Origin of the sequence: Paenarthrobacter histidinolovorans (assembly GCF_014647595.1) — a bacterium.
In the GTDB taxonomy this organism is placed as follows: domain Bacteria; phylum Actinomycetota; class Actinomycetes; order Actinomycetales; family Micrococcaceae; genus Arthrobacter; species Arthrobacter histidinolovorans.
In genome coordinates, this window is sequence record NZ_BMPM01000012.1 from 57,672 (window position 1) to 115,342 (window position 57,671).

A 57,671-nucleotide genomic window follows, 5' to 3' on the forward strand; every position below is an offset into this window, starting at 1 on the left:
CGTGGGTGCGGAACTCGTGGACGCCGGCGGCCGTGATGGCTACGCGGAACTCGTTGTTCTTGATTTCTTTGGGGACACCGATGATCATGAGTTGGCTCCTTTGCTAACTGCCTTGCGGCATCTCATTTGTTGGACTCTTATGTCGTTTGCCAGATGGCATCAAGGTTTCGGGTGGGTCGGCAGTGCGGGTTGGCTCATGGTGGCCGCCCGCTGGGGACCATCACGGGGTTCTTGTGCAGCCTGGATAGCCCGTAGTTGATAAAGACTGGGTGCTGTTTCGCTTGGGGTTTCGGTGGCCGTCGGCGGCAGCCTGAATCCAGCCCTTCGTCATGCGAAGGGCTGGATTCAGAGGCGGCTGTCCGCTGGTTCTGGCTGGCGGGGGCGACTCTTTAGGCCAGGATGGTTTCCGTTGTCCCGGTGCGGCTACTGGCTAGCTCCTCAAACAGCTCGCGCAGTCTGATAAGTCCTTCTCGGAGGACCTCTGATGGCACGCAGAACGCTATGCGGATAAAGCCCTCGCCATCTGGACCGTACTCTGCGCCTGAGCGGACTGTTACTCCCTTGGAAGCTGCCAGTTCTACGAGCTCGGCAGAGGTGACACCCAAGTCCACCTTTACGAACGTATAGAAGGCCGCTTCCGGCAACTGCATGCTGACGCCGCGGAGGCCGGAGAGATGTTCCTGTACCAGGTCACGGTTGGCTTGATATCCCAAGCGCATTTCCTCAAGCACTTCAGCGGGGGTATCCAGAGCAGCCAAAGCCGCTCTCTGCACAGCAGTATTAACGGAACCAGCGAGTGTGCGGTGCACAGTGCGGCATGCCTTCATCATTTCAACGGGGCCCGCCATGTAGCCAATACGCCAGCCGGTCATGGCGTAGGACTTTCCGAACGTTTGCGTATAGATGAGCCGGTCACGGAGCTCGGGAATGGCCAGAGCGGATGTGTACTTGAAGCCATCGAAGACGTGATTGTGATAGACCTCGTCGGAAACCACCACAAGATCGTGCCGGTTGGCAATTTCAGCGAGCCCCGCGAGTTCCTCGCGGCTGTACACCACCCCTGTTGGATTCGACGGGTTGGTCAGAACCAGCATGGTGGCACCTTCTGCGGCGTTCTCAAGCTCGGCCAGGTCCAGGTGGAAGTCCTTGGCTAGCGTGCAAAAAACGGGTATCCCGCCAGCGGCGATTACTTGGTCGGCGTGCAGCGAGTACGTGGGATTCGGCAGAACGACCCGGTCTCCGGGGTTGACGAAGGCCATTATGGCCGCGTTGCACGCGGCTGCGGCGCCATGGGTGATGTAGATGCCGTTGGCGGTCCATGGTGTCCCCGCGATAGCGGCGACCCGGGTTGCCAGCGCTTCGCGTAGTTCACTGTCACCGGCGCCCGGTGGATAGTGTGTGTAACCATCCTGAAGAGCCTTTGTCATGGCTTCAATGATGTGCGGCGGGGTTGCGAAGTGGGGCTCTCCGCCTTCGAGGAGGATGAGGTCTCTTTCCGGCATGTGCAAAGGCCGTTGACTGTAGGCGGCAACACGCTGGAAGAGGTCAGAGTTTTTCATGGGGATCGCTTCTCTTAAATCTGCTGACTCGGAGGTCATATGATGGCCGCTGACGCAGCCAGTTCGGCTGCGGGCTTGGTCTGGCCAGCGAAGTGGCATCGTGAATACCAGCCCGTGTCCAGCTGAACGAGTGGTGGAGCGTCGGTAAGGCAGCGTTCCTGCGCGTTAGGACAGAAACTTGCGAACGGGCATGCTGGTGAGCCCTCAAGGATGCGTTCGTTGGTGGGAGTGTAGGTAGTTGTCTTGTCCGGCGCAATAACGGCCGACAGCAGGGCCCTGGTATACGGGTGGTCCGGTTCCGCATGGAGCTGGTCAACGTCGAGGATTTCGACAAGTTCGCCCTTGTACAGGACTGCCACTCGATCACAGAGGTAACCCACTGTCGCAAGGTCATGGGTGATATAGACGACCGTGAGATTGCTCTCGCGTCGAAGATCGGACAGGACGTTGAGTACCTGTGCGCGCGCAGAGACATCCAGCCCCGATACGGGTTCATCCAAGAGCAGGATTTCCGGGTCTGTGCTGATGCTGCGGCCGATTATGACGCGCTGGCGTTGGCCTCCACTCAACTGGTGAGGGAGCCGACCGGCGAGGTCGGGGGAAAGCCCGACCTTTGCCAAGAGTTCCACAGCTTTTGCCCGCCGCGCCCTCTTGGAGAACTTCGTGGTGACCTCAAGAGGTTCCGTGATGGAACGTTCGATGCTGAGGCGCGGGTTGAGCGACGCTGTCGGGTTCTGGAAAACAGCCTGGCATTTCCTTCGCCATTTCAGCTTGTCTGCTTTCGGCAGCGAATGAATGTCCTGGCCCTGGCTCAAATATTCACCACTGGTCTGCCGCTGGGTGCCGAGCAGGACACGGCCGAGAGTGGTTTTACCCGCACCGCTTTCACCAACGATTGCTACCGATTCGCCACGAGCAACCTGCATCGAGATGGACTTGAGAATTTCCTTGTCGCCGACGCGGAAGCTAATGTCACGAAGTTCGATCATTTTATCCTTGCTTTCTGGATTCAAAAGGCTAGGCATTTTCACTCGCATTCCAACACCAAACATCCCCAACACCGCTTCGGCTCGGGGCCGGGAACGACGTATCGCACCGGTCCTGACGCACTGGGCACCGGTTCCTGAAGGGGCATCCCTGGTCGCCGGGCCGGGACACCTCGAAGGTGCCAGGAATCGCCGTCGCCCGTTGGTGGCGATCTTCGTAGCGCGGCGTGGCTGCAAGGAGTGCCTGGGTGTAGGGATGTCTGGCCCCTGTCAGCAGAGCACTGGCCTGGCCGACTTCAACGAGTCTGCCTGCGTACATGACGGCCACCCGATCACACGCCTGCAGTGCCAAACCTATGTCGTGGGTAACCAATAAGACAGCGGCCCCATGCTCTGCGCTGACCTTCTGCAGTAACGCAACAACTGACGCCTGCGTACGGACATCCAATGCGCTCGTGGCTTCATCGGCAATGAGCAACCGAGGCTGCTTCAGCAATGCCATGGCGATTGCTACCCGCTGGTTCATTCCGCCACTGAGTTCATGCGGGAGGCGTCGGGACACAACAGCCTTGTCGAGGCCGACGTCTGCGAGTACTTTCGCGACGGCCTCGTCGCATAGTGATCCTTTTGCGATCCCGGCAGCACGCGCGGACTCGGCCAGTTGCGATCCGATGGTACGAACCGGGTTCAGTGAACCGACCGGGTCTTGGAGGATCGTCGCAAGTTCGAACCTGCGGAGGTTACGCAGTTGTTCCTTGTTCGCGTTGATAACTTCTGCCGGCCCCAACTTAATGGAGCCGTCAACTTCATTCGAGCCCAGGAGGCCGAGGATGGCATTGGTGAGGGTGGTTTTGCCACTGCCGGATTCACCGACGACGGCGACCATTTCTCCCTTGCCGATGCTGAGCGACAGGTCATTCACGGCGATAATGCCGCCGGTCTGACCTTCAAACTTGACGCGGAGCCCACGAACCGAGAGGGCTAGGTCAACTTTGGAGGAAGGGGCACTATTGTCAGGTTCGGTGAGACCCTCAACGGCGCGAGATTGTGCAAAACTCATTTCTTGATCTCCAGTCGTCTGCGGAAGCGATCCCCCAGGATGTTGATCGCCAGAGCCAGCAAGGCCAAGACGATAATTGGGGTGAGTGGCAGCCACGCGTCAGTCTGCAGCTGCAGTCTTGTCTGACCGATCATTGAGCCCAGCGACATCATGGGCGGCTGAACACCCAAGCCCAGGAAGCTCAGAGCAGACTCTTCCAGGACCGCGATGGCAATCGACTGGGTGCCGAGAACGACGACCGACGGAAGAACGTTGGGCAGGAGGTGGCGCAAGACAATTCGCGCGCTGCTGACCGAGGCTACCTTGGCGAGGAGCACAAACTCGCGGTTGCGTAGTACTAGGGCCTCTGCCCGGACAAGCCGGGCGAAAGGAACCCACCCGCTCAAGGCAATGGCGACGACAATGGTCGTCAGGGAGGGTCCCAATGCCACGGCCAGGACCATGGCCACGACCAGGAACGGGAGAGCCATTTGTGTCTCACTCAAACGGTTCACAATTGAGTCCATCCAGCCGCCGCGGTAGCCGCTGACCAGACCGAGCATGACGCCGATGGTGCCTGCCAGTAGGACCGATACCGTCGCCACGAGTGCTGAGATGCGGATGGCCAGCGACAATTGAAGGAGGACGTCACGGCCCAGCTGGTCCGTACCAAGAGGCGCATCCCATGATCCCCCCATCCAGATGGGCTTTCGGAGAGAGTTTGTCAGGTCGACAGTGCCGGGCGAGGCGTCAACGAAGACTGGAACGAAGATAGCTATTGCTGCTGCCAGAACAAGCACAATTGCGCTAGCCCAAACCAGCGGACCTTCCTGAATCTTGCGCAGTTTGGACATCCTTGACGGACGTGTTGGGACAAGTACTCTTTGGCTCATGATTCTGCGCCCCCTGAGAGTTTGATACGCGGGTCAAGAGCCGCGGCCACCAGGTCGGCGACGACATTGAGGAAAACGAACAGGAAAGCGGAAAACAGGACGATTCCAATCACAAGGTTCTGATCTCGGGTTTCGACAGATTGAACAGCCAGGGTGCCCAAACCGGGGATGCCAAAGACAGCTTCAGTTACAACAGCACCGGAGAACAAAGATCCTGCCAAGACAGCGAAATAGCTGATGACGGGAGGCAAACTCGGCCTGACGGTGTGGTTGAAGAATATTTGCGATGGGGTGAGGCCCTTCGTGCGGGCCAGGACAACGAATTCCATTCCCGCACGTTCCCTCATCGAGGAACGTGCGACTCGGGCGACGCCAGCATAAACTGCAAGGCTCAGGGTCAGCGCCGGCAGAATCATTTGATTTGCCTGTCCCCATCCTCCCGACGGGAGTATTCGCAGGTTCACCGCGAATATCACAATCAGAATGATGCCCACCGCAAACGGCGGAACTGCCAAGCCCAGGGTGGCGATAAACGTTACTATGGCTTCGCCTGCCCGGGAGCCGGTAAAACCAGCGATGAAGCCCGAGAGCAGAGCGAGAATCCCGCCGAAGGCCAATGCCAGTCCTGCAAGGGTCAGAGTTATCGGCAAACGTGAGCCAATTACAGCGGCCACAGGCTGGGAGAACGACGTTGAGTTGCCAAGATCGCCTCGCAGCAGCCGGCCAATAAAGGAGGCGAACTGCTCGTAGAGAGGCCGATCATAGCCCAATGCCGTGTTGAGAGTGTCGAAGTCCGCCTGCGTGTAGTTTGGAGGCAGCAGTTGCAGAACTGGGCTTCCAATCATGTGCGTGAGCACAAATATTACAAGGGTGACCAGCGCCATTGTCACGATTCCGCGCAAGACACGGATGCCAATGAATTTTAGCAAAATACGGTCCAATTCTTGAATGCTCGGGCGCCCGCTAACTTACGGGCTGAATTTGAGCAAAGGTGAAGTTTGTTGTCCCAGGAGTTGCCTGCCATTCAATGCCCTTCTTCATTGCGCAGATCTGGTCTGGGTCAACGAGGAAGATGGACGGAGGGTTCTCGTGCACGGCTTTGTTGAAATCCAGGAACCCGGAGACGCGCTCTGCGCCACCCTTAGTGGAAAGCCCTACGAGCTGTTCGTCCAATTTCGGGTCGCACCACATGGAATAGGGGCCGGAGCAGGTGAAGGCGTCGTTGATGGACTGGAAGGAGTCGTAGGTCGTGTTCCGGCTGCGGAACAAGGACAGGTCATCCAGAGACTTGCTCTGAAGCTTCTCCGACCAGGTGTTCGTGTCCATGGGGCGGAGATCGACTTTTACCCCTACTGCCGCCAAATCAGACTGGACTGCCTGGACAATGAGTTCGCCTTGTGGGAAATTGCCGGCCGGATAGTCCAAAATTAAGGTGCGGCTGCGGTCAAATTTGGCCTCGTCCAGCAGCTTTTTGGCTTCTTCGACGTTTTGCTTGTATGGCTCGATCTTGTCCACAGAAACAGTCGGGTCAATCGTCGACGCGAGTGTGGCCTTTCCGCTGAACAGGCTGTCGCGGATGGCTTCAATGTTCACTGCCATGTTGAATGCCCGGCTTACCTTCGGGTCACTGAGTCCCGGGGTCTTGCCATTGAGCAGAACGGACAAGCGGGCGCCGGCTCGGTTCCCCTTCACGGTAAAACCAGAACTTTCCAAGGAAGCGGACTGGGTGACGTCGACATCAACGGCAAAGTCAATGCCGCCGGAGCGGAGAGCTGCCAGTCGGGCTGAACCATCGGTGAGGACCTTGAGCGTGACGTCTTTGTAGGCCGGTTTGGGTGAACCTGTGTAGTCAGCGAATGCTGCCAGTTCCAGGCTCTGGCCCTGCGTTGCTGACGTCAGTTTGTACGGTCCGCTGCCGATCGGCGCCTTCAGGAAGCCATCATTTCCCACTTTGGCGATGTAGGCGGCAGGAACGACCATGCCGGGGAAGTAGGCCAAAACGTTAGGAAGGATCGGGTTGGGCTGCTTCATGGAGATGACCACGGTCTTGTCATCGGGGCTCGAAACTGCCGCTACTGCCGCGAGTGAGCTCGCCTGTGTCGGACCCTTCAACGTGGCGTCGGCGCCCCGTGACCGGTCAATACTGAAGACGACGTCTTTCGCGGTCAGTGGGCTTCCGTCCTGAAACTTCACGCCCTCCTTGATGGTCAGCGTCATCGTCTTGCCGTCGGCCGAGAGCTCCGATTTGGAGGCCAGATTCGGCTGAGGCACACCGTCTTGATCGAACTTGAACAAAGTGTCGTAAACGCTGTAGAGGAAGGGCGCCGCGGAGCCGCCAACTGTCAGCGCGGGATCTACATTCCGTCCCGTGATGTCTGTTGGGTAGCCAACTGTCAGCTTTTCGGCGGCCGTGGGGGTCGGGGCGGCCTCGTTGCCGCTACAAGCCGCCAACGTCGAAGCCATCGCAACAGCCGCGACGGCCGCCATAAGCTTTTTCATTCCTAATGCCATGTCATTCTTCCTTTTCGGACATCTTGGGAATGTCCTGTTCATGAGTAGAGGAGAAAGCCACACTGGGTCAGTGGGGAGAAACGGCTCTAGCCGTGGATGGAGAATCCGTCTTTGAAGACATCGTCTTCTTTGAACACGATCTGGGAGATACCCATGAGGTAGGACTTTGCCGTCAGACGGGGGATCACTGCGAGCTCGCCTTCCTCGCCGGTCACCACGTCGTCAATCACTCCGTGGAACTGCAGGCCAAGAGCCGACTCCTGGGAGAACGACTGGCCGACTTCCAAGCGACCTTTGCCATGTTCGACGGCAAGCCGGGCCGACAGGCCTGTGCCGGAGGGCGTGCGTCCCATGGTTCCCGGAGCATAAAAGTTGGATACCCGGGAGACCGCAGGGTCGTCGGTTTCTTCGGTCAAGACGACGAGTTCGATCGGGTTTACGGTGTCAGTCCGCTTGGCGGCTGCCAAGAAAGCCGTGCCGGCTTCAATTACCCGGCGTTGCTCATCGCCGCTGATTTCAGTGAATTGCAGTGAGTTGATGCCAAAGGTTTTGGCCGGCACAAAAGCGTAAACCAGCCCGCCGTAGCCGAGATCGGCCGTGACGGGACCGAACCCGTCTACCTTGATTTCAGCTGTCCCCAGGTACCGGGACGGAACGTTGCCGATCGCAACGCTCTCAAGTTCGGAGTCGCGGGAGGTGAGTTCCAGGAAGATTTGGCCGGCCACGGTGTCGACCAGAACCTTGCGGGTCTGCTCGCCATCCTCAAACTGAACCACACCTGAATCTACAAGGTACGCGCCAAGGCTGAAGGAGCTGTCCCCGCACATGTCGAAGTAGCCGTCGGGTGAGGTGAACAGGACACCAATCAACGAATCGTCGTTGACCGGGGCAGTGATGATGGCACCCAACATATTCCGGTGTCCACGTGGTTCCCTGCAGAGGGCTGCGCGCAGACCATCGAGGTTGGCTTCAAAATAGTCCTGCTTGTCCTGCATGGTCTCACCTGGTACGGCCGGGAAACCCGAAACAAGAATCCTGGTGGACTGACCATGGTGGTAGTCCCAGCAATTAACGATGCGTTGTGTTTTCACGTGAATTCCTTCTTGGAGCCGCTCGCTCTCGCAGATGACGGGTCCACTTCAAAAGACGAAAGCTGGTGTCAAGCACTCAGCATAGCCGCGCTGCGGGCGGCTGCGGCGAAGATCACGAACCGCATTTCTTACGAGGGGGGCAAGAGTCCCTTATGCTCCGATGTGCCGGGCGTCACGGAGCGGTTGAAGGTTTTTATTGGCAAGCCGGGCCAGAAGTGGCTCAGTTGCCTGGACGAAACAGAGTGGACTGCTAGGACACCCACAAATGCTTTTGCTGCTTAACACCCCTCAGGGAGATCCCTTGCAGCAAGCGTGGTTACCCGCTCGGAAGCGGCGGAGGGGTCGAACCCGATCTCAAGGCAAAGGCATCCGCCAGTGCTGATTGGACGGTCAAGACGCTCACCCGGGCGGTGGTCGAGGAGCGCATCATGGCGATGACATTTCTACCTGAGTCTCCGGGTAGGACCGAGAGCTGACTGCTCGTTGGGCGCAGGACCATCATCAGTGGGGATGCCAGCGTGATGCCGACGCCGGATTCGGCGAGAGCGATTGAAACGGCTGTATCGGTCACGATGTGCCGGACCTTAGGTTCTATCCCTGCCTTCGCGCATGCAAATCTGCATGCCCTGCCGAAATAAGAGTCAACCGGAGGAAGGATCCAGTCTGTGGCGTTGGCGAAATCCACAAGGTTTTCCGAGAGCGCTTGACCCCCCGCGGCAGAAGGCAAGACCATGACAAAGGGCTCGGTGTGAAGTATCCGCGAGACCAAACCTCTTTGCGGAGGGTGCGGCGCATCCGGGTAGCTCAGTCCCAGGGCGATGTCGACGTGACCGTCCAGAACGGCCTCCGGCATTCTTTCGACGTCGATCTCAACGGCCTGAATCAGCAGTTGGGGCGCTGACGACCGCAGGTTCTCAATGGCGGGCCTCACTGCCCAGACGGCCGCGGAACCAAAGACTCCAACAGAGACCACCATCCGCTGCTCAGATTGAGGACCACTCAAGGCGGCGGCTGCCTTGCGCTCCTCTTCCAAGAGCGTACGGGCAAAGCCCAACAGCGTAAGGCCCGTGTCAGTCAAACTAACCCCCCGCCCATCTTTGGCGAACAGAGGGCGCTCAAGGCCGCTTTGGAGGGCGGCCATTTGTTGCGACACCGCTCCGGGCGTGAAGTCCAGAGCCTCCGCCGCAGCAGTCATCGTCCCCAACTCCGCAACTTTCTTGAACGTCTTCAGTTGTTCGAAGGTCCATTTCATATAGCAATTCTATATAGATCTTTCAGAATCTTTCGATTGACCTTAAGCTTCCAGCCCGGAAGTCTTGATACGTCGAACAACCCAGAAGGAACCAAAGTGCAGACAAACCCTCCGGACAGTGTGGTTTCGCTGAGTACCCCTAAGGGCTCGGTGCCCTCGGACGCCTCCGTAGTCATTCTCGGCGGGGGAGTAATCGGTACCAGCATCGCTTTTCACTTGGCCGAGGCAGGGGCGACCGGGGTCGTCCTGATCGAGCGAAACCTGTTGGGGTCTGGCTCATCGAGCAAACCCTTGGGAGGGGTCAGAGCGACCTTTTCCGATCCGGGGAACATCATGTTGGGTCAGCGCAGTCTTGAAGCCTTTGAGAACTTCGGTGAAAAGTTTCGAACGGACATAGGTTTGGAGCAAGTTGGCTACCTGTTCCTTTGCTCCGATGAGAATGCCCTCCTCGACGTTGAGGAAAGCAGCAAAATCCAACGTAACCTCGGCGGATCAAGCCAGATGCTCTCACCCAGGCAGATCAGCGAAATAAACCCATTCATCGACACGTCGTCTCTGCTGGGCGCCTCGTTCTCGCCCCGCGATGGCTTTGCCCAACCCTCGAAGGTAGTCCACGCATATGCTCAAGCCGCCCAACAACTCGGGGTAACCATCCTTCAGGACACCGAAGTCCTTGACATCGATGCCACCGGACACCAGGTCCGGACGGTCCACACGAGCAGAGGTGCGATAGGGACGAGCAGCGTTATCTGTGCCGCAGGTGCCTGGTCGGCACGACTTGGCGCCATGGCCGACGTGTATCTGCCAGTCGAACCCGTTCGTCGGCAAATCGGCCTTACCCGGCAGTCACCCGAACCGCTGCCCAAAGTCCCTTTTACACTGGACCTCGCCACGACTCTATATTTCCACAACTACAGAAACGGTCTTCTCCTAGGGATTTCAAACCAGGACCAGGAACCCGGTTTCTGTCGCGAATTTACTTACGGGTGGCTGGATTCATTCAACCGGGCCGCCGCGATCACCGCCCCGTCCCTCGTTGACCCCGATCTGGAGGCCGGGTGGGCTGGACTGTATGAGAACACCCCGGACCGCAACGCCTTGATTGGTAAGTCACACGACGTGGACGGCTTCTTCTACGCCACCGGGTTTTCCGGTCACGGCTTTCTCCAGGCTCCCGCAGTCGGTGAGCTGATGCGGGACATATGGCTGGACCGGGAGGCATTTATGGACTTCGCCCCCTTCGCTGCGGACAGGTTCGCTGGAGACGCTGCGACCGTCCGAGAAGTCCACATCATCTGACCAAACACTGACCTAAGACCAAACAACATCTTGAAAGGAATCGATAGTGCCGACGGCAACAAAACTGAAGCTATGGGAATTGCGCGCAGAATTCGCACTGCGCCTCTCCGAGCTCTATGGACGTGAAGTACCCGCGTACAACACACTCGTCGACGTCTCACGCGAAGTGAACGAAGACTTCCTCAAGACGCGCGGCGAAGATGCCGAGCGGCTGGGGAGTATCCAACGCGTGACTGCAGAGCGTCACGGGGCAATTCGGGTAGGCTCCGCGCGGGAACTTTCCCAGGTTGCCCGTGTCTTCGCTGGATTCGGGATGTACCCTGTGGGCTTCTACGACCTTCGGGACGCATCTAAGAGTTCGGTGCCGGTGGTTTCCACGGCTTTCCGACCCATCGATGCCGAGGAGCTCGCGAAGAATCCGTTCCGGGTCTTCACCTCCATGCTGACCCACGATGACCGTCGCTTCTTCGACGAGGAGACCGAAAACCGACTCGAGGACTTCATCGGTTCCCGGACCCTGTTCGGCCCCGAACTGCTCGAACTCGCTGACGCAGCGGCACAGAATCAGGAGCTGGAGCCACAGCAGGCAGCACGGTTCCTTGAACTGGCCACCGCAGTCTTCGAGCTCTCTCCCGAAGCAGTGGACCACGACTGGTACTACAAATTGGAAGAGATTTCAGCCGTGGCCGCCGACATCGGCGGAGTGCCTTCTACCCACATAAATCACCTCACACCACGTGTACTGGACATTGACGACCTGTACACGCGCATGCAGGAACGCGGCATCGCCATGATTGAAGAGGTCCAAGGCCCCCCGGCCTGGAAAGGACCTGATGTGCTGCTCCGGCAAACCTCTTTCCGTGCGCTTGCCGAAGAACGGCTATTCCGCCACGCCGACGGCACAATTCGTCCCGGATCGCTTCGGGTTCGTTTCGGCGAAGTAGAGCAGCGGGGAATCGCGCTGACAGAAAAGGGCCGCGATCTCTACGATCGCATGGTTGCCGAAGTTGACGCATGGTTGGCGGCCTCCCCGGTCGGCACCACCCGGACGGAAGTGGCCCGCCAGGTCTGGTCAAAGTACTTGCCCGTCACCGAAGTGGAACTCGCTTTGCAGGGCCTGGGCTTCTTCACCTACCGGGTCGCCGAACGAAACCTCGCTGTTCAGAAGAATTCCGCGACCTTGCGTGAACTCGTCGAGACGGGCGTGCTCATCCCGGAGCCCATCGTGTACGAGGATTTCCTACCCCGCTCAGCCGCTGGAATCTTCCAGTCAAACCTGACCACAGACGGTTCCCGCGACGACGCGCAAATGGGCACACCCTACGACATCGATCGACTGTCAGAGGTCATGGGGACGCAGATCCTAAACCCCAACACCCTCTACGCAGCTCAGCAGCAGGCATCGGTGGACCTTGCCCAGCGCGAACTGAACATCACCATCACAGACCTCCCGGCCTAACAAACCCACGAGCAGAAAACGCTCCGAAAGCAGGAAAAATGTCTACTTTTACCGCATCAATTCCAACAACAGCCGAAATCGCGGAAACTGTCCGCAAGAGTCTTCACTCCATCGGAGTGGACCCCCAACTTCTCGATGGCAGTCGGGAGACAAAATCGCCGATCACCGGCGAAGTCATCGCGCACACGAAATTCCACACCGATGACGAGATCGAAAGCGCCGTCGCGCAGGCCACGGAGACCTTCAAGACGTGGCGCACCGTACCCGCCCCGGTTCGGGGCGCACTGGTAAAGCGCTGGGGTCAGTTGCTGACCGACCACAAAGAAGACATTGCCACGCTGGTTACTGCAGAAGTTGGAAAGATTCACTCGGAAGCTCTGGGTGAAGTGCAGGAAATGATCGACATCGTTGATCTGGCCGTCGGACAGTCCCGCCAGCTGTACGGCAAAACCATGCCCTCAGAACGGCCGGGGCACCGCTTGGCTGAAACCTGGCACCCTCTTGGCGTGGTCGGCATCATCTCGGCATTCAACTTCCCAGTAGCCGTTTTTGCGTGGAACACGGCTTTGGCTCTCGTGGCCGGCGACACCGTTGTGTGGAAGCCTGCAGACGCCACTCGCCTGTCGGCTTTGGCGGTCGACACACTCCTGGCTCGTGCCGCCAAGGACGTGGGCGCCCCTGATGGGATCCACCACTTGCTCCTGACGGATCGTACGGGTGGCCAGAAACTGGTCGAAGACCCCCGTATCGCTCTGGTCTCGGCTACGGGATCCGTGCGCATGGGACAGGAAATTGCGCCCGTGATCGCCAAACGCTTCGGGCGCGCCCTTCTTGAATTGGGCGGCAACAATGGAGCCATCGTCGCGCCGTCAGCCGACCTGGATCTGGCCCTGCGCGGCATCGTCTTCGCCGCCGCAGGGACCGCCGGTCAGCGATGCACGTCACTGCGCCGACTGATCGTTCATTCCTCTATCGCGGACACCTTGGTCAGCCGCATCGTTGATGCATACCGCACCCTGAACATCGGAAGCCCCACCCACGAGGAAACGCTGGTGGGACCACTGATCAACGCCAACAGTTTCAAGGCCCAGCAAGGTGCCTTGAACCAGGCCAAGGAAGAAGGCGGAAAAATTGTGTACGGCGGGGAGCGCGTTCTCGCCGATGACCAGCCGGAGGCATACTATGTCCAGCCTGCGGTCGTGCGCATGCCTTCCCAGTCCGCAGTCGTCCATGACGAGACGTTCGCTCCCATCCTCTATGTCATGACCTATGACACGCTGGACGAAGCCATCGAAATTCACAATAGTGTTCCGCAAGGCCTGTCCTCGGCAATATTCACCCAGGACAATACTGAGGCCGAAAGATTCCTCTCGGCCAGCGGATCCGACTGCGGCATCGCCAACGTCAACATTGGAACGTCCGGGGCTGAAATCGGTGGCGCGTTTGGTGGTGAAAAGGAAACCGGAGGCGGACGTGAATCCGGATCTGATTCCTGGAAGGTATACATGCGCCAGGCCACCAACACCATTAACTTCTCCGGGAAGCTGCCGCTTGCCCAGGGCGTTAAGTTCCTATAAGGCATGTGAAGTGATGAACGGGCAGTCTGAATACTTCCCCGAGCACGGGCAGTCCGGAACTGTGCTCGTGAGCGTCCCCCCGCAAGAGGACTGCGATGGGAACTGCTTTTACTGCATGAGTCCAGAAACCGACTGAAACGTGCGGCCCTTGGAGACTTACTGTCTCGGGGGGCCGCACGTTTTTTCGTCTGAATTTCCCCTGGGAATCATGTGCTGCGGCGGCAACTATGGCCCCTAGATGTTCAGAGTCTGGAGTGCCGCAGGACAAAGAGTCGGGGAGGTGTCTGCCCGCTACGGGAAAGCAAACAGACGCATGGGCGCGCTGGGCCGCTTGGCTCGATCAGTTCGTTCTTACGGTTTTCCCGGCGCAGCAAAAACGCCTCTCCGGCAGTCACTGACGGCGAGGCGTTCTTCATGCGGGGCTTTCTAGACGAACATGTCCACTGTTTCGGTCGGGATGGGCGTTTGACGGCGAAGCCGCATCGCTTCACCGACGCGTTTCTGCGCCAAGTTATACGCAGCTTGGTGCGGCGTCAGACCCAGGCGGGCACTCTCGTTCAGAACTGCAGCAGTATTTGACCGTAGTTTCGTAGAGATCATGGCAAATATGTCGGCCGGTTCGAGAACGAAAGGTGAATATCGCGCAGCCATTGAATGAGCTGCCGCTACGATACCGCCGGCGTTAGCTATGAAATCCGGAACCACCAGGATGCCTCGCCCGTGAAGGATGGCACGAGAACTTGGCGAGGTCGGCAGGTTGGCGCCCTCGACGATCAACTTCGCGCTGGTCGCGGCCGCGATCAAATCCGTGACTGTATCCTCTCGGGCGGCGGGGATCAAAATGTCCGTTTCCACAGCCAAAGCAAATCCCACAGGAAGTACCTTCCCATAATGGAGGACGCATTCGTCGCCCAGCTCCGACCTCAACTCTATGAGCTTGGATACATCAATGCCGTCCGGATCGTGGACCGTTCCGACTGCGGTTGAGACTGCGACCACCACGGCACCGAGTTCGACGAGTCTTGCCGCGGCCGCCTGACCCACGGCACCGAACCCTTGGATGGCAACTCTGGATCCGCATATCTCCATTCCGCGGTTTTCTGCCGCTGCTTCTGCGGCCTCGGCAACGCCGTAGCCGGTGACACCCAGCTGGTCATAGGGCAGCCCGCCGAGGGCGCGGGGCAGGCCAGTGGACACGCCTCGATCACCAAGTTCGTCCAGGAAAACGGCGGCGTCTGCTTCACTGAGTCCCATATCGAGCCCGAAGACGTATTCCGATGGAACTTCATTGGATAAGGCCCGGGCGAACGCCCTTAATATGGCTTCCTTGTTTGGGTCCTTCGGTTCGCCAAGTATTCCGGCTTTCGCCCCTCCATGAAACAAATCGACGGCCGCCCACTTCCATGTCATGGTGCGGGCCAGACGCGCAACTTCGCGAACTGTCAGGCTGGGGCTCATCCGGGTTCCCCCTTTTCCGGACCCTCGGGCGGTGTTGTCCAGTACCAAGACACCGCGCATTCCTGTCCGGCGATCGGAAACCACTACGATTTTCTCCGGTCCCCACTCGTCGATCATCTCAAACACGTCTTCAGCCACCTAAATCGCTCTCTTCCACGGCAGTATCAATCCGTTTCAGGATTGCCTGACTTAACCTCGGATGCCATAGGTCGAGTCCCACACTTGATGGACCTTGGCCAAGAACTCCTTAGCCTTGGCGGCAAACTCACTCGGTGTGCCGCAGTTAACGCGCCTGGACTCCTTCAATGTCGGCCGCGGCGGCGGCAGCAGCCGCCAAGAGCGCCGACACGGCAACGTGCAGGGCCGGGTTCACGCTCGTAGGAGGATAAAGCGCCACCACGTGCCGCTGAACCGTCAGATCCGTAACCTTCGCCGATGAGATGCCGTCACTGGCTACATGGCCGAGTGCCGGCACTAGAGCAATGCCCAATCCCGAACGGACGAACCCTCGGACCACATCGTAGTCGTCGCTGCGGAAATTTACGTTCGGTTCAAATCCAGCTGAGGCGCAGGCTCTCCGAAGAGACCGGGCCCCCGAGGTGCTCTCGCCGGTGGCAACCCAAACCTGGGACCGTAGATCTTCGAGGCGGATCTGAGTGTCTTCAAAGGGGTGTCCTTCCGGGAGCAGAAGCGTTAGTTCCTCGCTCAGCAGAGGCGTGCTCTTGAGTGCCTTCGGCCAGGCGGCCGGAACAAGGTCATAGTGGTAGACAAGGGCCAGATCCAGCTCTCGGTCCATCAGTAACGGCACGAGAGTAGCCGGTTCGCCTTCATCCAATTCGATGTCGATCTTTGGGTAGGACTTAATAAAAGTGGCCAAGGCTCCGGGCAGAAGATGCTGACTGGCCGTTGGAAAGCTGCCCAAGCGCACTCTGCCGGTGGTCCCAGCAGAGATGGACCGCACCTCTTCCTCCAACGCTCCGAACGCGGCCAGCGGTTCACGCGCCTGTTCTGCCAAGAAACCGGCCAGGGGTGTAGGGCGAATTCCCTTTGCATCCCGCTCGAACAAGGTCATCTTCACGGAACGTTCAAGGAGCGACATCTGCTGGGACACTGCTGATCCCGAATAGCCGAGATGCCGGGCAGCCGCCGCGAAAGATCCAGTTCGAACGACCACAATCAGAGTTCTCAAATGCTGGGGATTGAGCATAAGGATTAGTTAAGCGCAAAGGAGTCTGCCAGCCAAGTTGCACCGGAAAGCCCCTCACGCTCAAGGTTGGTGCCGGAGGCCAGCACATGCAAGAACATGCTTAAGGCCAAGTATTTCTTCATTGGGTCCATGTGAAGTCCTAATCGGCGAACTCGGACCATATCTGATCGACAGAATCACCGCTACCGGTCGCCTTCAGTGCTTTCTGAATCAAAAGGCGGCCAGTCGCCGTTAGGTGCTCCTTCATAGATGCGGCTGCAGCCTCTCCGTCGCCCGCTTCAAAAGCCTCGACGATGGGCAGGTGTTCGAGCGAGATTTCCTCCAGCGTCCGTTCCTGGCCCATTGTCGAGACGCCCAGCATTCGGGTGGAGTCGCGGAGACTGTTTACCAGACGCACCGTTCGATGTCCCCCTTGCCCGGCGATGAGCAAGGCATGAAGTTGCTGATCGTGTTGTTCGAAAGCCGCGATGTCCTGGGATTCTGCCGCAAGTTCCAGCGATTTGTATTGTTGCCTCACCTTTGAGCGGGGGGCAGGTTCTGAGTGATTGGCAGCCCGTCGAGCCGCCGGCACTTCCAAAGCCAAACGGATCGAGAAGATTTCGGCGATGTCCCGAGGGCTCGGCAGGACTACCCGAAAACCTCGGTTGCGCTCAATTTTGACCATGCCGGTCTCGGCCAGGCGCAAGAGTGCTTCCCGAACGGGGCTCCTTGAGATGCCCAGGTCTTCGGCAAGCTTGTACACGGAGTAGAGCTCACCGGGCTGCAAGGCTCCGTTCGCTACACCTTGTCGTACCGCGCTGATTGTTAGGTCCGTCAGTGACGACGGGTTTCGATTAAGGGCGTCCAGTACCGAACTGGTGGGGCTTTCCATAAAGTCAGTCTAGTTGGACGACCGCACTAACATGTAGCATGTTAGTCATGACAGCTTTGGAAAGCCCCCGCTCGCTGGCGACGGCACTCCGCCGTGCCGGAATCGTAGACGTTCGAGACGATGAAACTACGAGATCGGCATATTCGAGCGATGCATCCTTGTATCGTGCCCGCCCGAGCGTCGTGGCCTTTCCTCAACGGGCAGACGATGTCATGGCGGCCCTCGACGTGTGCCGAACCAGGGGAATCCCTCTTACCTCCCGTGGTGCCGGAACATCAGTGGCAGGAAATGCTGTCGGTGCAGGGCTCGTTCTCGACTTCAGCAGATACATGAACAAGGTGCTGAGCATTGACCCTGAAACCCGCACAGCCGTCGTTCAGCCAGGCACGGTGCACGCAGGCCTGCAAAAGCAAGTCCTGGCTCTGGGACTTCGCTTCGGCCCGGACCCCTCAACGCACAGCCGCTGCACCATCGGCGGGATGATTGGAAACAACGCCTGCGGCTCTCGAACCCTGGCGTATGGTCGAACCGTCGACAACGTGACGCATCTGGACGTCATAACGGGAACGGGAACCCGCCTTCTCCTGGACCAAAACGGAACACCATCAACAGGTGAAACGGATGCCTTGAAGAGACTCGTTCAAGGAGAATTGGGGACCATCCGAACCGAACTCGGCCGGTTTGGCCGCCAAGTCTCTGGCTATGCTCTGGAAAACCTTCTGCCTGAACACAAATTCGATCTGCGCCGTGCCTTGGTGGGCAGCGAAGGGACACTGGCCGTTGTCTTGGAAGCGGGCGTTCGACTCGTTTCCGAACCGGGCCACCGGGTAATGGTGGTCTTGGGGTACCCCACCATCGGCGACGCAGGCGATGCAGTGATGGACGTGCTTCCTTACCACCCCATCGCCTGCGAAGGTCTTGATTCACGAATTGTCGACATTGTCCGCGCTAAACACGGAGTTTCCTCTGTGCCGGATCTGCCAACGGGCAGCTCCTGGCTTTTCGTAGAGCTTGCAGGCGATGACCAATCAGAGGTTCTGGACCGCGCCAAGGCGCTCAGCCAGCTCAGGCCCTCTTCTTCCCGCATCGTCACAGATCGGAAGGAATCCGCAGCGCTGTGGAAGATCCGGGAAGATGGCGCCGGCCTGGCCGGTCGATCACCTTCAGGGGCTCCAGCCCACTCAGGATGGGAGGACGCGGCAGTCCCGCCGGCCAGGCTCGGCGACTACTTACGTGATTTCGACCAGCTGCTCTTGGACCACAAACTTGACGGGTTCCCCTACGGCCACTTCGGCGACGGATGCATTCATGTCCGTTTGGACTTTCCATTCGGCGGAAACGACGGCACCCAGATCTTTAGGCAATTTATGACGGACGCCGCGAAGCTCGTAGCTGGATACGGAGGATCACTCTCCGGCGAACACGGGGATGGGCGAGCCCGCAGCGAACTTCTGCCCTACATGTATTCGTCCAACGCCATTGAGCTTTTCACGAAGGTCAAGGGCATTCTGGACCCGGAAAACATTCTGAACCCCGGAATAATTGTCGATCCGCAGCCACTCGATGCCGACATCCGCGTCGCTGAGGCGAAACCCGTCACAGCCGGACTGGGCTTCAGCTACTTTCATGACGGCGGGGACTTCAGCCAGGCTGTTCACCGATGCACAGGAGTCGGGCGGTGCCGCGCTGACAACACGGACGGGACCGGTGTAATGTGCCCCTCCTACCTGGCCACCCGTGAAGAAAAGGACTCCACCCGGGGGAGAGCAAGGGTCCTCCAGGAAATGATCAACCAGGGCGGGAAGGGCTGGCGGTCACCCGAGGTCCATGATGCTCTGGATCTGTGTTTGTCATGCAAGGGCTGCGCTTCAGATTGTCCTACCGGCGTTGATATGGCGGCGTATAAGGCTGAGACGCTCCATCAGAGCTACCGAGGACGCATCCGGCCCGTCACGCACTACTCCCTCGGATGGCTGCCCCGCTGGGCAAAGCTCGCCTCTCTGGTTCCTCGACTAGTGAACACCCTTGCTCGGATTCCCGGTGCAGGCAGCCTTGGGCTCAGGCTGGCGGGCATCGACAGCAGGCGCTCAATACCCCTGTTCGCTGAGACGACATTTCACGCCTGGTTCCGGGCACGGGAAAGGCGCACCACCGCAGATCCTGCTGGACCGCAGAATCCTCCGCGGGGCAGCAAGGGACCAGTACTGCTGTGGGCAGATTCATTTACCAACTACTTTTCGCCCGAAGTGGGGCATGCCGCGGTCCAGGTCCTCGAAAACGCCGGCTACACAGTACAGCTACCGGACCAGCCACTATGCTGCGGATTGACGTGGATTTCGACAGGGCAACTTGACGCTGCCCGCCGTATCGTCGGAAATACCGTCGAGGAACTGGCACATGTGGCCGGATCAGGCATTCCGATAGTGGGCTTGGAACCCTCATGCACGGGCGTTTTACGGTCCGAAGCATCGGAGCTGCTGCAGACGAGCAACGCTTCGTTGGTCGCTTCGATGACACGGACTCTTGCTGAGTTCCTGACCGCAGATCCGGACTGGACGCCCCCATCGCTGACCGGCCAAAAGATCGTGGCCCAACCGCACTGCCACCACCACGCCGTCATGGGGTGGAGCCCTGACGCGCAACTCCTTCAGACAGCCGGCGCCAACGTACAGAAACTCGGGGGTTGCTGCGGGCTTGCCGGCAACTTCGGCGTCGAGAGAGGACATTACGACGTCTCCGTGGCCGTTGCAGAACAACAATTGCTGCCCGCTGTACAAGCCGCTGAGCCGGAGACGGTAATCCTCACAGATGGCTATTCGTGCCGCACTCAGTTGGCGGACCTCACCGACAGAAAAGGTATTCACCTGGCACAACTGCTCGCCCGGGCCTCAAGCAGCGATGGCACCACGGCGATTTGAGTCTTCGTTGAATACACGCTCTCAGAGCCGGTCTCCGAGTGGGAAGCCCAGGGCGATCACGCCTGGCTTAGTACCAAGAGTCCGGTAGCGAGGAATAAGCCCCAGAGCCTCCCTCTCTCGCAACAATTGAGGGAGGCTCTGGACACCTCAAGACTGATTCGCAGAGGTGCGGCCATCATCGCCGCCAAACTTGTATTCATTCAGGTCCCGTTGTGGCCCTTCATGAACCCTAGGAGTGGGCAGGGAAGGCGGTGGGGTGCGCCTCGGGACAGCGAGTTTGCACAGATGGCCGCTGCCTGGGCGCGGGTCATTGGTGCAGAGACGAGTGACTCCAGCAAAACTGCCCAGACCAACGGAGATGTTCAATTCGTTGAGGAACGGAGCTGTCGCAGCGACTTCTACTCCCATGCTTGCAGGGCCGATAAGCACCCATATGTAGTCCTGCGAAATTTTTCTGATCGGGCCTAGGTACGGAGTGCTGGCGCTGTTCCGTTGTCAGGGTGTGGCCGAGAGAGCGGCACTCATGTACTCAATGATTACTTTTTGAGAAATTGCTGCGTCAAGCACGCGAATTCAGGCGTCCGTCAGGACCGAACTCCGGTGGATCCTCGACAGGTGCGGCATCTCGGAATCCACCTGTGGTTACTGACTGCGCTTAGGCGCCCCATTTCTCTTCTACGCGGGGTGGGGGTATGCGTCGGGTTAGTTCGTCCAGCCCCTGGCATAACTCGGTTCGTAGGTATTCGGATACCTTTGTCAGTGCCTCAAGGTGATCAATGGCCGCAGCTGTGGGGGCATTCGATCAGAGCGTCTTAACTCCCGCCGTTGGTCGGATGTAGGAGACGACTCGGTCGTATGCCAACTGTGCCAGAATCACTGCCGCGTCCGCCAAGACCACGTCATCAAACACGACCTCGGGGGAGTGGTTGGTTAGTGGTTCTTTCGCCAGCTGGCCCGGGTTGGCCCCAAGAAGGATGAAGGCTCCTGGCACCTGCTGGAGCAACAAGGAAAAGTCCTCGGAAGCCATCCAGGGATGTTCCAGGATTTTTACCCTGTCTGGTCCGTACATGGCTGTCAGCTCCTCGACGACGAAGGCTGTCTCGTCAGGATCGTTAACGGTGGGCGGATAGAACTTTTCTACTCTCGTTTCAGCGAGGCACCCATGAGCTTGGGCGATACCGTCTGAAAGCAAGGGGAGGTCTCTTGCGAGCTGATCGAAGGCGGCGTCGGAGAGAACCCTGACAGAGCCTTTGAGTGTGGCCGAATCCGGGATGATGTTGACTGCCGATCCGGCATGGATTTCACCGACGGTGATGACAATGGGGTCGAAGACATTGACGCGCCGCGAGAGGTAGCTTTGTAAGGCCAGCACGATCTCGCAGGCTACAGGTACCGGATCCATGCTCTTGTGGGGTTCGGCACCGTGCCCTCCACGGCCGGTCACGGTAATTTCCAACTCCCCAACGCCGGCCATGATGGTCTTCGGCCGAATGGAGAATTCTCCGGCGGTTTTGTGGGCGACGACATGGAGACCGTATACGGCATCGGGACGTTGGCCTGTGACCTCCAGCACCCCTTCGGCGATCATTGGTTCGGCCCCTCCCGGGCCTTCTTCTCCTGGTTGGAACATGAAGACCACGTCTCCGGGAATGTCGTCTAAATGCGCGGACAGAAGTATCGCGGCACCGATAAGACCGGCGGTGTGCAAGTCGTGGCCGCAGGCGTGCATGAATCCGTTCGTGGAGGCGAACGGAAGGCCGGTTTCTTCAGTGAGGGGCAGTCCGTCCATGTCTCCGCGCAAGAGTATCGTTGGCCGGCGGGTATCGTTGGGCACTTGGCCACGACCACGCAGTACGGCCACCACGGAGGTCAGTAAACGACCTGTGTGTACTTCCAATGGCAGACCGTTGAGTGCTTGCAGTACGAGGGCTTGCGTCAGGGGGAGGTCGTTGCCCATTTCAGGTACTTGGTGCAACTCTCGTCGCAAGGCGATCAGCCGGGGCTCGATGGTTGCAACTTCCCCCTTGAAATTGATACTCTCGTGCACTTTCATTGTCCTTTATTCGACGGTCAATACCTCCCCTTGGTGTGCCGGGAGGGGCCTGGGTGTGGCTGTTCCTGTTGGCGTTTGCGTCTCCCCCGCTGGGTGCGGGTTTGATTATGAGATCAGTGTCTTTTTGACTGTGAGAGGCACTGTGGTCCAGAGCCACAACCTCGAAAATCACTTTGACATAGAGGTAGGACTATTCGGGTCCGCAGTTTGGATTGCATCTGCAAGGACCGTGGTAAGTCGGCGAACGCCTTCGGCTATGGTTTCCGGGGGGACTGCGCTAAAGGCGAGGCGGAGCTTGTTGGAGGGTCCGTCTGCCGGTGTGAACGCCGCGCCGGGAATGAATACCACGCCCGTATCGATGGCCTTCGCGAGCAGTGGGTAAGTATCAACGCCTTCGGGAAGGGTGACCCACACGAAGAAGCCGCCGTCCGGTCGTGTCCAGGTGAGGCCTTGGGGCATGTACTCGTCCAGCGCGGACAGGAGGGCCTCGCAGCGCTCTGCGTAGAGCTTGCGGTAGGTGTCGATCTGGCCTTCCCAGTCATAATCGCGGAGGTATGCCGAGACGAGCATCTGGTTCAGTGGCGGCGGGCAGAGTGCCACAGCCTCTGAAGCTAGGTAGAAACGCCGCTGGAGATGCGCAGGAACCAGTGCCCAGCCGATGCGTAGTCCCGGGGCGAAGATTTTGGAGAATGAGCTGAGGTATATGACGTCGTCCGGGTTGGCCGCCCGCATGGGCGCGATCGGGTGCCCGTCAAACCGCAGCAGTCCATAGGGGTTGTCCTCGAGAACAATAATATTCGCGTCGCGGCATATATCGACGATCCGCTGCCTGCGCTCCTCGGCCAAGGTGATGCCGGAGGGGTTGTTGAAGTTGGGGATCGTGTAGAGGAACTTGATGTTCTTGCCCTCTGACTGGAGTGCCGCGATCCTGGCCTCAAGCAGTTCCGGTACCAGGCCGTCGTCGTCCATTTCGATCGGTTCCACCTGAACCTGGTACGCCTCGAACGTGTTCAGGGCGCCTACATATGTGGGGTTCTCCACCATCACAACATCGCCGGGGTTGCAGAAGACCTTGGTGGCAACGTCCTGAGCTGACTGCGATCCTGCGGTGATGACCACGTTTTCGGGGAGCGCATCCGCGATGCCCTCGGCGGCCATGATGTCGCAGATCTGGGCGCGCAACTCTTCGGTGCCTTGGCCGCCGCCGTACTGCAGGGCTGTCATGCCTTCTTCCGCGATGATGCGGGCTGCCGTTTGGCCCAGTTTGTCCAGGGGCAGGGACTGCAAGTACGGGTTGCCGCCGGCAAGGGAGACAAGCCCCGGCCGCATCGAGATGTCAAAGACATCGCGAACGGCAGACTGCTTGATGTTGGCGGCCCGCGCGGAGAACAGTTCCTCGTGCGGGTGGGCGGCCGTGGCGGCCCGCTCAATGGCGTCGATGGCTTCAGCGGGCAGCGTTGCGCCGGCATCCAATGTTTCGTGGGTCATTCGTCTCCAATATGTGGTGGCCTTTTGGGTTCGGTGCTGTCAGCCACGTCGACGGTGGAAGCCAGGTCGCGTCGCTAAATCGTGCGGAGCGTCCCGCGGCATGCCTTGTTAGTAACAAGTCGTAGTAAGCGCTGGGATGATGCGCGTCGGGTTGCCGCTGCGGTAGATGGCCTATGTGATCCCAGCTCTGCGCCGGGATCACATAGATTGTCATTGGGGTCAGCGTCAGCTCAAGCGCGGTTTCAGAGTACTTTGCTGAGGAAGTTGATCGTGCGTTCTTGTTGGGGGTTTGCGATGACGTCCCTGGGGTCGCCGGATTCGACGACCACGCCGCCGTCCATGAAGGTCAGGGTGTCGCCAACTTCCCGGGCAAAGCCAATCTCGTGGGTGACGACGACCATTGTCATTCCGGACTTCGCCAGGTCTTTCATGACCGTCAGGACGTCGCCTACGAGTTCGGGATCCAGGGCTGAAGTGGGTTCATCGAACAGCATCAGTTCGGGTTCCATGGCTAGTGCCCGGGCGATGGCTACTCGTTGCTGCTGGCCGCCGGAGAGCTGAGCGGGGTAGTAATCGGCTCGCGAGGCCAGCCCGACCCGGTCCAAAAGTTCCAAAGCCTTGCGCTTCGCGGTAATTCTGGGCTGACCCTTGACGTGGACTGGCGCTTCGATGACGTTCTCCAGCGCGGTCTTGTGCCCGAATAGGTTGAAGCGCTGGAAGACCATGCCGATGTTGCGGCGTTGGCGTGCGATGTCCTTGACGTTCAGCTCATGGAGCCGGCCGGCCTTGTCTTTGTATCCGACAAGTTCATCGTCGACGTAGATTCGGCCGGCACTGATGGTTTCGAGTTGGTTGATGCAGCGCAGCAGTGTTGACTTCCCGGAGCCCGAGGGGCCGATAAGAACAGCGACCTCGCCTTCGTTGACGGTCATGTCAATGCCTTGGAGCACGTGGTGGTGCCCGTAGTACTTGTGCAGTCCCTCAATTCTTACTAAGGGACTGGTTGTCGGAGTCGGTGACAGATTGGTGTCGGTGGTGGCTGAACTCATCGTCCGCTCTCCTCAGGGATCTCGTTGGTTTTAGTCGCAGTGACGGCTTTCGCTGCTTTCAGTGCCGCAGGATTCACTGCGGCGGGTGCGAGGTTGTCGATGCCTTTGCCGTAGTGCTTCTCGATGAAGTGCTGGCCGACCATGAGGAGGCTGGTGATGAAGAGGTACCAGGCGGCGGAGACGATGAGCAGCGGAATAGGAAGGTAGGTGCGGTTAGCGAGCGAGTTGGTGACAAACGTCAGGTCAAGGGTGAATGGAACGGCCAGGACAAGCGACGTCGTTTTGAGCATGCCAATGGTTTCGTTGCCTGTCGGCGGCACGATGACGCGCATCGCTTGGGGAAGGATGATGCGCCACATGATCTTCCCTTTCCTCATGCCCAGGGCTTCTGCCGCTTCCATCTGGCCTTTGTCCACGGATTTCAAACCTGCTCGGAAGATTTCAGCGAGGTACGCGGATTCGTTGAGTCCGAGTCCGAGGACTGCCGCCCAGAAGGCTGTGAGGACGTCCTGGGTGGTGAAGCTGAACAGCTCCGGTCCGAAGGGGACGCCGACTGCGATTTTGGGGTAGAGGACGGCGACGAGCCCCCAAAAGATGAGTTGCGTGTAGACGGGAGTTCCGCGGAAAAACCAGACCCAGAACCACGAGGTCCACCGGAAGATCGGGTTATCTGATTGGCGCATGAACGCCAGCAGTATGGCCAAGCCTACGGCCAAAGCCATGGACAGAACTGTGAGCAACAGTGTCCACCCCACGCCACGGATCACGTTGATGTCCAGGAGGTACAGCCCGACAGTATCCCAATGGAATTGGGGATTTGTTGCAAGGTTTTGGCCGATCAGCGCCACGAGGAGAACGAGGATCCCCGCACCTACCCACCGTCCAGGGTGCCTTACGGGAATTGCGTCGATCAGAGCCGGCGCCTTGGTCCCGTCGGGCGCGGTGGTTTCAGCTGTCTGGGTTTTCACGCCGCGTCCTCCGTATCGTGATGGGGGGAGGATACGGATTGTTGCTGGTGGCGGTCCGCGCGAACGGCGATGGCTGAACCGGCCAGGGGCGCTGTCATGCAAGGCGCTATCGCCGGTACGCTCAGCGCGTGGATGGCCGGAACCGTACCGAAGGGCCTATGGGATGGAATCATGCTCTGCCTTAGTTAGGAGGGTACATATCGCGTAGTAACGGGCCGGGCCGGAGGCCTGCCTATTGCCTGATCCCAACCATAAAAAGAATGTGGCTCAGCTCACGTAAGCCTTAGATTTTCTGAGCCTCGACGGCTCAGGGCTGGGTTCAGCCTCAGAAATTGCGGGGACAGGAAGCGGTGTTCCTTTCAGGCGTGCCACGATTCAGCAGCATGCCCGGCGGTTGATTCCTGGTCACACCCAGTGACGGGCGCCGTGGCTTGAAGAAGAGAGGAAAACCAATGGCGAGCACATCAGACATCGTTGGACAACGACACGACCCCGAGGCGCCCCGGTATGCAGGAATCGCGACGTTCGCCCTGCTGCCCCGGTTGGAAGAAGTCCAGCGGGCAGATGTTGCCGTGTTGGGCATCCCGTTCGATTCCGGTACGAGCTTCCGCCCCGGAGCGCGTTTCGGCCCGGCCCACATCCGTGAAAACTCCCGCCAGCTGCATCCTTACCACCAGATTCACGATGCCTACCCGTTCCGGGACCAGCAGGTCGTCGATGCCGGCGACATCCCTGTCGGACCGTACGGAATTGAGCGGGCCGTCACGACGATCCAGGCGGGAGCCCAGAAGCTCACGAGCCAGGGCACCAGGATCATGGCCCTTGGTGGTGACCACACGATCGCTCTGCCGTTGCTGAGGGCGGCCGCGGCGGAGCACGGACCGTTGGCAGTGCTTCACTTTGATGCGCACTTGGACACGTGGGATGTGCTGCACGGAGAATCCATCTGGCACGGCTCTCCTTTCCGCCGGGCGGCGGAGGAAGGCCTGATGGACCTGGACCGATGCCAGCACGTTGGCATCCGTGGCGGTGTCTACGACCCGAGCGAGTTGGACGACGACCGGAAAGCAGGGTTCGAGATCGTCCGCAGTGAAGAATTCCAGGAGCGTTCGATTCCCAGCATCGTCGAGCAGGTACGCGGCCGTCTCGGCACCGGGCCCGTGTACATCTCTGTGGACATTGACGTTCTCGACCCTGCCCATGCACCAGGCACCGGGACCCCGGAGGTGGCCGGCATCAACACCCGGGAATTCTTCGCCGTCCTGCGGCAGCTGCGAGGATTGAACATCGTCGGCGCAGACGTTGTCGAAGTCGCGCCGGCGTACGACCATGCAGGCGTCACCGGTCTGGCCGCAGCACACACGGCTTGGGAACTCATTACGCTCATGGGTCTTCGCGACACCAGCGGTGAGGACAGCAACTCCTGACCCGATTTCTGCCAGCCCCTGTTGGCAACCGGGCGGCGGCCGAGTCATCGGCTGCCGCCTGTTTCGTACCCCCACGTCCGTTGAGCCGACATAGCCTGCTCCAGACTTGACCACCCGGGCAGCGAATGCCCTTAAGGCCGAGCCAGAGACACAGTCAGGCACCTTTCCTGTGGACGCGGGGGAGCGATCGACATTAGACGCACAAGCCCACGGCCGGTTTACGGCCGTGGGCTTTGCGTTGGATTTGCACCGCGGTGGAGGACAGATGCCTATACGGTTTCTTGGTGACCTCCGACTGCTGCATTAATGGCGACGAGCAAATCGTCGACGTCAGTAGGGGTGGTATCGAACGCCGTCATCCACCGTACTTCTCCGCGTGCCGGATCCCAGTCGTAGAACCTGTATCTTTGCCGCAGAGCCTCGGCTGCACCAGGTGGGAGCACAGCCAGAACAGCGTTAGCCTGTGTTGACTGGGTCAGGTGCACTGCCGGGTTCCCCTCGATTCCTTCACGTAGCCGCGAGGCCATAGTGTTCGCGTGCGCTGCTGACCGATACCAGAGGTCGGATTCGTACAGTGCGATGAGTTGTGCCGAAACGAACCGCATTTTTGATGCCAGCTGCATGTTCAGCTTCCGGAGGTACTTGACCCCCTTGACCGCGTCAGGGTTGAGGACGACAACGGCCTCGCCCAAGACCATTCCGTTCTTCGTCCCGCCCAGAGAGAGCACATCGACTCCGGCATCGGTGGTGAAGTCATGGAAAGGGCGCTGCAAATGGGCGGCTGCATTGGACAAACGGGCACCGTCCAGGTGCAACATCATTCCGCGTTCATGGGCGAAATCGGCTATTTCCTTAATCTCCCCGGCTTGGTACGCCGTGCCGAATTCGGTGGTCTGGGTGATGGACACCGCAAGGGGCTGGGCCCGGTGTTCATCACCCCACCCCCAGGCTTCCTGTTCAATCAGTTCAGGAGTGAGCTTGCCGTTGCCGGTGGGTACCGGCAACAGCTTGAGCCCCCCGATCCGTTCAGGTGCCCCGTTTTCATCGGTGTTGATGTGGGCGGAGGCGGCACAGATGACTGCTCCCCAGCGGGGCAGCATGCTCTGCAGTGCCAAAACGTTCGCTCCGGTGCCATTGAAGACAGGGAAGGCCTGGGCTTTTGGCCCGAAATGCTGTCCAATGACGTGCTGGAGCCGTTCGGTGTAGAGGTCCTCACCGTAGGCGGGCTGGTGCCCTTCATTGGCTTGGATCAAGGCCGCCAGCACTTCCGGGTGCGCCCCGGCGTAGTTGTCCGAGGCAAAGTTGCGCAGACCGGCATCATGCAGGGGCCAGCCCGCCTGGGCGGCTGTGGTGAGTTCTGTAGCTGACATGAATGTCCTTCCGTGTACCGGCCAAAGGCTAGATCAGGTGCTGCCGGGTCCCGTTCAACCCTTCGGCGTCCGCGTCAAAGAGTGCCGTGACGTGTTCGGCGAGTTCCTGGACATCGGTGTAACCAGGGAAGGCCCGATGTGGTGCAGCTTCACGCATCGCGTCATCAACCAGCGCCTTTACGACGAAGACCACTGCAGCTGACTTCTGGCCCACAGGGGCGGTTTTGTGGCCAGCCTGGCTCTGGTGAAAGCCATCGGCGACACCCAAGACCCATGCCTCGGAGGCAGCCTTGATCGCAGAATAGGAAGCACCACCAGCGGTCGGCTTTGACGCTGTTACGGAGGAGACGATCGCCAAGCGCCCTTTGTCTGATGATTCGAGGTCCTCGTAGAATGCCCGGGAGGTGTTCCGGAGCGTGGTGAGCACACTGGTGTGCAGCACGTCCCAGTCCTGATCCTGTTGGCCAGGGATGCCGTCCCCGCCACGCCATCCTCCGACGAGATGGATCAGCCCATCGACAGGGCCGATGTCGGCACGGATAGTTTGGGCGAGGGCGGTGACCTCTGCGGGGTCCGCCAGGTTGCAGACGTACGGTGTGACTTCCGGGTACTCCTTGGCGAGGGCTCCCACGCCGGCTTCGTTGACGTCTACGGCCGCGATCCTGGCCCCTAGCCTGGCGAGTGACTTCACGACAGCCCGGCCAGCGGCGCTGGTGGAGCCGGCAACCACAATGTTAAGGGCGGTCCGGGTCATGGTGGTGGTGCTCATGCAGCAGTCTCTTCGGACGTCGTCTGAGCTGTTTGGCCCGTGATGCCGGAGGTGGAGGAGATGACGTCCCTGATCTTCTTCTCGAGTGCCTCGTAGAACATCGAGTACGGGAATTCGTCGTCGAGGACCAGATCCGTCAGTCCGCGAGGCGGGCCATCCAGGGGAAGGGCCTCCGGTCCCTTTGCCCAGATCGAGGCAGGGTGAGGTGTTACCGTCGCCGAGATCAGCTCGTAGGCAGCCAGCCAGTGGGCGGTCTTGGGACGGTCGATGGAGCGCCAGTAGAGATCTTCGATTTCCTGCCCGAGGGCGATGACAACTTCAGCTGCGTTATCCCAGTCGATGGTCAGCTTGGTGTCCGTCCAGTGCAGGACGTGGTGCTGGTGCATCCAGGCGAACAGCAGTTGCCCACCAAGGCCGTCATAGTTACGCACGCGGGTGCCGGTCATGGCGAACCGGAAGATCCTGTCGAAGATGACGGCGTACTGGACGAGCTTGGCGTGTTTTCGTGCTTCTGGGGAAGCTTTCTCGTCTTTTTCGATCTTCACGGACTCGCGGAACGCGGTGAGGTCACAGCGCAACTCTTCGAGGGTGTACAGGAAGAAGGGCATCCGCTGTTTGATCATGAACGGGTCAAACGGCAGGTCACCGCGCATGTGCGTCCGGTCATGGATCAGGTCCCACATCACGAAGGTGGACTCAGTCAGGTGCTGGTCATCCAACAGACCCGCAGCGTCTTCGGGCAGATCCAACCGAGTGATCTCCGCTGCTGAGCGGAGGACGCGCCGGAACCTTGCTGCTTCACGGTCGGCGAAGATGGCACCCCAGGTGAACTGCGGTGTCTCGCGGACGGCGACGGATTCGGGGAAGAGCACGGCGGAGTTGGTGTCGTATCCGGGGGTGAAGTCGATGAACCGGATCGGCAGGAAGAGAGCGTTGGAGTACTCTCCGGTTTCGAGTTCGTCGATGAACTCCGGCCAGGCGACCTCGATTAGCACCGCTTCCACGAAACGGTTGCTGCTGCCGTTTTGCGTGTACATCGGGAAGACCACCAGGTGGCGCAGACCGTCGGCCCGGTGCTGCTGGGGCTGGAAGGCCTGAAGAGCGTCAAGGAAGTCCGGTACTTCGAAACCAGCTTTCTCCCAGCCTGCAAAATCGTCCTGCAGCCGTTCCAGGTACTCTGCGTCGTGGGAAAACTGCGGGGCCAGTTCTGCGATGGATTTCCGGATCGTCGCGGACAGCTTTTTGGCTGTTTCCTTGTCCTGCGGCTCCGGCACGGACCCGTCCCGGGCTTGGATGAGCTGGAAATCTGTAGCGGCCTGCTTCAGGGCCAACCATGCGGGAAGCTCACGCAGTTCGGTGGCGGACAACGTCACGGCGGCGGAACGTGTGGTCGTGGACATGGCATTCCTTTCAAGGGATAACGCTCGGGTGAGTACCGACGCTACAGCGAAGACAGCGGAACTAATTGAAGAGTCCGTCGAGCATAAGAGATTCCGAGGCTCAGCTGCATGCGGGACTCCACGAGCCCCCAAGAATCACGGGACTGGGTGCACAATTAGCTGTCCGTGTTGCATGGTTCAGACTTCGCCGATTCAGCGCAGAAGCCTCTCCCCGGGGCCGTGCTCCCCGCTTCGGGGCCTGCGAGTAGATTGGGGGTCACAGAGTGGGACCCGGCCGGCGAAACAGGACAAGATAGGGACAGCGACGCTAAGGAAGAGATCATGGCCATCAGTTCCAGCCAACTGCAAACACTGCTCGCTGTCATGAAGACAAGCTCCTTCGCTGCCGCCGCAGAAGAGGTCGGTTACTCGCCCTCGAATGTCTCGCAGCAGATGCTGGCACTCGAGCAGGAGACAGGAGTGCGGCTGTTCACGCGCCACGCCAGGAGCGTCACGCCCACGGAGGAAGCATTCGCGCTGGCCAAGCAGGCCGCACGTATCCTGGCCGGGGTGGACGTCATGATTACCAGTTCACGGGCGGTTCAGGGTGCAGGTAAGGACCTGTTGCGGGTGGGGATATTTCCCAGCCTTGCAGCAAGGATCCTGCCCTTGGTGTTGCGGCATCCGGACTGGGAGGAAACAGGGGTGGACCTGCGCGTGTCCGTAGCCGAGCCTTGGGAGACTGCCGATGAACTCAGGTCTGGCGGACTTGATGTAGCTTTCGTGTTCCAACTCGGAGACTCCAGCCCGTCCTGGCCGCCGAGTATCGCCAGGGACCACATAGCCGAGGACTCCTTCAAGGTGGTCATTCCCGCTACGTGGGGGATCGCCTCCAACACGCTCATGAGCGTGGATGATCTCTCATCCAGGCCGTGGATCATGCAGTACCCCGGCGGCAGCGACGGGATCGTCATAGAACAGCACCTGCGAAGCCATAACTTCCGGCCCCGCGTCGTAGGTGTCAGTGATGATTTCAATGCCACAGCGGCCTTGGTCGGGGCCGGCATGGGCGGCGCTTTCCTTCCCGAACTCTCACTTCAACGCGCAGAAGGCCTGGTCCGCGTCCGCGTCGACGGCTTGGAAATGAGTCGAAACATCATTGCGCTGACCTCCAGGGAGCGGCCCGGGTCCCGGCCGCAGGCGCTCATCCGGCTTTTCAGGGAAGCACTCGAAGGCCCCCGGTAAGCCTCGGTGTTCGATGCGGCGTCAACAACGATCAGCTCCAATGCGGCATTGCCGCTGACAAGTCAGCGAAGCCCCACGATCCCTGATGCTGTGCGCGGGCGTCCGAACCGGGGAATTACATTTCCCAATGGAAGCCTAAGCACCGGCGACCTGCCGTTGGTCAACGGACAGCACCAAGTCAGACGGGTCTGCTCTGCGCATCAGAGCTGACCTGGCTCGTGGGTCTCTGTCCACTGCGCCGCCGCAGGGAACTCCGGGAATCAATGGCATCCGCACGAATCTACGCCGAGTCAGGGACCGACACATGACGGATCGACAACACCTAGCCGCGACCTTCAACGGCCATCAGTTGACAGCGGTTACCGAAGAACCGACCACCAAACGCATCGTTGTCGACCCGTCCGGGAAGCTCTTTTGGATGCCGCCATTTCACGCCGGCGAGGCCGAAGAATCGCTTCTATACCGATCTGGCCAGCGGGTGAGTTTCCATCTGAACGGAGCTTTCAGAAGGGGGATCATCGATGTTGTCATGCCTGATGGCACCCTGTTGTGGGTGTGGCTGGACGACGGGGCAGGTCGACGGCTGCTTTCCGCCGATGATACGACCCTGCTGGTGGAACCGGAACCTGTGGAGGACACCCCACCCCCAGCACTGCCGAACGGCGCCGGAAAGCCGGATACGTCAGCGTTCTGCTGACGTATCCGGCTCCTGCACCGTGCCGGTCCCGGACTACTCGAGGTTGGTGGCCGGGTTCACTTCGGCTTTGTCCACAGCGGTCTTTTCCTGGCCCCAGGACTTAAGGATTTTCTCGTAAGTCCCGTCGGCGATGAGGCTGTTGACAGCGGCTGCGACGGCGGTAGCCAGTGGTTCGTTGTCCTTGGCGACTGCGATTCCGACAAGGCTCGGGTCCACGGCGTCCCCGAGGGTTTCAAGCCGGTCGCCGGTTTCGGACACGGCGTATCCGGCAGCGGCCGACATGGCCACGAACGAGTCGAGGCCGCCATTGATGAGCCGCGTTGTGACGTCCGTCTGGTTGGTGAGTGTAAGTACTTCAATAGCAGGCTTGCCACTGGCGACGCAGTCATCGGATTGCTTTCTGACGGCGCTCTCCTGAAGAGTTCCTGTTTCGACCCCTACCTTCAAGCCGCACGCATTCTTGCTGTCAACTTTCTTCGGGTTGTCTTTCTGCACCACCCACTGCGTGCCACCGGCGAGGTAGCTAACGAAGTTGACGGCCTTCAACCTCGTGGACGTCACGGTGAAGGAGGACACGCCCACGTCATATTTCGGGCCGAGCGAAGGGAGAATGTTGGCGAAGTCGGCGTTCTGGAATTCCGCCTTTAAGCCCATGCGCGCGGCGACGGCGTTGGCGATGTCGATATCGAAGCCCATGGGCGTTTGGCCGTCGGCGCCGCCAAGAAACTCCGCCGGAGCATAGGTAGGGTCGGTCGCCACGGTCAGGGTGCCGTCAGCCCTGATATCAGCGGGAACGCTCGCCGCGATCTGCTCGTCCTGACTGACATTGGCGGGATTGAGGCTCTCGGGAGACGATGTTCCGCCGGCCTGCTCGGACGTTGAACAAGAGGCGACAGACAACGCGATCGTTGCGGCCAGAACAAGGGCCAAGCCAGTTCTCTTCTGCATGATTTGCACTTTCTATAGGCACATATGTCCGTTCTTGGGAACGTTGTGGTAACGCTACGGTTCACGGGAGGATGAGCAATCGGCCATAAGAAGGACCGCACTCTGGCCACGAATTCGCCTGCAAAGGCCGAGAATTTCTTACGGACAGCCGCGTCGGCCCCGGAGTGGGTTATATGCCCAACATTTCGATGGCTCCCCGTACGTTAAGTGCGCGACCGGCCTCAAGATGATGCATATTTCCTGCGCCTAGGGGGGAGCCTGCGGGCGTATGGCTCACTCCGGCTTACGGTGATGCCGCTCACAGCTAAGTAAAAACTAGGCTCGAGAGGCACCCGCACCGAGGCGGGGACTGAAAGCTCGAAACAGGAACGGCCTCAACCATGAATGACTGAGAATGGCTTGCGCGGTCTGCCTAGGCAGGCTCAGGGTCGAAGACGACTCCTGCGCGTTGGCTCCTCGATGCCATCCATGATGAAGCAACCGCCCCGCCCTCGCAGCGCTCATCAGTGCGTCCTGCAGCCGGGTGCGCACCTCCAAAAGATTGAAAGGCAATAATGGAGAATTCTCCAACACGTGGCACACGGCCGCCCCAGACGGGGTTGAGTCTCATCCAGCAGGTGAAAGCCCGCAAACCGCTGCACATGCTGAAAAAGGAATCAGACACTCAGACAACCGGTCTTAGGCGGAGCTTGAGCCTGGTTCAACTGACGATGATCAGTGTGGGCGCCACTCTGGGAACTGGAATTTTCGTCGTTTTGGGTGATGCTGTACCCATTGCCGGGCCCGCCATCTGGATTTCTTTCGTCATAGCAGGCGTTGCGGCCATGCTCTCAGCCCTGTCGTACGCGGAAATGGCAGGGGCCGTACCCGTCTCGGGATCCAGCTACTCCTATACCTACGTCACCATGGGTGAAGGGCTGGCATGGATTTGCGGATGGTGCCTGCTGCTGGAGTACGCAGTCTCCGTAGCCGCCGTGGCTGTCGGAGCCGGTGAATACCTATCCGAAGTGACCAAAGCGTTCGGTATTGACCTTCCGCAAGCGCTGATACAACCACCGGGCGATGGGGGAGTGTTCAACGTTCCAGCGGTCGTGGTCGTACTGCTCGCCGTTGTGTTGCTCGTTCGAGGATCCCGTGAAAGCGCCGTCGTCAACACCATCCTCGTAGGTCTCAAAGTAGCTGTACTGCTGCTCTTTATCGTCGTCGCCTTCAGCGCATTCGAATCACGGAACCTTGAACCACTTGCCCCCATGGGTCTGGCCGGCATAACGGCTGCCTCCTCCAGGTTGTTCTTCTCCTACATTGGCTTCGACGCGGCTTCCACCGCCGGCGATGAAGCAAAAAACCCCCAACGTGACCTGCCCAGAGCCATCGTGATCTCGATGGCTGCCGTGACGGTCCTTTACGTGGCCGTCGCCGTTGCCGCCGTCGGCGCCCGACCCTGGGGCTGGTTCGACGGTCAGGAATCGGCCTTGGTACGCATCCTTGAAGAAGTCACCGGAACCGTGTGGGTCTCCCTGATTTTCGCCATCGGAGCTGTCATCGCCATCGTCAGCATCGTCCTGGTCACGCTTTATGGCCAGACCCGTATCCTGATGTCAATGTCACGCGACGGAATGATCCCGCCTGTATTCGCCAAGGTCTCCCGCCGCACCCACACCCCGATCGCCAACACCCTCATCACCGGTGGCGCCATCGCTGCCGCCGCAGGGCTGATCCCTCTCGGCGAACTGGCCGACGCAACCAGTATCGGAACCTTGTTCGCGTTCGCGCTCGTCAGCATCTCGGTCATCGCCCTGCGTCGCAGCCAGCCCGACATTCCACGTACCTTCCGGGTCCCTCTTTACCCGTTCACGCCGATACTTGCTGTTGTTATGTGTCTGGTTCTGATGCTGAACCTCGGGGGAAGCACCTGGATAGTTTTCGTGATCTGGATGGCGCTCGGGGCTAGCATTTACCTCGCATACGGTCGCCGGCATTCCGTTGTGGCGCGCAGCTTTCAGGAAAAAGACACACCAACTGAAACGAAAACCGCGGTGGATCAACTACGGCTCTGAACATGCAGGGGTTGGGAAGGGTTTCCTCCTCACAACCCAAATTTGGCCGTGCTTCATACTGTACCGACAGAACGCGGTGTCATGGCTGGCCCAAGCTATGACACCGCGTGCACCCACCGGATCAGGCTAGGTGCGGTGATCTCTGACAGCAATGCCAGCCGCCACCTATGCTCTGGTTGGGGTGAGCCTAATTCCGGACGGAATATCCTCCTCGAGCAAGCGCAGTCAGAAGGACAGACAGTGCCTCATGACAAATCTCGCCCCTTAACGACGTACTCGAGCGAACGGACTAACCCATGCCCCTGCCTACTAACGACACCTTTGTTACCTATCCGGACGGCGCGATCGTTTCGATAGGAACCGTCCTCCACGTCAAGTCGCTGACTGCCGGGCGGTCAGCGGTCCTGCTCGACATCACGGCATTCCATCCCGTCGAAATGGCATGGCCCGACCAGCCAGCCGACCGCGGAACGATGACCACTACAGCTGGTACCCAGCCGATCCTCGGGTGCGTCACCGGCGGAATCCGCGACGGCGAACTTCATCTGGGCACGGACATGCCGGTCCGGATGGGAACCGATGGGTGGGTTTTCGTTGTCGCACATCTCATCGAAGGACCGCCCCCAGCGGTCGGTGAATCGGTACAGATCGACGTTGAAGATGACCTTCGTGCCGCTCTCTCAGCCGGACATACCGCCTGTCACCTCGCCGCGCTTGCCCTCGACGCCGCACTGGCAGCAGCATGGACCAAACCCGTGGTCAAGGATGCACTGGGAAACCCTGCCTTCGACTCACTGGCCATCCAGCATTCGCGCATCGACGCGCACCGATCCACGGACACCTACCGCATCGGAAAATCCCTCCGGAAAAAGGGATTTTCTCCCACCTCGCTCGACGACCCTGCGTCCGTTGCTGAACGTGTCAACGCCCAGCTATCGCAGTGGATCCAGGCCGGAGGCGCCGTGCGGATCGACCGAGAGGCGGCAGCTCTTTCCGCGCGACGAACCTGGGTTTGCGAGCTCCCAACCGGACGCATCAATATCCCATGCGGGGGCACCCACATCCAGGACCTTGCAGAACTGTCCGCCATCAACGCATCGCTCACGATAGCCGAAATCGACGGCGGCCACCTGCTCATCATGGAAACGGTAGCTGCACCGAACTGAACCCTTCACGCCTGCCAGTGGAAGCCTCCAACATTCAGGGTAGAACCAACCTGACAGCAGTATAGCCTCGTCATCACGGAGTCCAACCCCGGCAACCCAGTCCAGACCACGCCTGGATTACATTCACAGAACTCGTCGAGAACTCTTGTGGCTCGCAATCTACGCGGCGACAGGGACAACCTTGTCCACTAGAAGAAAATCATCGTGCAGTTGGCCGGCGCCGGCTGCTGGGGACGCTGACGACTCGGCACCCCGCACGTTGGTAATGACGCATGCCGGAGAGCGGGCGTCGACCCGCGGATCGTCTGCGCCACTGAAGACCTCACCATTCAACTGCGGTTCGTGGAGGCAGGAACGGCAATAGCGGCCCTGCCCGGGCTCGCACTCCACGACGGGTCCCAACTTACGGAAGTTCCCGACCGCTCCAGGCATCCAAAGCCGCCAAGCTCTTCTCGCATGCCGCGAAACTTCCGCCAGCCATCATGCGATCATCGCAGTCGCCGCTGCCTTGGAAAGAGCCATCGCTATTTATGCTTAGTGCGGGCTGCGGCGGACTGGCTGGTGGGCTCTGTTGGAAGCGCCGGATGCTGAATGGACGGAATTCTCGTCTACTTCTACTCCCGTACTTTGAACGCCGATAATGGACGTTATGTAAACCTGAACCCTGCGTATCTCATCAGATGAATCAATCCGCCCCATCCCTGATCCTGTCGCGAACTGCCGCAGCACCGCAACGCGGCCATCAATAACTGCCCATTGGCCGTGCAACGAGTTAGTCCTTGCGGGCGCGGTCGTCAGGGCCGGTTGTTCTGGCGTAGGTGTCTTGGAGGTACTGGGGTGGTGGGCCTGTGTGCTTGCCTACGAGTCGTCGGTAGGTCTGGATTTCAGTGTTTTCCTGGGTTTTGACGAGGAGTTCGAGAGTATCAAAGCCGGTTGTCGTTCGGCTGTTGAAGAAGTCCACGGCGTTTCGGTTGCATTTGGAGAAACCGCCGGTGGAGTCGTAAAGCGTTGTGATGGCGTCCTTTGGGGTGAAGCGTCCTCCGCGGATGTGGGTTCCGTTGATGGTTCCGATTCTCCCTTCGGACCATCGCAGATATGCCTGTTCAAGGGCAGTGGCTTGGTCTACTTCGATGTCCAGAAGAGTGACGCTGTTGTAGTCGTTGAGTTCCAGCCATTTTAGGTAACGGTTGGGCAGCCCTTCCCACGAGAGGGTTCCCTCGATGACGACGTTCTCTTGCGCTTCAAGGCAGCGTTCGATGAGCCGGCTGGCCAGATCAACAGATTCGTTATGGACGAGAGTCGAGAGTTCGTTGGGCATGATGGAGTACCCGTCTGCGAGTCTGCGGGTCAAGAGGCTGTCGAACCGGCCTTCCTGAACCGCATCATCGAGCAGGCGTACTTTGATTTCGTCTGCGTCGATTACCCGCCACCCGGGCCCTCCCATGTCCAGGGATTTCCGTGTTGTGGTTTTCCCGGCACCAGGTGGACCTGCAGTGATGATAGCCGCGAGGCCGCTCTTTTCGATTTCATCGGCGCCTTCGGCGAGAAGTTCATCGAGCAGCACGCGTTGATACCGTAGCCGGTCCGTGGGCAGAGGCTGTTCTGGCACGTACGTGGCCCAAGCGGCGTTGCGGTGCAGTTCCGCTCCCGGGCTTGTCAGGGTATTCAGTTCGGCTTCAACCAGGCGTAGCGTCTGCTCGTCCATTTAGTCCACCGTGGGGTGAGCGGCTTCCACGATGGCCTCGTAGTCTTCCCCGGTGATCAGGTCCCGAAGAAAAGCATCGGGTATGTCGTCCCACGTGCCGCCGGTCAACTGACCTTCCGGGTTGGCCGGTTCAGCGTCCTGCGAGTAGGTGTAGTTCCATGCCTTGAGTTCCTTAAGCATCAGTTCGTGCTCAATGCGCCCGGCATGAAATTCCAGGATGACTTCCCGAGGCGTTTTGTCCAACAAGTCCGGGAAACTCTTGATCTTCCGCAAAATACGGTGCACCTCGGGTTGTGAAATAGACAGACGACGCGCGATCTCAGCCTGTTTCAGACCCACGCTCCGTGCCGCCGCACATGCTCGCAAAACCTCAAGCCGGTTCAACTCCCGACCCGCGTATACGCGGGCGAGCTCTTCCTGAATGGTCTGCAACATCTGCCCCTTCCCGCCGATATCAACACACTTATTCATTTTGTATTGGATCAACGGTACTCCTGGAAGTTGTCTCCGGGAAGACCATCCAGCCTTGCGCCCCACGCTCCTGTCAACGCTATTTGAGGGGTCCCCATCAAAACGTTTCCACGCGGAGCCTCTATCGCGTATCCAGTAACAGCTGACCCATAGTGGGCTCAGCCAGGTGACACAGAGGTCCTACAGCGTGGTGCCCCGTCGCCCCGAGCCATCGATTTCTGAGCTCTGCACGGGCTGGGGGTCTTCTTGTTCTTCTTCGCGTCGGCGGGCGTTCAGTTGCGCCTCTGGGTCTTGTGCGGAGGCGTGCACCTGGGCGGCGACGTGGTTGAGGCGGTGTCATGTTTCCGCCTGGTCCCTTCAGCACCTGTGTTTGAAACGCTGCACGAGGTCTCATGTCGGGCAGCTACCAGATGTTGATAGCAGCGCTATGACGTCACCGATGGATCGGGATGTGCCCCGGCAGCAGCGGCGGACGAATTTGAGCCCTACCCATATTCGGGGCCTGCGAACGCGAAGACATCGGGCAAGGCGGTTCGGTGTCTTTACGGCCGGTTCTCGTGGGAAACTACATTCGTTGTCGATCAACCAGTCCCTGGGGGTACGAGTGCGGCTTGCGTCCGTGCCGGATGGGAGAACCACTCTGACCCGTATCTCCTGAACGGGTTCGAGCACTGGAGCGTGCAGGTATGCCTTGAGCTTCTTGCCGACGAACAGGCCTCGACCCAGGACTGGACGGACCTGGGTAACCTGTTTGTCGTGGAGCTGAAACCTGACATGGTTCACTATGCCGATCATGCGAAGACGAGGAACTGACTAACTCGCTACACAGTCTTCTGGCATACGCGGGACGAGCTCACAAAGCAATGGGGGCTTCCCGTCTGCTCACGGCCTCCACTGGACCGATGAGGCATGTGGCGGTCCGTCTAGGCGGAGGCGGACACCCTGTGCCTGATGTTGGGCCACTGGCGTTGCGGGTGTGGTTGTCCAGGTATTCCTTCACTGCTGAGCGCAGTACGTCAGGAAATTTCCTGCCTTCGGAATCGGCTTGGGCGCGGAGCAAGAGGTCCATGGTTTCTGGTATCTTGACCGCGCCACAGAAACGAGCGGCCGCCGTCAGGGTCAAGAGTGGGGCGCCCGCCGAGGGCTTTCACGGCCTTCTGCTCGGCGGGGCTTTCCGCGGCATCCTGCAGGAACGCCAGCGATTCGGCGCGGCGCCCGCTTCAGAGTGTCCGGCTCGAACGTGCGGGCCGTATGTTCCCAAGTCCACAGTCATGGGTGGTCTCCTCATAATGTCGGGGGTCTGTGACACGCTTGAGGCATGGAAGCTATTTACGATTCGCGAGGCGATGTCATCGGTTGGCTTGAAGATCCAATGGTCCGGAATTTGCATGGGGCCGTGGTCGCCTGGCACAAGAACGGAACCATATTCGATCTTCATGGACATGAGAGGTCTAAGTTCTCTGATGGGTATTTTCGACTAGAAGGTGACGCGTTCGCCTTTATCCAGGGCGCTCACAGCGGGCCCACTCTGCCCATCCGGTCAATACGACCAATCCGGCCAGTCCGTCACGTGCGTCCGGTTAGGCCCGTATTCTCCGTCCCCTCAGTTGCACATGTTCGTTCGCGCAATTGGAGCAGCAAAAGCCCGTCCGAGGTCATCCCAGGTCTGTAGCTTTTTTGGTGTAGTGGTTGGAGTGGTGCACCGACGGCATCGGTCATACCTACAATGTTCAGGCCGCCCTCTATTGCTCTGCCTTGGCGCGGGCGTGGACCTCGCCAAGGATGCGTCCTCGATATCAGGATTGTCTTTGCGGGCGTAGGAGTTCGTCAGCCCTTGCCGCTAAGGCCCTATTGGTGACCACAAACAAGCTGTCCCAAGTGAGCTCATTCGTGCGACAGCCGGTGCTGTCGCTAGTGTTTCCGAGGACTCATAGAGAAGAGTCACCTTCCTGTGGCCAACGACCTAGCTTTCCGTTCAGAAGCCAGTACGAGAGCATATGACCTACCCTGCTCGGTCTAAGGCAGCTGCCAACAGATCGGGGTTCTCGGCGTATGAGCGGGATGAGTAGAAGTAGATGAAGAAGTCGGCTCACCGTGCCTTTTCTGGGGCGGTACCACGGCTGCATGAGGATTGGGTCATGACCACCGCCCGCCCGAACGACGTCAGTGGGATGCGCAGGTAGACGGCAAAGACTACTTACGATGGTCTTGCGATCCTGCACAATAAGCCGCCCAGCTACCCTGATCCGACTAGAGCTGTGCCTTTATTTTGAGGGCAGGCGACACAAATGCATAGTTATCTCATGGATAAATTCATTCGAGACCGCGCTGGGCTCGCTATAACGGCCATTGCCTCGTTGTGTACCATCATTGGATTTATCGGCTGGCTCGTGCCCCAGATCCGGGACTTTGCGATAAGCACCCCCCTCCTGGGTTGGGCGATTGCATTGGTTGGGATTGCTGTTGCGTCTGCCTTCCTGGTGACCACCACATCCAGCTGGATCAGACCAAAAGCGAGATCGAAGAGCTGAAAAAGGATTTCGAGCGGCTCAGTTCCCCCGTGTCGGAAACGGACGCAGCGCACTTCCTTAATTTTGCCTATCAAGTAGATCTGAAACAGTCGGAACTCAGGCATCTGCTGGAACCTCTTTGGGCGCCCTATTCCATTGGTCAGTCCCTGTTGCGCCATTTAGGAGATGAGATGAATACATGGAGTTTTGCTTCCTCGGGGTTCCGCAATACTGAGCTCGATGAAGCAGCTCGGCACTTCTACTACTGGACCAACGTACTCGTACCTTCAACCAAAGACTGTGGGTACATGGAGATCGGCAGTCGGTTCGGAAAAGATGTTGATGCATACGGCGAAGAGATGGAGAGACGCCGTAGCGCCCTTATCAAAGCGCAGCAACGGGTGGACCGCCTAGTCACAAAACACGGCCTGCGGGCTCAATCATGAACTTGGGAGCTTTCCTATCCAATACCGACCTAGCGCTTCCGAAGGCTGTGATCCTTGCCCAAGGCGGCACCAGAACGGCGAAAATGGCTCAGCGTTCCGTCGCCCGTCTTCACGAACAGCCGGTAAACGCCATCACTGCCGCGCTTGGGGAAATAGGTGCAGAACCCCTGATATCAGCAGGAGGTAAGCGTCTCCCTCCCGTTCTTCATGAGAGCAGCCGAGTAAGATATATGAGAGTTCCAGCACTCAGAAGCTATATGACAAAAGGTGGACGCCTTGGCCGCAACAGCGAAATACCAAGTTTTTATTAGCTCAACATTTGAGGATTTGAAAGAAGAGCGCGATCAAGTGATCAAGGCTGTTCTTGAGATGGGGCACATACCCGTTGGAATGGAGATGTTCAGTGCGGCGGATAATGAGCAATGGCAGATCATTGCGAAACACATTGAAGAGAGTGATTATTACGCCGTCATAGCCGCGCACCGACTGGGCTCTTTGACGCATGAGGGAACTAGTTATACGCGCAAGGAATATGAATATGCGCTGAAGCTTGGAATACCTGCATTAGGATTTGTAATCAATGAGAAGGCCCCTTGGCCTTCTGATAGGATTGACAAGGATTCAGTTAAGCAAACTGAGCTACAAGCGTTCAAGGCGCTAATCCAGGAGAAGCCTGTGGGCTACTGGTCCACAGCCGATGAATTATACGCAAAGTTTTCCCTTGCTCTAATGAAGGCGATCACGGCGAACCCGCGCGAGGGATGGATTCGTGCCTCATCAGCGGGAGCAGGACCGGAGGTTACCGCCGAGTTATCACGGCTCAGCGCCGAAAACGCCGATCTTCGCAGTCGCCTCGAGATCTCAGAAGGTGCTGCAGAGCGCGAAGAGTTGGAGCAGCTCCAGAGCACTCTCCACATCTTGATGGATACAGAGCGAAAACCTTCCTACAGATACACGGGGGCATCTGACTGGCATATAGCGGAGGACTGCTCGCTTTTCTCTATTTTTCTTCGTCTGGCTCCGGAGATGATGGCAGAAGCCTCAACTGAAGACATGTCTCGTCTCTTAGCGATGGACATTCGTGGGGATACCAGCAGGGATCCCGATATCGTTGCCTATAACCAGTTCAATGAGCTCATGGCTGACTTCATGACGCTCGATCTAGTGAACCCCTCGGAGCGCGAGCATGCTCCTAGTGACGTCAAAAACTACTGGATACTTACACCGTTTGGAATTCGTATGTTGAAGGCTATCCGGAGAACGACTTTAGCTATGAAAAAGGAAAACGCACCAGAAGATTCGGAACAGAAAACGCAAAGTACTCCCCATGAGAAAGAGCCCTTTTTGAGCTGACTTGAGATCGCCTGTTGGGCGCCCCGCCAGCCGGATCTAGGAACCGCTTCATCTGCTTTCCTGGTACCGTTTTGGTACCATGGGTGTATGGCTATGAATCTGCGGGTACCGGAAGACCTCGATCGACGACTGGAGAAGCTGGCCGCCGAGGAGCACACGTCCAAATCCGCGCTCCTGCTGCAAGGGGCGGAATTGGTTCTGCAACGGCATGCCCGCCGACGCGAGATCAGCCAAGGCCTCGATTTCGTCCTGAGCCATGATGCTGAACTGCTGACGCGGCTTGAGGACGCGTGACAGCATACCTGGATATCGAGGACGCACTCCAGGTCGTTGACCGGTACGGCTTCCACATTCGGGACGTTGGCTTGCTGGCCTCGGCACTGACCAGGCCATCCACAACAGTCATGGGCGCAGAAGCTTATCCCGAACTTTCGCTGAAGGCAGCTGCGCTGCTGGAGTCCGTCGCCCGGTTCCACCCACTTCTCGACGGGAACAAACGAACCGCATGGACCCTCATGGTGCTGCTGCTCTGGGTCAACGGATACCGGCACGACTTCACCACCGGTCAGGGCTTCGAGCTCGTCGTCGGTGTCGCCGCAGGCACCATCGAGCTGCGGGATGCTGCCAGCTTGATCTCCCAGCACCTGGTGCCTCGCTAGTCACGCATGGAACCCAAGAGTCGCTCCAGAAGCACGCGACGGTATTCCTTATCAGCGAAGGCTTCCCGGTCATCTCGGGACCAGGGAACGACCCGTCAGCCGCCGAGCAGCTATTGGAAGCCAGGACAGCCGGGCGTAGCCTTCCCTCGTGGTCAGCATCAACACACGCCTCCGCTGGGACGGCTCCATCGCATACTCCGTGCGTTGGCGCGAACTCGGGACCCGACGCCAACGTCGCCTAAGCGTAGGCTCCGAGCAGGAAGCCCTCAGCCTGGTCGAACATCTTCAGTGCCACGGCCGACCTCCAGAAACCGAGTCGCCGAGCGGCCGGCCCGGTTCTCTGACTGTTGCCGACGTGGTCCAGGAACATATCGATCTTCTTATCCGGCCCGCCTCCGGGGCGATCGCCACGTACCAGCGGATTCTGGAACTGCACATTCGCCATGCCATAGGCCACATCGCGCTCGAGGATTTCGGCTACCGCGATATCGTCCAGTGGATCAAGGGCCTGAGCTCCAAAGGCATCGCGCCTAAGAGCGTCCACAACATGCATGGACTGCTATCGGCGGCCATGAATACTGCCGAGCGACTCCAGTACATCAGCCGAAATCCATGCCGCGGCGTCGCATTGCCAGCTCTCGAGCGCGTGGACGACGGCGCCCGATTCCTGACACCTGAAGAATTCTTCCTGCTCCTCGACGGCATGAACCGGAACTACACAGCATTTGTGCAGTTCCTCGTCATGACAGGAACCCGATTCGGAGAAGCAACCGCGATCCAGGCCGCCGACATCGACCTGACCTCGCGCGTGCCAACCGCACGAATCAACAAGGCGTGGAAACGGGACGGAGAGTCGGGCTACTACCTAGGCCCCACCAAAACCGGGGCGGGAAGACGCACAATCGGGATCAACACGAGCCTTGCAAACCTGCTCCGCCCATTGCTATCTGCCAGGACGGGCACCGATCTGGTTTTCACCACCGCCGCAGGGGGCCACATAGGCCACAAGCCCTTCTGGCAGCACTACTGGGTGCCAGCCGTACATCCAGCCCAAATCAACGGTCTGACAGAGTCCCCACGGATCCACGACCTGCGACATAAGCACGCCTCCTGGCTCATCCAGGACGGCGCAATGCCTCTGTTCACAATTTCACGCCGGCTCGGTCACGCATCCGTGCGGACAACCGAACAGATCTACGGCCACCTCATGCCACAAGCACTTCAAGACGGCGCAGACGCCACCGAACGCTCAGTTCAAGGCTTCATCCATCCTTCGCAGTGAGAGCTGAAGATTGAATCATTTCGACTACTCCAGCGCACTCCCCCAACTGCTGTCCGATAAAGCCCATAACCGATGTTATGTAGAGTCAAGCAATGATCACTGCATCTGTTGCGCGATCACACCTCCTCCACCTAGTGGCCCTGAATTAGCTCCGACTTGGCGTCGCAAACCGCCCGACGTCGCCCGTAGAGCCACGAAGTGTCACGATATAATTGGCGAATTCCGGTCAAATAGCGGTTGGCCGAAGCTCCGGTCGCATTATGCTCACCCCAAGCCAAGCTATTCAGGGACTATGAACCACTCCTCGCGGTCAGCGAGTTCCTTAAGAGGGATGACACTTGAAGACGAACTGAGCACACGGTCCGCCTGAACCAGGGCTGTAGTTGGGTAAACCGCCGGTTCTGACAAGACATATTCAGCGGTGTGCTCATCGAACTCTAACTCTTTGGCATGGAAGTGAAAATTAGGACCGCAAGCTGCAATGATCCCCAATTCCTCCTCCGTCATTGGGGTACCCTGATCCCGCACAGCCCAATAGGCATTGGCGTAGGTTTCAAGAAGGAACCTGTCACCGGATATAATTTCCACAGCCTTTACGTCGAATCCCAATGAGCCCAAATGGCACAAAGGAAGCATCAATGCCGCAAGTTGAGGCAGGGCCTTGACAGCTACCGCCACCGTATACGGTGAACGCTGAACATTAGTTCTCGCGATACCCCTGATAGCCATGCCAATTCTTTCCAACGAATCCGTGGGTAGTTCGGCAACCAAACTAGTTGCTTGATCCAGCAACTGCAGGATCACTTCGTCGTCAGCGCAGGTGACAAGCGCTAGAACCCAAGCCTCAGCTTCTAGGGGCGACGCAACGCTTCGAAACGCAAGGCTCCACCACGACACGTCGTTCCGACCGGTCAGAAGCTCGGACAGTAAACCACTTGAGGCCATTCGCCCACCAAATGCGGCCGGGTTCCTTTCTTCTGCACGAGTTGCAATACCACGAGCTAGAACCTTTTGGGTGGCCGCAGATATGGCGACTCGGACGCTAAGCCAGTTAGGTCCGTACTCGTCTTCCAGTACGTTGGCCAACTGACTCCACATAAGGGTGCTGCCTCGTCGACCTGCGGTAATTCTGAGAACTTCCTGCACACGCTGTCCTAGGCCCGAGGCCTTCTTCATTCGGCCAAGGGCATTCGCCTGGCGGGGAAAATTTGGGCGATCATAATCCTCGTAGTCTGGTTCACCATCACCCACTTGATCAGTTTTAGCACCTCTTGACAGAAGAAATAGAGGGTCGCAAACTTCAAACAGATCGGCGGCAAGGGAGTTCCCTCGAGGCTTCGAAGTCTCACCGTGCACAGCGACCTTTATGAACTCCGAGTGGACAAATGATCCACTTTCTGCGCTCACGCCGGCTTCAAGGAGCAAGACCGACGCTTGTGGAGTGCCACCGATCAGCTCCTCAGCCCGGTCGGCTGCTAGGAAGCGGGCAATGCCTAAAGGGCCAAGCAATCGAAACCAAGAATTTCGTAACTCGTCACGTACGGTTAATTCAAATTGCTCATTCCACCACGTCAAGGTTTCACGAGATGAGGTCGAAATTGACGCCAAGACCCTAGCCATTTTGAAACTCAATGGCCCATCCACTCTTTGAGCGATGCACGATCGGAGGAAATCCGTCAAGATGTCTGCACTTGGTTTGCCGAAAATAGATCGATTTTCCGGTCTACGCGGCCTGCTACGGGCCACCGACTCTACAACTCCCACGCCGTCAAAAGCACCCTCCGCAACGCGCTTCCTAGGACGTGACGCTGCGTCAAAGACGCCGTCCTCCAACAGAATCTTCCCTACTCTCCTGCTCCAGAAGGGACGATCTGCAGTCTCGAAGAGATCTTCAACTTTGTCCGCCAGTGTCGATATCATCCCATCGTCAAACATGCCTGCCATGAAGCGGGTAACGTTGAGCCAATACGGTCGGTGCATCAGCGCCAGCATGCGCTCAAATCTGTCCACACCATGCCCTCGTGAGACAGCTGGCGCGGTTGTAAATAGATGCTTGGCAGCAAAGTATTCTCGAATAGGCTGTACTTCGAACTCAAAATATTCGCCAGTCCGACTTGTTAGAACCCACACTCTTTGTGTTACAGCAGTGAACAGTGCATTAGCGAGCGACGATTCTACGCCCAGGTCTACCAAGCGATACTTCACCAGCCGTATTAATTCTTGTCTCGTGGCTCGTCCAGTGCCCCCATCACTCTCCGCGTCTGCATGCAAATGCCATCCGATGTATGCCGTTATACGCTCAACCGTATGACGGTGTCTTTTTACAACATCATTCTTGGATGTTTCACGGTCCAGGAACAGCTCCATATAGCTGGCATAAAGTGCAGTTCGGTTAGTAGGAACCGATTCACCCCGCCTATAGATCAAGAACAGTAGTATAGCGAGCTGCATAGGATTAGTTGCCAACTCACTCACGTGAGGTTCTGCAGATCGAGCAAGGAAGACTTTGCGGACGTCCATCGCATCTTGGCCGCTTAGCTTTTGACTTGAAACCCATCGATCTAAATACGTGTTGCGGAGTTCATTGGTGAGCGGGAGTAGCTCGAAGTAGGAAAACTTGTCGTCTCGTGGCTCGGCTGCACTCGCATAACTTGGGCGAGCCGTCACAACAATCCGGGTAGATCCGCGGTAGGCGCGCGACCTCTCTTGAAAGGCGTGGATCTCGTCGACCACTTTCTCCCTGTTGGTAGTCTCGGCCACTTCGTCCAAGCCGTCGAAGCCCACAAAGCTCGGTAGCCAATCCAGCAGAAATAACACATCGTCGGTTGTGACGTCAGCTCCACCGCTGTCTTTTCGCAGAGTCCTGGCGATGAAGGATTCGACCCCAACAGGTTCGGTGGCATCACGTCGACTGCCCCCATCGCCGCCTGCAAAGGGGTCGTAACCTGCAACCCAACGAGCAAAGATCCGCAGGTCCACCCGATATGGTATTCGCGGTATGTCTGCTAACGGAGGTGAGCCGATGGCTCTCATTGGGTCTTCTTTACCACCTAGAAAGATTGCGCGATGAACCTGACAAATAAACTGCACCAAGGTTGACTTCCCTTGACCAGGCGCGCCCAGAACCACTGAGTTGAGATTTTGTCCTGGCTTAGTCAGCAATCCCACTCCCGTGGTGAAACCAGGAGTCCGGACGTCCGCACCCATCCGATGAATCAATGGTGCGGCGGGAACATCGATGAAAAGGTTATTCAATTCCACCCCATCTAGTTCGCCATGCTTGAAGCGAACTTCGCTATCCTGCCCGCGTTGAAAACTAGCAACGCTTCGCAAAGTCTGGGTTAGTCTATTTTTCCGTTCGATCAAAAACTGTGTGTGCGTAATAGATCGGATGATATCCGCGCCTAACAGCATGTCCGGATAGGCAAACTTCAGCTCCGTCGGTGCACTATCCAAGGCACGACTTAATTCGTTTCGCCACCATGCCCTCATTTTCAGACCGAAGCGCTTACTTTCACTGAGGAGATGTGAATTAAGTCGATCGATTCTTCCCGTATCCTCATGCGCTGTGCCGGGGACATTAGTGACCAAGAGCCACTCTTCAGTCCCGCGCTCCTTCATCTTCCGAAGATTGCCCTCCTCAAGCTTAATGATCTCCTTGAGCCACTTCACAGGATCGCGTTCTTGGCGTTGGTCTCGAACCCACTTGACCTGGTATGAGAACACCTTTACACCGGTCTCGTCCTGTAGTTCAAAGGCATCATGGCCGCCGTCGGGTTGGCGGATGGGAGGCACCGAGAGATCCGGGTGAAGGTGAAGTAGCAAAGCTTGAACCATGAGCTGAAATGCGTCATCCCCAAGATCTTCAAATCTGTACTCCGCCACGCCACCCTGCTTTCAATGTAGTTGAGTAGTTGATTCTTCCAGAGAGAAGCTTGACAGCCCCGTTTGCACACATACGCGTTTGCGCCAGTGACCTCGGTTTTTACGCCTGTCACAGTGCTGCGATCGTAGTCCTAGGTAACTCGATTTTCGTAGCGTTCGACGTCCGGATACCAGTCCTTGTTCGAAACCCCCGAGGGGACTTCAACTGTCATCTGTAAATGCGTAACGCATCTACCAAGACAGGTTGGGAACCCTCGGGACCAACGGCCGTCTGCAGGTAGCCTTGGGGACTCTTTCCGGCGTAGACGGAGCTCCCGTACAGCGTCGTCGACGCGAACTTCGCCCACAACACTTCGACCTCCCCAGAGCCCGACTTAGACTTGCAGGTGCCCGCCCATCCGTCGTATCCAGAAGGCGGGATTGGACCCGCTCCGGAGCTCAGGCGGCAAGCCATGCCGTTGGCCAACTCCAGGTAGAAGGGCCCGGCAACCTCGCTGACGCCGTTGGGTCGTTGTGTGACCTTCATCCCCGTGAAGATCTTCCAAGCCGACGGTTCACCGTCCATGCAAGCCAGCGCAGTGGTATCCCCGGGGTTGGCCAGGCAAGGGTCGTAGACGCCTCCGCTGGCAGGGAAACACCTGAAGGCGTCGGCCCGAGACGAGACGCTGGATCCCAGGCACATGCCTTTGTTAGCGGCTGTCGAGCCACCATTTTCTGTTTTGGATTTCTGGAGAGTACCCGAATCAGACCAAGGCGTCAGGTCAATGATTTCGGTCTTAGTGGCGTACTTCGCCTTCAGGTACTTCTTCAGTTCTTCGTTTGCGGGAAGGAAGAAGAATTGGCGCAGGATGGGATCAAGCAGGCTGTCTCCAATGATGGTTCCCGCCGTCAGCGTCAGTTTCGCGACCGCATAGGTTTGGCCCGCTGCCCTTATTGCTTTTCCGATCGTCTTTCCCGCATTGATCGACTGCTCCCAGTTTGCTCCAGGCTTCATCTTCAACCATGCTTTCGCCGTAGCGACCGCTATGGCGTCTTTGCGATCATTCAGGCAAGGCAGAAGTTCCTTGAAGGCGGCGCCTACTGACTGATCCTTTGCAGCTGAGTTGAGCTTCCCGCCGCATTCGATTAAGGACATCATGATGAAGGCACCAGCCAGGCCGCCAGCCGCGTTTCCTTCGACTGCTTGGTACATGAGACCTCCAATCACAAAGGGGAGCTGGGAATCGACTTCTACGAGTGGTTGGTTAGTGTTGTTCCCCCACAAGTCCAGCAATTCTGCACGCTTGAAGCCGAAGCGGTACTCTCCAAGCGGCTGAATGAGGTACTTATCCCCCCACCCTCCGTTCAGCGCTGCTCCGACGGCGACCTGCGTCCACGTCGCCGGCGCAGCCTCCTCCCACATGTCACTCCACGCCCAGGCGGGCTTGATGGCCGTGGCTATTGAGCCGGCGTTTGGCCGATTCATGACAACCCGGACTTCCATAATGTCCGGGTCGTTTCCGTCCGTTCCCACACACCACAGCACAGGGGCGTTGATGTTGTCCTCTGAGAACTGTGGATCCGCCCAAGGAGGAATGCCCCCTGAACAGTTTGGTGGATCAGTCTTGTCACCTAGAACTTTACCGATCCCGTTGAAGGCCTTTTCGATCAGGCTATATGGGGAAAAGTGGTTGACCGTTGCGGAAACTACTCTCCGGTTCGACGAAATCTCAGAGGGACTGATCTCCCATTCCTCCGTATTGGTGTTCCAGTAGCCAATGTTCGCTTCGCGATCTTGTGCCACTGGCACGTCAAGTTCGAAGGCTATCAACGCTCCATTTGCAGGAAGCGAACCCTCGACCATCGTCAACGTCACCGCCTCATGGAGAGTGGCCCCTGACGGCAGAGCGTCCCGCATAGTGTCAGTAATTTCGAGGGCCTCGACTTTGGCACTCAACCCCGGCGGGGAATTCGGAAAGGTGACACTCACACGCGGTGAGCCGTTGGCGTTTTGGGCCTTGGGGTTATCCCACGGCCAGGAGCATGAAGCTAGTAAAAGGCACAAGATGAGCAGTGCCACTCCAACTATCGACTGGTGATGCTGTGCGGTCCCGCCAACTCTACTCACTGTCTCCCCTGTCAGGCGCCCGAATAGCGAGGGTGATTTGCGCTCAGGATATACGATGCGTCCACGATTCGATTAGGAATAATTCTTGGCAAACGTATGGTGCTCCCCGTTTTTTACACTGTAGGCTCCGACCACGAAGACTTCCCTTACTTCGCATCAGCTCAACCCAAAATTAAATGGGTTCAGGCTATTGATTTGAGGCATATCGATGGTTGGACGAGTTACAAAGATTCTTGGCGGACTAGGTGCGACACTCGCGGTCGTCGCAGCGGGCGCTGGGGGCATTACGTGGTTCACGACGCAGAAAGCCACAGTTTACGCCGGGAGGGTGGTACAACAATCCCCATCTGCTTCGTCTTCGACGGGGCCGTCGTCTGTTCTCGAGACTCAGGCTGCTGTGGCAACGCCTGGGTCATCCGCGTCTGCAGACGGTCTTTCAATTGAGGTCGTCCCACGGACAGAAATGATCATCACGAGTGAGACATGGGTCGTGAGATCGGGTGCGAATGCTCAAGAGTTTCCAATAGAGGCGGCACCGCTGACGTCCCTGAGCTGCATGCGAAAGGACTTTCCGACGATCAAGGCCCACGAAGACTGCCTGGGTTCTCGCAAGGGCTGCACGCCTGTCCAACGAGCCTGGCTGGAGAAGAACGCGGTACTAGCGACAGAGAACTTTTTCGCGGTAGACGGCAAGCTGGGGATAGGACAGGTAACGCTGTCGAACACATCGAAGTCAAGTCAATCTCTGGCTTTCAAGGATCTCCGCTGGGAGGGTGCCATCGCCCCTGTTGATGACGCCGGTTACGGCATCATGTGTTCGAACTTCAACGATTGGGCCGGAGGGGCAACAGCAGGGTCTGCAAACTCTCGGGAAGTCCTCCTGCCCTCGGGTTCAGGGACTGGAATTTTCGGTGGGCCCTCACTGTACGGCGAGGATCTAACTCGGAAAATTCCTGCTGGAAGCCCCGCAGTTTTCAACTTAGCGGCCGGTGAGACTTCCCGCGCCGGGTTGGACCTCAAAGTCACGCACAAGGTAGCGACCATCACTGGGCGCGTACTCGCCACGGTAAGTGCATCCGACGGGGAGCAGGAAGTCCAGATCCCCTTGCCAATATTGGATGGCGGGCAGGCTGTATTCATCACCATGCCCATGCCCATTCTTTCCGTCGGTGGAGGGGCAACTTGCCCCAAAGGCAGCGCGAAATATGCCTCTCGTACCATCTGCTCGATTCAGCAACTGAAGTCGGAGAACCACCTTGGCTGAGACGGGAAAAGAAGGGCCCCCGCTGGCGCCTGCCACCCAAGAGCAAGCACGCATTGCTGAAAGAACGAGGGAAAAACAACCTTCATCCGCAGGGACGGCGGCTCCGTTAGTCGAGCAAAATGACAGGACAACGAAATTGGGGGAGCCGGCCTCCCAAGGGAAGCCGCTACGTCCCTCTGCAGAGAGTGTCGCCGAAGCCGCGCCCAGGGATGCAACCGCAACCTCATCCAAAGGGTCGGCGTTGAAATCTCGAACCGCTCGCATTTGGGCGTTGACTGTGACTCTCGTAACCCTGATTACCGGTGTCATTTCGGTTTTCCCCATCTTGTTCAAGGACGAATCCAACACTCAATCCCTCAAAATATCGATGAAGCCCTTCCGACCAGACGCAGTGTCCCACTTCGCCCTTCCAGCAGGGGCCCCTATTGATTCCTTTCCAGCAGGCGGGCCGCTCTGCACACCCGGTCAAGAGGCCTGGCTCAGCGAGTATGGTGTCCGCTTCCAAAGAGACTACATTTTAGACCTTAGGAATTCGGCCGGTGGTGGCAGCTCGCTCGCGGTAGGAAACATTCGTGGCGTGCCTGATGCAACGTCTCCCGTAGATGCTGCATACATAGTTGAGTGCGACAAATCCGGGGACGGAGGGGTAGTCGCTGAACCCGGACGGCTCCTCCTAGACTCGGGCGAAGGTGCCTTCTTCGACAAAACGGCCTTCGGACCAGCAGGCTCCGGCCAACCAAACACCCCTCTTGCTTACAACCTCCGGCCTGGAGAAACCGGCCAGGTTGTTCTTTCTCTCACTGCCAAGTCGGACTTCAAGGGTCAGGTCGTCACCAGTGTTTCGGTCGGCGACCAAACCAGCGACCTGAAGGTGCCGCTTACAGGTATGAACGAAGTCATTGTCCCGGGTGTGGTCAGCCCAAGAACCATCCTCGTGACCGTTGAGGACGGTCTCCTGAAATGCAACGTCATTCCCAATCCAACAGCCCAAGTGAGTTCTTGCGACGTTCATGACATCTTCCGTAAGCAGTAGGCCTGTCGATCCGGCCAAATAATCAGGCGACTGTTTCGGATATGACAGTCCTCGTTGTTGATGCCCAGGTCCTCGGCGCCGGCGAGCAGAACGGTCTTGCCGGCGCCGCTGCCTTCGGGAATCTCGGACCGAACTTCATAGTAGAACTGCTTCGAGTCATGGTCTTTGTACCAGGCAAGCAAAGGGCGCAGTTCGTCCTGGTGCGCGCGGACAGCGATCCAGGCGTTGACGAGTTCCTCATTGAGGTCCGTTAGATGGGCCCGATCTTGAATTCGATCCTGAACCGCGAAAGACATAGCCCCGCCGCCCAAGAACAGCTCATGATAGCTGGCAAAGCGTGCACATACGGAGGGATTTCGGCAGGATACGCGTCTTCTGAAGGGTGTCACGTGAAAAGGTGACAACCTTCAGCTCTGCTGGAGATTAACGGGACAACCCGCTTTTGCCGCGTTGGGTGCCCACGGCTGCACCTGAACGGGATTCCCGGGCTTTTGTGGCCTTCCCTGCTGTTACGGCGGTGCTGGGGTGTGTACCTTCGCTGCGGGCGGCTGCGAGGCGGCCGCGTATCTGCGTTTCGTTGGCGCCGGCGCCAGCGAGTGAATCCGCGAATTTCTGATGGTGTTCGGCTGATCCGTAGTCGGCCTGTGCAGCGGTTTCAGTCTTCAGTCCCTGATCTTTTAGCCTGCTGTTCTCGTTGCCGGTGGCGCGGTTCTCGATCTCCCGGCCTACGTCGTGCATGCGTGCAAAGAGTTCCTTCTCGGCCAGCTCGTATCGCTGCTCTTGGGTTGACCATTTGTCGCCCTTGAAGCCGCCCTCTGCCAACAGTTTTGCTTCGTGTAGTTTCTTCGCTGCGTCCACGAACGCAGGGTCCTTGAAGTGTTCCTCACCCGCACCGTTGACGTTCGCGGCCGTTTCCTTGCGGAGCTGGCCGATGTCTGGTCCGTTGACGCCGTCCTTGCCGATCAGGAACATGCGTTCCTTCACGGCGGCATCCGCTACCTCCAACGCTTTCGGAGTCTTTGCGTTGTGCGCAAGCTGGAGTGCTTTAGTCAGCTCGGGGTTGGCCAGATACTCCACGGGCACCTGGTGCCGTTCCATCTCCGGGGCGAGTTTCGCGGCCTGGGTACGGAGTTCTTCGGCGCGGGCGGCCGCCAGGAGCTGCATGGCCTTCTCGTGTTCAGCAGCCGCTTTACGGGCTTCTTCTTGGCTCAGTGCCAGGGCGTCCTGGCGGGCCTTCTCGGTGGTGACCGTTTGGATACCTGACTCAAGATATGCGGTGTCCGCGCCGACGTCGTGCGTGTCGATGCCGTACCGCGCCAGGACTTCCTGGCGGATCTTTTCCGAGGCTTCCAAGGCTGTCGGGTCGTGGTCCTTCCAGCCCTCCGCAACGGCGCGTGCGGTAGCTATGTCGGACGGTTGGGCCTTGTCCCACCACTGGTCCTTCTCGACCGGTGCGAGTGCTGCGTGGGCTGCACCGCGTTCGGCGGCAAAGCGTGCTTGGGCTTCGTGAGCGGCCGTCAATTCAAGGTGCTCCTGCTGCCGCTGGGCTTCCTGTCGATTGCGGGCCAGAGTCTCTGCGATGCGGGATGCGATCATCAGTGATTGCCGCAGGCCGCCGTCTACTACATCGTCCATTCCGTCTGATTCACTCATGGTGTTCCCCTTGCACTAGTGGTGTGATTCTTATCGGTCGAGGCCCGGGCCGGGGTCGCTTTGGCTGGGTTGATAGGTCTTTGCCGGAGTAGCGGTTGGTGTGGTGGGCAGTGCGGATCCAGGTCGGATGGGAACCATGCCTCGGCGTGCGATATCAATTGCCCTTGGAGGCACCGTTGCCTCAGCTGTTTGCTGTTGACCGGCCTCCACGCGTGCCGCCTTGGGCATGGTCCCTGTGAACGGTGCGAGCTGGTTCTCCACCACTGAACGGATGCGCTGGGCTTCCCGGGTCCGGCCGGACTGCTGATGCATTTCATATACGGCGAAGGCGGTGTTGATCAGCTGCACCATCAGAGCTGTTTGCGCAGTAGTTTTGTTCTTACTCGACGCTGCCATGAACAACATGGCCGTACCGGCAATGGATGGCAGCACAACGGGTTTGCCGTGCGCCTTGGGTGCGCGGAGCTGGGCTGTGCGGGACAGCTCAGCTGCGGTGGCCGCCAACGGCCCCGGTGTGGTTTCCAGCCGATGAGACCATGCGGCGAAAGCGCCGGAAACATCCCGAGCAGCCTTCGCCCACGTGGCGTGATCATCACGTGGAATGGAACGCAGCTGCTCCGCCAGGGCGGTCGCGTTGCGCGTGTACTCCACCCATACTTGCGGCGAGGGAGTCGCTCTCTCAGGACCGGTCCTGGAGACGGTGCGCTTGTTGCGTGCAGCGGCGTTCCATTCGGCTGCTGCTTCGGTGGCAACGTGTGGTGAATCCAACCACTCTTGACGCAGCGCACCAAGCTTCAGGTCCGATGCAAGCGTGCCGCCGCCGAACCAGATCGGCCGTTCCCCGGCCTTGGGGCGTTCGGCTACCGAGTAGCCGACAATGACGTCGGTGGTGTTCTTCGCGTAGCGCGGACGGAGCAGCATCCCAGTGTCACGGGCGCGGCGAACGAACTCCCCTTCGGTTGCTGAGGCGCTGGCACTGGCACGCACCTTCCGGGCCAGCGACATACGGTGCATTTCCCGTTCATCCCGCACGGCTGTGGCCTTCTCTGCCCGGTCGTAACCACGGGTGGCGTACACGGTGGAGAGTTGTTCCAGGCCGTACTTCACTTCCAGTTCGCGGCAGGTCTGTTGTGCCTTCTTGTAATCCCCGTGTGTGGAGGCTTTGGTGCCATCTTCACGAACGAGTGAGACCGCGATGTGGATGTGGTGGTTGCCGTTTTCGGATGTGCCGTGGTTGATGGCTGCCCAACGGCATTGGGCTTTTCCGCTGGAGGCAGTGAAGCCCATCGCATCCACAAAGTCGTTGGCGATGTCGCCCCATTGCTGGTCCGTCAGCGCTCCTTCTTCGGCCCGCAGACTCAGGGAGCAGTGCCAGACGCTGGCGTCCTTGTAACCGACGTGGACTCGCTCCTTCTTGGCAGCGTCCCAGGCGAAGTCCTTGACCTGAACCGACACCCCATAAGCCTTATGCGGCTGATCAAGATGCTTCGCGATAGCCACGGCGTCATCGCGGTCAAGAACGCCGTCGTCATACCACGCCATGATCGCTGCGTCCCCGGCGACCAGGTGAGGGTCGGTGTGTGCGTTCTTGGTCTTGTCGGCGTCGGTCGACGCCAGGTAAATCATGAGTCCGCCCATGCGCGAACCGCGAGTGATGTTCGGAATCATTCCTACATCAGCCCCTCAATGGCACGATCAATCCTCATGGCCACAGAACGAAGATGCTTCAACCCTTCCCGGGCCTCAACAGGAAACTCACCCGTGGCATTGGCCTGCCGTGCAAGCTGGTTGATGTTGTTCGAAGAACGCGCCAGAAGGTTGTGCAGCTGCATCAGTTCCGCGATGACGGCACGGCGCTCGGTCGGTGAATCAGTACGTTCGGCCAGGGCCGCCGAAACCAACAGGTTCGGGATGGTCACTTTCTCCCGTTCGGCCCGCGCAACGAGGGCGGCTTCCTCTTCGGCCGTGACCCACACGTCGCGGCGCTTCTTCGTCCCTGCCGGAGTGTTGGCACGACGACGGCGGGACAGATTGGGACGGTGATTGCTCTCCTCATCCGACATCCCAATCCCTCCCTTCAAAAGCCCAGCGCAGCGACCCCGGAACCGGGACCACACTGACCAGTGTGCCGCACTCGACGGCCAGTGTCGAGGACGACAAGCCAATTACACCCGTGTAAATGTATAGCTTGCTCCGCGTAGACAGTTTTGTATCTCTCTCACCTCAGGTGGGCTGACAAGTGAAGCCGTGGACGGTAGGCTGATGCCACGAAGACGACTTTCCAGGGGGAGACAATGCGTCACGACATCAACCAGGCACTCAATCTTTACTCCGACACCGTCACCTACCAGCCAACCGCCGGCACCGACCACGGAACCTTGACAATCGCCCTCCATGCCGATCGGCAACCCACAAGCTGGGACCTCTGGAACCACGTCACCGAACAATTCGACGGTGACCCATTCACCGCGTCACTCATGATCGACCTGGCTATCACCCGACACCTCCAAGAGCGGACCGAATCATCCGCGCTGATTACCTGCGATGCCCAGCAGATACAGATCCAC

At 58.7% G+C, this 57,671-nt stretch carries 47 protein-coding genes (2 of these 47 cut by a window edge); 18 read left to right on the forward strand and 29 right to left on the reverse strand.

What is annotated here, in order from left to right:
- From ald to IEY62_RS20715, 9 genes are all read right to left on the reverse strand, one after another.
- Nucleotides 1-88, reverse strand: partial view of an alanine dehydrogenase gene (ald, locus tag IEY62_RS20675; RefSeq protein WP_189021286.1) — the 5' end (the start) only. Its footprint begins 1,031 nt before the window's first position; the window shows 88 of its 1,119 coding nt (coding positions 1-88); the start codon lies at nucleotides 86-88; the stop codon falls past the left edge of the window.
- A 301-nt stretch (nucleotides 89-389) separates the two neighbouring features.
- On the reverse strand, nucleotides 390-1,559 hold the full coding sequence (locus IEY62_RS20680; protein WP_189021287.1) for a pyridoxal phosphate-dependent aminotransferase: 1,170 nt from the start codon (nucleotides 1,557-1,559) through the stop codon (nucleotides 390-392).
- Nucleotides 1,560-1,594: 35 nt separating this feature from the next.
- On the reverse strand, nucleotides 1,595-2,548 hold the full coding sequence (locus IEY62_RS20685) for an oligopeptide/dipeptide ABC transporter ATP-binding protein (protein ID WP_189021288.1): 954 nt from the start codon (nucleotides 2,546-2,548) through the stop codon (nucleotides 1,595-1,597).
- A gap of 28 nt (nucleotides 2,549-2,576) precedes the next feature.
- Nucleotides 2,577-3,605: an ABC transporter ATP-binding protein gene (locus IEY62_RS20690; RefSeq protein ID WP_189021289.1), complete on the reverse strand. Its 1,029-nt coding sequence runs from the start codon at nucleotides 3,603-3,605 to the stop codon at nucleotides 2,577-2,579.
- Nucleotides 3,602-4,282 carry an ABC transporter permease gene (locus IEY62_RS20695; RefSeq protein ID WP_189021290.1) on the reverse strand — a complete coding sequence of 227 codons (681 nt, stop codon included), beginning with the start codon at nucleotides 4,280-4,282 and terminating at the stop codon, nucleotides 3,602-3,604. Before IEY62_RS20695 ends, IEY62_RS20690 begins: the two co-directional genes overlap by 4 nt.
- A gap of 191 nt (nucleotides 4,283-4,473) precedes the next feature.
- Nucleotides 4,474-5,418, reverse strand: a complete 945-nt coding sequence (locus IEY62_RS20700; RefSeq protein ID WP_189021291.1) for an ABC transporter permease — start codon at nucleotides 5,416-5,418, stop codon at nucleotides 4,474-4,476.
- Between the two features lie 22 nt (nucleotides 5,419-5,440).
- The gene (locus IEY62_RS20705) at nucleotides 5,441-6,976 is read right to left on the reverse strand and encodes an ABC transporter substrate-binding protein (protein WP_189021292.1); all 1,536 of its coding nucleotides are present in this window, start codon (nucleotides 6,974-6,976) and stop codon (nucleotides 5,441-5,443) included.
- Between the two features lie 98 nt (nucleotides 6,977-7,074).
- On the reverse strand, nucleotides 7,075-8,079 hold the full coding sequence (locus IEY62_RS20710) for a proline racemase family protein (protein ID WP_189021293.1): 1,005 nt from the start codon (nucleotides 8,077-8,079) through the stop codon (nucleotides 7,075-7,077).
- A 316-nt stretch (nucleotides 8,080-8,395) separates the two neighbouring features.
- Nucleotides 8,396-9,331 (reverse strand): LysR family transcriptional regulator, encoded by a 936-nt coding sequence (locus tag IEY62_RS20715; RefSeq protein WP_189021294.1) that lies wholly within the window; start codon nucleotides 9,329-9,331, stop codon nucleotides 8,396-8,398.
- 96 nt (nucleotides 9,332-9,427) lie between these two features.
- Here IEY62_RS20715 and IEY62_RS20720 point away from each other — a divergent pair, with 96 nt between their 5' ends.
- Genes IEY62_RS20720 through amaB form a run of 3 tightly spaced genes read left to right on the forward strand, consistent with a single transcriptional unit; the run spans nucleotide 9,428 to nucleotide 13,666 of the window.
- On the forward strand, nucleotides 9,428-10,630 hold the full coding sequence (locus IEY62_RS20720) for an NAD(P)/FAD-dependent oxidoreductase (RefSeq protein WP_229785487.1): 1,203 nt from the start codon (nucleotides 9,428-9,430) through the stop codon (nucleotides 10,628-10,630).
- 46 nt (nucleotides 10,631-10,676) lie between these two features.
- Nucleotides 10,677-12,089: a 2-oxoadipate dioxygenase/decarboxylase gene (gene hglS, locus IEY62_RS20725; protein WP_229785489.1), complete on the forward strand. Its 1,413-nt coding sequence runs from the start codon at nucleotides 10,677-10,679 to the stop codon at nucleotides 12,087-12,089.
- Between the two features lie 38 nt (nucleotides 12,090-12,127).
- Nucleotides 12,128-13,666: an L-piperidine-6-carboxylate dehydrogenase gene (amaB, locus tag IEY62_RS20730; protein ID WP_189021295.1), complete on the forward strand. Its 1,539-nt coding sequence runs from the start codon at nucleotides 12,128-12,130 to the stop codon at nucleotides 13,664-13,666.
- Between the two features lie 426 nt (nucleotides 13,667-14,092).
- Here the strand turns inward: amaB and IEY62_RS20735 are convergent, their stop codons facing one another.
- The 3 genes from IEY62_RS20735 to IEY62_RS20745 form a co-directional block, all read right to left on the reverse strand.
- On the reverse strand, nucleotides 14,093-15,262 hold the full coding sequence (locus IEY62_RS20735; RefSeq protein WP_229785490.1) for a Glu/Leu/Phe/Val family dehydrogenase: 1,170 nt from the start codon (nucleotides 15,260-15,262) through the stop codon (nucleotides 14,093-14,095).
- Nucleotides 15,263-15,407: 145 nt separating this feature from the next.
- A complete protein-coding gene (locus IEY62_RS20740) occupies nucleotides 15,408-16,331 on the reverse strand; it encodes a LysR family transcriptional regulator (RefSeq protein WP_189021296.1) in 924 nt (307 codons plus the stop codon).
- A 139-nt stretch (nucleotides 16,332-16,470) separates the two neighbouring features.
- A complete protein-coding gene (locus tag IEY62_RS20745; protein ID WP_189021297.1) occupies nucleotides 16,471-17,202 on the reverse strand; it encodes a GntR family transcriptional regulator in 732 nt (243 codons plus the stop codon).
- A gap of 47 nt (nucleotides 17,203-17,249) precedes the next feature.
- Here IEY62_RS20745 and IEY62_RS20750 point away from each other — a divergent pair, with 47 nt between their 5' ends.
- Complete coding sequence (locus IEY62_RS20750; RefSeq protein ID WP_189021298.1) at nucleotides 17,250-20,120, forward strand: FAD-binding and (Fe-S)-binding domain-containing protein; 2,871 nt, start codon at nucleotides 17,250-17,252, stop codon at nucleotides 20,118-20,120.
- A gap of 802 nt (nucleotides 20,121-20,922) precedes the next feature.
- On the opposite strand, the gene IEY62_RS20755 is transcribed toward IEY62_RS20750, so the two are convergent.
- The 4 genes from IEY62_RS20755 to IEY62_RS20770 form a co-directional block, all read right to left on the reverse strand.
- Complete coding sequence (locus IEY62_RS20755; RefSeq protein WP_407671508.1) at nucleotides 20,923-22,167, reverse strand: M20 metallopeptidase family protein; 1,245 nt, start codon at nucleotides 22,165-22,167, stop codon at nucleotides 20,923-20,925.
- A gap of 174 nt (nucleotides 22,168-22,341) precedes the next feature.
- Nucleotides 22,342-23,661 carry an aminotransferase-like domain-containing protein gene (locus IEY62_RS20760; protein ID WP_189021300.1) on the reverse strand — a complete coding sequence of 440 codons (1,320 nt, stop codon included), beginning with the start codon at nucleotides 23,659-23,661 and terminating at the stop codon, nucleotides 22,342-22,344.
- A gap of 242 nt (nucleotides 23,662-23,903) precedes the next feature.
- Nucleotides 23,904-24,710, reverse strand: coding sequence for an amino acid ABC transporter ATP-binding protein (locus IEY62_RS20765; RefSeq protein ID WP_189021301.1), 807 nt, complete (start codon nucleotides 24,708-24,710; stop codon nucleotides 23,904-23,906).
- Complete coding sequence (locus IEY62_RS20770; RefSeq protein WP_189021302.1) at nucleotides 24,707-25,678, reverse strand: amino acid ABC transporter permease; 972 nt, start codon at nucleotides 25,676-25,678, stop codon at nucleotides 24,707-24,709. The genes IEY62_RS20765 and IEY62_RS20770 overlap by 4 nt, the downstream gene beginning before the upstream one ends.
- Before the next feature lie 452 nt (nucleotides 25,679-26,130).
- Here IEY62_RS20770 and speB point away from each other — a divergent pair, with 452 nt between their 5' ends.
- Nucleotides 26,131-27,105, forward strand: coding sequence for an agmatinase (gene speB / locus IEY62_RS20775; protein ID WP_189021303.1), 975 nt, complete (start codon nucleotides 26,131-26,133; stop codon nucleotides 27,103-27,105).
- Nucleotides 27,106-27,374: 269 nt separating this feature from the next.
- On the opposite strand, the gene IEY62_RS20780 is transcribed toward speB, so the two are convergent.
- Genes IEY62_RS20780 through IEY62_RS20790 form a run of 3 tightly spaced genes read right to left on the reverse strand, consistent with a single transcriptional unit; the run spans nucleotide 27,375 to nucleotide 30,644 of the window.
- Entirely contained in the window at nucleotides 27,375-28,475 is a 1,101-nt protein-coding gene (locus IEY62_RS20780; RefSeq protein WP_189021304.1) for a threonine aldolase family protein, read from the reverse strand.
- 28 nt (nucleotides 28,476-28,503) lie between these two features.
- Nucleotides 28,504-29,244: an SDR family NAD(P)-dependent oxidoreductase gene (locus tag IEY62_RS20785; RefSeq protein WP_229785491.1), complete on the reverse strand. Its 741-nt coding sequence runs from the start codon at nucleotides 29,242-29,244 to the stop codon at nucleotides 28,504-28,506.
- Nucleotides 29,241-30,644 carry a DUF6421 family protein gene (locus IEY62_RS20790; protein ID WP_189021305.1) on the reverse strand — a complete coding sequence of 468 codons (1,404 nt, stop codon included), beginning with the start codon at nucleotides 30,642-30,644 and terminating at the stop codon, nucleotides 29,241-29,243. Before IEY62_RS20790 ends, IEY62_RS20785 begins: the two co-directional genes overlap by 4 nt.
- Before the next feature lie 321 nt (nucleotides 30,645-30,965).
- On the opposite strand from IEY62_RS20790, the gene IEY62_RS20795 reads away from it, so the two are divergent.
- Together IEY62_RS20795 and IEY62_RS20800 are read left to right on the forward strand one after the other, a co-directional pair.
- Nucleotides 30,966-31,868 (forward strand): LysR family transcriptional regulator, encoded by a 903-nt coding sequence (locus IEY62_RS20795; protein ID WP_189021306.1) that lies wholly within the window; start codon nucleotides 30,966-30,968, stop codon nucleotides 31,866-31,868.
- A 304-nt stretch (nucleotides 31,869-32,172) separates the two neighbouring features.
- The gene (locus tag IEY62_RS20800; protein WP_189021307.1) at nucleotides 32,173-32,565 is read left to right on the forward strand and encodes a hypothetical protein; all 393 of its coding nucleotides are present in this window, start codon (nucleotides 32,173-32,175) and stop codon (nucleotides 32,563-32,565) included.
- A 33-nt stretch (nucleotides 32,566-32,598) separates the two neighbouring features.
- On the opposite strand, the gene IEY62_RS20805 is transcribed toward IEY62_RS20800, so the two are convergent.
- Nucleotides 32,599-33,513, reverse strand: a complete 915-nt coding sequence (locus tag IEY62_RS20805; protein WP_189021308.1) for an ABC transporter substrate-binding protein — start codon at nucleotides 33,511-33,513, stop codon at nucleotides 32,599-32,601.
- A 554-nt stretch (nucleotides 33,514-34,067) separates the two neighbouring features.
- Between IEY62_RS20805 and IEY62_RS20810 the strand changes: the two genes are divergently transcribed.
- A complete protein-coding gene (locus tag IEY62_RS20810) occupies nucleotides 34,068-35,570 on the forward strand; it encodes an amino acid permease (RefSeq protein ID WP_189021309.1) in 1,503 nt (500 codons plus the stop codon).
- 296 nt (nucleotides 35,571-35,866) lie between these two features.
- Nucleotides 35,867-36,736 (forward strand): metal-dependent hydrolase, encoded by an 870-nt coding sequence (locus IEY62_RS20815; protein ID WP_189021310.1) that lies wholly within the window; start codon nucleotides 35,867-35,869, stop codon nucleotides 36,734-36,736.
- 159 nt (nucleotides 36,737-36,895) lie between these two features.
- Here the strand turns inward: IEY62_RS20815 and IEY62_RS20820 are convergent, their stop codons facing one another.
- From IEY62_RS20820 to IEY62_RS20830, 3 genes are all read right to left on the reverse strand, one after another.
- Entirely contained in the window at nucleotides 36,896-37,168 is a 273-nt protein-coding gene (locus IEY62_RS20820; protein WP_189021311.1) for a hypothetical protein, read from the reverse strand.
- Between the two features lie 340 nt (nucleotides 37,169-37,508).
- Nucleotides 37,509-38,441: a zeta toxin family protein gene (locus tag IEY62_RS20825; protein ID WP_189021312.1), complete on the reverse strand. Its 933-nt coding sequence runs from the start codon at nucleotides 38,439-38,441 to the stop codon at nucleotides 37,509-37,511.
- On the reverse strand, nucleotides 38,442-38,927 hold the full coding sequence (locus tag IEY62_RS20830) for a helix-turn-helix domain-containing protein (protein WP_229785493.1): 486 nt from the start codon (nucleotides 38,925-38,927) through the stop codon (nucleotides 38,442-38,444).
- 1,303 nt (nucleotides 38,928-40,230) lie between these two features.
- Between IEY62_RS20830 and IEY62_RS21945 the strand changes: the two genes are divergently transcribed.
- The 6 genes from IEY62_RS21945 to IEY62_RS20855 all read left to right on the forward strand — a co-directional run bounded on the left by IEY62_RS21945 (nucleotide 40,231) and on the right by IEY62_RS20855 (nucleotide 45,162).
- On the forward strand, nucleotides 40,231-40,584 hold the full coding sequence (locus tag IEY62_RS21945; protein WP_407671509.1) for a 4-fold beta flower protein: 354 nt from the start codon (nucleotides 40,231-40,233) through the stop codon (nucleotides 40,582-40,584).
- 762 nt (nucleotides 40,585-41,346) lie between these two features.
- Nucleotides 41,347-41,868 carry a hypothetical protein gene (locus IEY62_RS20835; protein ID WP_189021313.1) on the forward strand — a complete coding sequence of 174 codons (522 nt, stop codon included), beginning with the start codon at nucleotides 41,347-41,349 and terminating at the stop codon, nucleotides 41,866-41,868.
- 276 nt (nucleotides 41,869-42,144) lie between these two features.
- On the forward strand, nucleotides 42,145-43,221 hold the full coding sequence (locus tag IEY62_RS20840) for a DUF4062 domain-containing protein (protein ID WP_189021314.1): 1,077 nt from the start codon (nucleotides 42,145-42,147) through the stop codon (nucleotides 43,219-43,221).
- Between the two features lie 87 nt (nucleotides 43,222-43,308).
- Nucleotides 43,309-43,515, forward strand: a complete 207-nt coding sequence (locus tag IEY62_RS20845) for a ribbon-helix-helix protein, CopG family (protein WP_229785494.1) — start codon at nucleotides 43,309-43,311, stop codon at nucleotides 43,513-43,515.
- Nucleotides 43,512-43,880 carry a type II toxin-antitoxin system death-on-curing family toxin gene (locus IEY62_RS20850; RefSeq protein ID WP_189021315.1) on the forward strand — a complete coding sequence of 123 codons (369 nt, stop codon included), beginning with the start codon at nucleotides 43,512-43,514 and terminating at the stop codon, nucleotides 43,878-43,880. Before IEY62_RS20845 ends, IEY62_RS20850 begins: the two co-directional genes overlap by 4 nt.
- Before the next feature lie 148 nt (nucleotides 43,881-44,028).
- On the forward strand, nucleotides 44,029-45,162 hold the full coding sequence (locus IEY62_RS20855) for a tyrosine-type recombinase/integrase (protein ID WP_189021316.1): 1,134 nt from the start codon (nucleotides 44,029-44,031) through the stop codon (nucleotides 45,160-45,162).
- 279 nt (nucleotides 45,163-45,441) lie between these two features.
- Here the strand turns inward: IEY62_RS20855 and IEY62_RS20860 are convergent, their stop codons facing one another.
- Nucleotides 45,442-49,047: an NACHT domain-containing protein gene (locus IEY62_RS20860; RefSeq protein WP_189021317.1), complete on the reverse strand. Its 3,606-nt coding sequence runs from the start codon at nucleotides 49,045-49,047 to the stop codon at nucleotides 45,442-45,444.
- A 208-nt stretch (nucleotides 49,048-49,255) separates the two neighbouring features.
- Nucleotides 49,256-50,890, reverse strand: coding sequence for a hypothetical protein (locus tag IEY62_RS20865; protein ID WP_229785500.1), 1,635 nt, complete (start codon nucleotides 50,888-50,890; stop codon nucleotides 49,256-49,258).
- Between the two features lie 727 nt (nucleotides 50,891-51,617).
- Here IEY62_RS20865 and IEY62_RS20870 point away from each other — a divergent pair.
- Nucleotides 51,618-52,418 carry a hypothetical protein gene (locus IEY62_RS20870; protein ID WP_229785495.1) on the forward strand — a complete coding sequence of 267 codons (801 nt, stop codon included), beginning with the start codon at nucleotides 51,618-51,620 and terminating at the stop codon, nucleotides 52,416-52,418.
- A gap of 277 nt (nucleotides 52,419-52,695) precedes the next feature.
- Complete coding sequence (locus IEY62_RS20875) at nucleotides 52,696-53,451, forward strand: hypothetical protein (protein ID WP_189021320.1); 756 nt, start codon at nucleotides 52,696-52,698, stop codon at nucleotides 53,449-53,451.
- On the opposite strand, the gene IEY62_RS21950 is transcribed toward IEY62_RS20875, so the two are convergent.
- The 4 genes from IEY62_RS21950 to IEY62_RS20895 all read right to left on the reverse strand — a co-directional run bounded on the left by IEY62_RS21950 (nucleotide 53,427) and on the right by IEY62_RS20895 (nucleotide 57,167).
- Entirely contained in the window at nucleotides 53,427-53,747 is a 321-nt protein-coding gene (locus IEY62_RS21950) for a hypothetical protein (RefSeq protein ID WP_189021321.1), read from the reverse strand. The genes IEY62_RS20875 and IEY62_RS21950 overlap by 25 nt on opposite strands.
- Nucleotides 53,748-53,874: 127 nt before the next feature.
- Nucleotides 53,875-55,104: a hypothetical protein gene (locus IEY62_RS20885; protein WP_189021322.1), complete on the reverse strand. Its 1,230-nt coding sequence runs from the start codon at nucleotides 55,102-55,104 to the stop codon at nucleotides 53,875-53,877.
- A gap of 30 nt (nucleotides 55,105-55,134) precedes the next feature.
- Complete coding sequence (locus IEY62_RS20890; RefSeq protein ID WP_189021323.1) at nucleotides 55,135-56,772, reverse strand: relaxase/mobilization nuclease domain-containing protein; 1,638 nt, start codon at nucleotides 56,770-56,772, stop codon at nucleotides 55,135-55,137.
- 2 nt (nucleotides 56,773-56,774) lie between these two features.
- Nucleotides 56,775-57,167, reverse strand: a complete 393-nt coding sequence (locus IEY62_RS20895; RefSeq protein ID WP_189021324.1) for a plasmid mobilization protein — start codon at nucleotides 57,165-57,167, stop codon at nucleotides 56,775-56,777.
- A 231-nt stretch (nucleotides 57,168-57,398) separates the two neighbouring features.
- Here IEY62_RS20895 and IEY62_RS20900 point away from each other — a divergent pair, with 231 nt between their 5' ends.
- On the forward strand, nucleotides 57,399-57,671 hold the 5' end (the start) of the coding sequence (locus tag IEY62_RS20900) for a hypothetical protein (protein ID WP_189021325.1). It continues 444 nt past the right edge of the window; the window shows 273 of its 717 coding nt (coding positions 1-273); its start codon is at nucleotides 57,399-57,401; its stop codon lies beyond the right edge, outside the window.

Coding starts and splice junctions, on each gene's coding strand:
- IEY62_RS20680 (WP_189021287.1), bottom strand. CDS start 1,559: ATGAAAAACTCTGACCTCTTCCAGCGTGTTGCCGCCTACAGTCAACGG.
- IEY62_RS21945 (WP_407671509.1), top strand. CDS start 40,231: ATGGAAGCTATTTACGATTCGCGAGGCGATGTCATCGGTTGGCTTGAA.
- IEY62_RS20885 (WP_189021322.1), bottom strand. CDS start 55,104: ATGAGTGAATCAGACGGAATGGACGATGTAGTAGACGGCGGCCTGCGG.
- IEY62_RS20820 (WP_189021311.1), bottom strand. CDS start 37,168: ATGCCTGGAGCGGTCGGGAACTTCCGTAAGTTGGGACCCGTCGTGGAG.
- IEY62_RS20890 (WP_189021323.1), bottom strand. CDS start 56,772: ATGATTCCGAACATCACTCGCGGTTCGCGCATGGGCGGACTCATGATT.
- IEY62_RS20745 (WP_189021297.1), bottom strand. CDS start 17,202: ATGGAAAGCCCCACCAGTTCGGTACTGGACGCCCTTAATCGAAACCCG.
- IEY62_RS20690 (WP_189021289.1), bottom strand. CDS start 3,605: ATGAGTTTTGCACAATCTCGCGCCGTTGAGGGTCTCACCGAACCTGAC.
- IEY62_RS20845 (WP_229785494.1), top strand. CDS start 43,309: ATGGCTATGAATCTGCGGGTACCGGAAGACCTCGATCGACGACTGGAG.
- IEY62_RS20895 (WP_189021324.1), bottom strand. CDS start 57,167: ATGTCGGATGAGGAGAGCAATCACCGTCCCAATCTGTCCCGCCGTCGT.
- IEY62_RS20750 (WP_189021298.1), top strand. CDS start 17,250: ATGACAGCTTTGGAAAGCCCCCGCTCGCTGGCGACGGCACTCCGCCGT.
- IEY62_RS20685 (WP_189021288.1), bottom strand. CDS start 2,548: ATGATCGAACTTCGTGACATTAGCTTCCGCGTCGGCGACAAGGAAATT.
- IEY62_RS20805 (WP_189021308.1), bottom strand. CDS start 33,513: ATGCAGAAGAGAACTGGCTTGGCCCTTGTTCTGGCCGCAACGATCGCG.
- IEY62_RS20780 (WP_189021304.1), bottom strand. CDS start 28,475: ATGTCAGCTACAGAACTCACCACAGCCGCCCAGGCGGGCTGGCCCCTG.
- IEY62_RS20695 (WP_189021290.1), bottom strand. CDS start 4,282: ATGGGGGGATCATGGGATGCGCCTCTTGGTACGGACCAGCTGGGCCGT.
- IEY62_RS21950 (WP_189021321.1), bottom strand. CDS start 53,747: ATGTCTTTCGCGGTTCAGGATCGAATTCAAGATCGGGCCCATCTAACG.
- IEY62_RS20810 (WP_189021309.1), top strand. CDS start 34,068: ATGGAGAATTCTCCAACACGTGGCACACGGCCGCCCCAGACGGGGTTG.
- speB (WP_189021303.1), top strand. CDS start 26,131: ATGGCGAGCACATCAGACATCGTTGGACAACGACACGACCCCGAGGCG.
- IEY62_RS20765 (WP_189021301.1), bottom strand. CDS start 24,710: ATGAGTTCAGCCACCACCGACACCAATCTGTCACCGACTCCGACAACC.
- IEY62_RS20865 (WP_229785500.1), bottom strand. CDS start 50,890: ATGGTCGAGGGTTCGCTTCCTGCAAATGGAGCGTTGATAGCCTTCGAA.
- IEY62_RS20790 (WP_189021305.1), bottom strand. CDS start 30,644: ATGTCCACGACCACACGTTCCGCCGCCGTGACGTTGTCCGCCACCGAA.
- IEY62_RS20760 (WP_189021300.1), bottom strand. CDS start 23,661: ATGACCCACGAAACATTGGATGCCGGCGCAACGCTGCCCGCTGAAGCC.
- IEY62_RS20825 (WP_189021312.1), bottom strand. CDS start 38,441: ATGGACGAGCAGACGCTACGCCTGGTTGAAGCCGAACTGAATACCCTG.
- IEY62_RS20740 (WP_189021296.1), bottom strand. CDS start 16,331: ATGCTCAATCCCCAGCATTTGAGAACTCTGATTGTGGTCGTTCGAACT.
- IEY62_RS20800 (WP_189021307.1), top strand. CDS start 32,173: ATGACGGATCGACAACACCTAGCCGCGACCTTCAACGGCCATCAGTTG.
- IEY62_RS20795 (WP_189021306.1), top strand. CDS start 30,966: ATGGCCATCAGTTCCAGCCAACTGCAAACACTGCTCGCTGTCATGAAG.
- IEY62_RS20870 (WP_229785495.1), top strand. CDS start 51,618: ATGATCATCACGAGTGAGACATGGGTCGTGAGATCGGGTGCGAATGCT.
- IEY62_RS20785 (WP_229785491.1), bottom strand. CDS start 29,244: ATGAGCACCACCACCATGACCCGGACCGCCCTTAACATTGTGGTTGCC.
- IEY62_RS20715 (WP_189021294.1), bottom strand. CDS start 9,331: ATGAAATGGACCTTCGAACAACTGAAGACGTTCAAGAAAGTTGCGGAG.
- IEY62_RS20705 (WP_189021292.1), bottom strand. CDS start 6,976: ATGAAAAAGCTTATGGCGGCCGTCGCGGCTGTTGCGATGGCTTCGACG.
- amaB (WP_189021295.1), top strand. CDS start 12,128: ATGTCTACTTTTACCGCATCAATTCCAACAACAGCCGAAATCGCGGAA.
- IEY62_RS20815 (WP_189021310.1), top strand. CDS start 35,867: ATGCCCCTGCCTACTAACGACACCTTTGTTACCTATCCGGACGGCGCG.